The organism is Eubacterium sp. 14-2 (assembly GCF_000403845.2).
Classification (GTDB): domain Bacteria; phylum Bacillota; class Clostridia; order Lachnospirales; family Lachnospiraceae; genus Petralouisia.
The window spans coordinates 57,672-115,342 of sequence record NZ_KE159568.1 but is presented as its reverse complement, the minus strand read 5'-3'; the positions used below and the strand labels follow the sequence as shown (position 1 = coordinate 115,342).

General features: G+C 44.7%; 62 protein-coding genes, 1 tRNA gene and 1 other RNA gene (2 of these 64 cut by a window edge). 51 read left to right on the top strand and 13 right to left on the bottom strand.

Annotation, left to right across the window (positions count from 1 at the left end; all coding sequences use genetic code 11):
• Positions 1 to 525: the end of a tyrosine-type recombinase/integrase gene (locus C805_RS17780; RefSeq protein ID WP_016215336.1), read on the top strand. The gene continues 756 nt to the left of window position 1, outside the view; 525 of the gene's 1,281 nt are visible here — the last part of the coding sequence; the start codon falls outside the window, past its left edge; it ends in the stop codon at positions 523 to 525.
• Between the two features lie 87 nt (positions 526 to 612).
• On the opposite strand, the gene C805_RS17775 is transcribed toward C805_RS17780, so the two are convergent.
• The 7 genes from C805_RS17775 to C805_RS17745 all read right to left on the bottom strand — a co-directional run bounded on the left by C805_RS17775 (position 613) and on the right by C805_RS17745 (position 7,162).
• Positions 613 to 695: transfer RNA gene (locus C805_RS17775), tRNA-Leu, on the bottom strand.
• A gap of 92 nt (positions 696 to 787) precedes the next feature.
• Positions 788 to 2,416, bottom strand: coding sequence for a carbohydrate-binding domain-containing protein (locus tag C805_RS17770; protein ID WP_016215335.1), 1,629 nt, complete (start codon positions 2,414 to 2,416; stop codon positions 788 to 790).
• Positions 2,417 to 2,455: 39 nt separating this feature from the next.
• Positions 2,456 to 3,145, bottom strand: a complete 690-nt coding sequence (locus C805_RS17765; protein ID WP_016215334.1) for a DUF4956 domain-containing protein — start codon at positions 3,143 to 3,145, stop codon at positions 2,456 to 2,458.
• A complete protein-coding gene (locus C805_RS17760; protein WP_016215333.1) occupies positions 3,135 to 3,863 on the bottom strand; it encodes a polyphosphate polymerase domain-containing protein in 729 nt (242 codons plus the stop codon). The genes C805_RS17765 and C805_RS17760 overlap by 11 nt, the downstream gene beginning before the upstream one ends.
• A gap of 105 nt (positions 3,864 to 3,968) precedes the next feature.
• Entirely contained in the window at positions 3,969 to 5,219 is a 1,251-nt protein-coding gene (locus tag C805_RS17755) for a sensor histidine kinase (RefSeq protein WP_016215332.1), read from the bottom strand.
• Positions 5,216 to 5,890 (bottom strand): response regulator transcription factor, encoded by a 675-nt coding sequence (locus C805_RS17750; RefSeq protein ID WP_016215331.1) that lies wholly within the window; start codon positions 5,888 to 5,890, stop codon positions 5,216 to 5,218. Before C805_RS17750 ends, C805_RS17755 begins: the two co-directional genes overlap by 4 nt.
• Positions 5,891 to 5,968: 78 nt before the next feature.
• Entirely contained in the window at positions 5,969 to 7,162 is a 1,194-nt protein-coding gene (locus C805_RS17745; RefSeq protein ID WP_016215330.1) for a cation:proton antiporter, read from the bottom strand.
• A 209-nt stretch (positions 7,163 to 7,371) separates the two neighbouring features.
• Here C805_RS17745 and C805_RS17740 point away from each other — a divergent pair, with 209 nt between their 5' ends.
• The gene (locus C805_RS17740; RefSeq protein WP_016215329.1) at positions 7,372 to 8,382 is read left to right on the top strand and encodes an asparaginase; all 1,011 of its coding nucleotides are present in this window, start codon (positions 7,372 to 7,374) and stop codon (positions 8,380 to 8,382) included.
• Here C805_RS17740 and C805_RS17735 read toward each other — a convergent pair.
• Positions 8,363 to 9,622 (bottom strand): chloride channel protein, encoded by a 1,260-nt coding sequence (locus C805_RS17735; RefSeq protein WP_016215328.1) that lies wholly within the window; start codon positions 9,620 to 9,622, stop codon positions 8,363 to 8,365. The two genes, C805_RS17740 and C805_RS17735, sit on opposite strands and share 20 nt — an antisense overlap.
• 173 nt (positions 9,623 to 9,795) lie before the next feature.
• On the opposite strand from C805_RS17735, the gene C805_RS17730 reads away from it, so the two are divergent.
• The 4 genes from C805_RS17730 (at position 9,796) to C805_RS17720 (ending at position 13,636) form a co-directional block, all read left to right on the top strand.
• Complete coding sequence (locus tag C805_RS17730; protein ID WP_016215327.1) at positions 9,796 to 10,566, top strand: DUF975 family protein; 771 nt, start codon at positions 9,796 to 9,798, stop codon at positions 10,564 to 10,566.
• 19 nt (positions 10,567 to 10,585) lie between these two features.
• Positions 10,586 to 11,269: a response regulator transcription factor gene (locus C805_RS17725; protein ID WP_016215326.1), complete on the top strand. Its 684-nt coding sequence runs from the start codon at positions 10,586 to 10,588 to the stop codon at positions 11,267 to 11,269.
• A 2-nt stretch (positions 11,270 to 11,271) separates the two neighbouring features.
• Positions 11,272 to 12,531, top strand: coding sequence for a sensor histidine kinase (locus C805_RS25380; RefSeq protein WP_016215325.1), 1,260 nt, complete (start codon positions 11,272 to 11,274; stop codon positions 12,529 to 12,531).
• Positions 12,532 to 12,655: 124 nt separating this feature from the next.
• Positions 12,656 to 13,636, top strand: coding sequence for a helix-turn-helix domain-containing protein (locus tag C805_RS17720; protein ID WP_016215324.1), 981 nt, complete (start codon positions 12,656 to 12,658; stop codon positions 13,634 to 13,636).
• Positions 13,637 to 13,798: 162 nt separating this feature from the next.
• Here C805_RS17720 and C805_RS17715 read toward each other — a convergent pair whose 3' ends face one another.
• The 3 genes from C805_RS17715 to C805_RS17705 are packed head-to-tail and all read right to left on the bottom strand — an operon-like array spanning position 13,799 to position 15,709.
• The gene (locus tag C805_RS17715; protein WP_016215323.1) at positions 13,799 to 14,647 is read right to left on the bottom strand and encodes a hypothetical protein; all 849 of its coding nucleotides are present in this window, start codon (positions 14,645 to 14,647) and stop codon (positions 13,799 to 13,801) included.
• Positions 14,641 to 15,336 carry an ABC transporter ATP-binding protein gene (locus tag C805_RS17710; protein WP_016215322.1) on the bottom strand — a complete coding sequence of 232 codons (696 nt, stop codon included), beginning with the start codon at positions 15,334 to 15,336 and terminating at the stop codon, positions 14,641 to 14,643. Before C805_RS17710 ends, C805_RS17715 begins: the two co-directional genes overlap by 7 nt.
• Positions 15,317 to 15,709, bottom strand: coding sequence for a GntR family transcriptional regulator (locus C805_RS17705; protein ID WP_016215321.1), 393 nt, complete (start codon positions 15,707 to 15,709; stop codon positions 15,317 to 15,319). The genes C805_RS17710 and C805_RS17705 overlap by 20 nt, the downstream gene beginning before the upstream one ends.
• Positions 15,710 to 15,873: 164 nt before the next feature.
• Between C805_RS17705 and C805_RS17700 the strand changes: the two genes are divergently transcribed.
• From C805_RS17700 to C805_RS17665, 11 genes are all read left to right on the top strand, one after another.
• Complete coding sequence (locus tag C805_RS17700) at positions 15,874 to 16,257, top strand: RidA family protein (protein ID WP_016215320.1); 384 nt, start codon at positions 15,874 to 15,876, stop codon at positions 16,255 to 16,257.
• A 53-nt stretch (positions 16,258 to 16,310) separates the two neighbouring features.
• A complete protein-coding gene (locus tag C805_RS17695; RefSeq protein WP_016215319.1) occupies positions 16,311 to 18,101 on the top strand; it encodes an aminopeptidase P family protein in 1,791 nt (596 codons plus the stop codon).
• A 201-nt stretch (positions 18,102 to 18,302) separates the two neighbouring features.
• Positions 18,303 to 19,139, top strand: a complete 837-nt coding sequence (locus tag C805_RS17690; protein ID WP_016215318.1) for a FlxA-like family protein — start codon at positions 18,303 to 18,305, stop codon at positions 19,137 to 19,139.
• A 112-nt stretch (positions 19,140 to 19,251) separates the two neighbouring features.
• Entirely contained in the window at positions 19,252 to 19,947 is a 696-nt protein-coding gene (locus tag C805_RS0105875; protein ID WP_016215317.1) for a hypothetical protein, read from the top strand.
• A gap of 40 nt (positions 19,948 to 19,987) precedes the next feature.
• Positions 19,988 to 20,722, top strand: coding sequence for a hypothetical protein (locus C805_RS17685; RefSeq protein ID WP_016215316.1), 735 nt, complete (start codon positions 19,988 to 19,990; stop codon positions 20,720 to 20,722).
• 74 nt (positions 20,723 to 20,796) lie between these two features.
• Positions 20,797 to 21,143: a transfer-messenger RNA gene (gene ssrA / locus C805_RS25940) on the top strand.
• Between the two features lie 229 nt (positions 21,144 to 21,372).
• Positions 21,373 to 22,038 (top strand): hypothetical protein, encoded by a 666-nt coding sequence (locus tag C805_RS25375; protein ID WP_016215315.1) that lies wholly within the window; start codon positions 21,373 to 21,375, stop codon positions 22,036 to 22,038.
• Between the two features lie 122 nt (positions 22,039 to 22,160).
• Entirely contained in the window at positions 22,161 to 22,838 is a 678-nt protein-coding gene (locus C805_RS17675) for a response regulator transcription factor (protein ID WP_016215314.1), read from the top strand.
• 532 nt (positions 22,839 to 23,370) lie between these two features.
• Positions 23,371 to 23,667 (top strand): hypothetical protein, encoded by a 297-nt coding sequence (locus tag C805_RS25370; protein WP_022751237.1) that lies wholly within the window; start codon positions 23,371 to 23,373, stop codon positions 23,665 to 23,667.
• A 204-nt stretch (positions 23,668 to 23,871) separates the two neighbouring features.
• Positions 23,872 to 24,069: a hypothetical protein gene (locus C805_RS0105865; RefSeq protein ID WP_022751235.1), complete on the top strand. Its 198-nt coding sequence runs from the start codon at positions 23,872 to 23,874 to the stop codon at positions 24,067 to 24,069.
• Between the two features lie 94 nt (positions 24,070 to 24,163).
• Positions 24,164 to 25,111: a hypothetical protein gene (locus tag C805_RS17665; RefSeq protein WP_016215311.1), complete on the top strand. Its 948-nt coding sequence runs from the start codon at positions 24,164 to 24,166 to the stop codon at positions 25,109 to 25,111.
• A gap of 230 nt (positions 25,112 to 25,341) precedes the next feature.
• Here C805_RS17665 and C805_RS0105860 read toward each other — a convergent pair whose 3' ends face one another.
• Entirely contained in the window at positions 25,342 to 25,611 is a 270-nt protein-coding gene (locus C805_RS0105860) for a helix-turn-helix domain-containing protein (RefSeq protein ID WP_016215310.1), read from the bottom strand.
• A 148-nt stretch (positions 25,612 to 25,759) separates the two neighbouring features.
• Between C805_RS0105860 and C805_RS17660 the strand changes: the two genes are divergently transcribed.
• The 26 genes from C805_RS17660 to C805_RS17545 all read left to right on the top strand — a co-directional run bounded on the left by C805_RS17660 (position 25,760) and on the right by C805_RS17545 (position 47,886).
• Positions 25,760 to 27,376 (top strand): hypothetical protein, encoded by a 1,617-nt coding sequence (locus C805_RS17660; protein ID WP_016215309.1) that lies wholly within the window; start codon positions 25,760 to 25,762, stop codon positions 27,374 to 27,376.
• A gap of 23 nt (positions 27,377 to 27,399) precedes the next feature.
• Complete coding sequence (locus C805_RS26445) at positions 27,400 to 27,549, top strand: hypothetical protein (RefSeq protein ID WP_016215308.1); 150 nt, start codon at positions 27,400 to 27,402, stop codon at positions 27,547 to 27,549.
• Between the two features lie 46 nt (positions 27,550 to 27,595).
• On the top strand, positions 27,596 to 28,156 hold the full coding sequence (locus tag C805_RS17655; RefSeq protein ID WP_016215307.1) for a hypothetical protein: 561 nt from the start codon (positions 27,596 to 27,598) through the stop codon (positions 28,154 to 28,156).
• 214 nt (positions 28,157 to 28,370) lie between these two features.
• On the top strand, positions 28,371 to 29,171 hold the full coding sequence (locus C805_RS17650) for a DUF1643 domain-containing protein (protein WP_016215306.1): 801 nt from the start codon (positions 28,371 to 28,373) through the stop codon (positions 29,169 to 29,171).
• Positions 29,140 to 29,427, top strand: a complete 288-nt coding sequence (locus C805_RS26775) for a hypothetical protein (protein ID WP_016215305.1) — start codon at positions 29,140 to 29,142, stop codon at positions 29,425 to 29,427. The genes C805_RS17650 and C805_RS26775 overlap by 32 nt, the downstream gene beginning before the upstream one ends.
• The gene (locus C805_RS17640; protein ID WP_016215304.1) at positions 29,421 to 30,146 is read left to right on the top strand and encodes a hypothetical protein; all 726 of its coding nucleotides are present in this window, start codon (positions 29,421 to 29,423) and stop codon (positions 30,144 to 30,146) included. Before C805_RS26775 ends, C805_RS17640 begins: the two co-directional genes overlap by 7 nt.
• A gap of 389 nt (positions 30,147 to 30,535) precedes the next feature.
• The gene (locus C805_RS17635) at positions 30,536 to 32,209 is read left to right on the top strand and encodes a recombinase family protein (RefSeq protein ID WP_016215303.1); all 1,674 of its coding nucleotides are present in this window, start codon (positions 30,536 to 30,538) and stop codon (positions 32,207 to 32,209) included.
• Between the two features lie 40 nt (positions 32,210 to 32,249).
• On the top strand, positions 32,250 to 32,810 hold the full coding sequence (locus C805_RS17630) for a SymE family type I addiction module toxin (protein ID WP_016215302.1): 561 nt from the start codon (positions 32,250 to 32,252) through the stop codon (positions 32,808 to 32,810).
• A 133-nt stretch (positions 32,811 to 32,943) separates the two neighbouring features.
• Positions 32,944 to 33,762, top strand: coding sequence for an Rpn family recombination-promoting nuclease/putative transposase (locus C805_RS17625; protein WP_016215301.1), 819 nt, complete (start codon positions 32,944 to 32,946; stop codon positions 33,760 to 33,762).
• 473 nt (positions 33,763 to 34,235) lie between these two features.
• The gene (locus C805_RS27140; protein ID WP_242832697.1) at positions 34,236 to 34,493 is read left to right on the top strand and encodes a transposase; all 258 of its coding nucleotides are present in this window, start codon (positions 34,236 to 34,238) and stop codon (positions 34,491 to 34,493) included.
• 244 nt (positions 34,494 to 34,737) lie between these two features.
• Positions 34,738 to 35,256 carry a transposase gene (locus tag C805_RS17615; RefSeq protein WP_022751233.1) on the top strand — a complete coding sequence of 173 codons (519 nt, stop codon included), beginning with the start codon at positions 34,738 to 34,740 and terminating at the stop codon, positions 35,254 to 35,256.
• 297 nt (positions 35,257 to 35,553) lie between these two features.
• A complete protein-coding gene (locus C805_RS26440; RefSeq protein WP_016215298.1) occupies positions 35,554 to 35,715 on the top strand; it encodes a hypothetical protein in 162 nt (53 codons plus the stop codon).
• Between the two features lie 46 nt (positions 35,716 to 35,761).
• The gene (locus C805_RS17610; protein WP_016215297.1) at positions 35,762 to 36,565 is read left to right on the top strand and encodes a FliG C-terminal domain-containing protein; all 804 of its coding nucleotides are present in this window, start codon (positions 35,762 to 35,764) and stop codon (positions 36,563 to 36,565) included.
• A complete protein-coding gene (locus tag C805_RS17605) occupies positions 36,562 to 37,566 on the top strand; it encodes a hypothetical protein (protein ID WP_016215296.1) in 1,005 nt (334 codons plus the stop codon). Before C805_RS17610 ends, C805_RS17605 begins: the two co-directional genes overlap by 4 nt.
• Before the next feature lie 168 nt (positions 37,567 to 37,734).
• The gene (locus tag C805_RS17600) at positions 37,735 to 37,974 is read left to right on the top strand and encodes a hypothetical protein (protein WP_016215294.1); all 240 of its coding nucleotides are present in this window, start codon (positions 37,735 to 37,737) and stop codon (positions 37,972 to 37,974) included.
• 79 nt (positions 37,975 to 38,053) lie between these two features.
• Positions 38,054 to 38,725, top strand: coding sequence for a hypothetical protein (locus C805_RS17595; RefSeq protein WP_016215293.1), 672 nt, complete (start codon positions 38,054 to 38,056; stop codon positions 38,723 to 38,725).
• A 452-nt stretch (positions 38,726 to 39,177) separates the two neighbouring features.
• Positions 39,178 to 39,333, top strand: a complete 156-nt coding sequence (locus C805_RS27585) for a hypothetical protein (protein ID WP_371197654.1) — start codon at positions 39,178 to 39,180, stop codon at positions 39,331 to 39,333.
• On the top strand, positions 39,296 to 39,718 hold the full coding sequence (locus tag C805_RS27580) for a hypothetical protein (RefSeq protein ID WP_016215291.1): 423 nt from the start codon (positions 39,296 to 39,298) through the stop codon (positions 39,716 to 39,718). The genes C805_RS27585 and C805_RS27580 overlap by 38 nt, the downstream gene beginning before the upstream one ends.
• Before the next feature lie 330 nt (positions 39,719 to 40,048).
• Positions 40,049 to 40,753: a hypothetical protein gene (locus C805_RS17580; protein ID WP_016215290.1), complete on the top strand. Its 705-nt coding sequence runs from the start codon at positions 40,049 to 40,051 to the stop codon at positions 40,751 to 40,753.
• Positions 40,754 to 41,022: 269 nt separating this feature from the next.
• A complete protein-coding gene (locus C805_RS17575) occupies positions 41,023 to 41,397 on the top strand; it encodes a hypothetical protein (protein ID WP_016215289.1) in 375 nt (124 codons plus the stop codon).
• 444 nt (positions 41,398 to 41,841) lie between these two features.
• Positions 41,842 to 41,988: a hypothetical protein gene (locus C805_RS26435; protein WP_022751230.1), complete on the top strand. Its 147-nt coding sequence runs from the start codon at positions 41,842 to 41,844 to the stop codon at positions 41,986 to 41,988.
• Positions 41,989 to 42,090: 102 nt separating this feature from the next.
• Positions 42,091 to 43,563, top strand: coding sequence for a sensor histidine kinase (locus C805_RS17565; protein ID WP_016215287.1), 1,473 nt, complete (start codon positions 42,091 to 42,093; stop codon positions 43,561 to 43,563).
• A 306-nt stretch (positions 43,564 to 43,869) separates the two neighbouring features.
• Entirely contained in the window at positions 43,870 to 44,601 is a 732-nt protein-coding gene (locus tag C805_RS17560; RefSeq protein ID WP_016215286.1) for a DUF4352 domain-containing protein, read from the top strand.
• A gap of 194 nt (positions 44,602 to 44,795) precedes the next feature.
• Positions 44,796 to 45,725, top strand: a complete 930-nt coding sequence (locus C805_RS17555; protein ID WP_016215285.1) for a chemotaxis protein — start codon at positions 44,796 to 44,798, stop codon at positions 45,723 to 45,725.
• Between the two features lie 249 nt (positions 45,726 to 45,974).
• Positions 45,975 to 46,688 carry an IMP cyclohydrolase gene (locus tag C805_RS17550; protein WP_022751227.1) on the top strand — a complete coding sequence of 238 codons (714 nt, stop codon included), beginning with the start codon at positions 45,975 to 45,977 and terminating at the stop codon, positions 46,686 to 46,688.
• A 19-nt stretch (positions 46,689 to 46,707) separates the two neighbouring features.
• The gene (locus C805_RS17545) at positions 46,708 to 47,886 is read left to right on the top strand and encodes a phosphoribosylaminoimidazolecarboxamide formyltransferase (RefSeq protein WP_016215283.1); all 1,179 of its coding nucleotides are present in this window, start codon (positions 46,708 to 46,710) and stop codon (positions 47,884 to 47,886) included.
• Between the two features lie 73 nt (positions 47,887 to 47,959).
• Here the strand turns inward: C805_RS17545 and C805_RS17540 are convergent, their stop codons facing one another.
• Entirely contained in the window at positions 47,960 to 49,222 is a 1,263-nt protein-coding gene (locus tag C805_RS17540) for a nucleotidyltransferase (protein WP_016215282.1), read from the bottom strand.
• Positions 49,223 to 49,510: 288 nt separating this feature from the next.
• Between C805_RS17540 and C805_RS17535 the strand changes: the two genes are divergently transcribed.
• The 8 genes from C805_RS17535 to smc all read left to right on the top strand — a co-directional run.
• Positions 49,511 to 50,701, top strand: a complete 1,191-nt coding sequence (locus tag C805_RS17535; RefSeq protein WP_016215281.1) for an acetate/propionate family kinase — start codon at positions 49,511 to 49,513, stop codon at positions 50,699 to 50,701.
• Positions 50,702 to 51,026: 325 nt separating this feature from the next.
• A complete protein-coding gene (locus C805_RS17530) occupies positions 51,027 to 51,548 on the top strand; it encodes a YceD family protein (protein ID WP_016215280.1) in 522 nt (173 codons plus the stop codon).
• 2 nt (positions 51,549 to 51,550) lie between these two features.
• Positions 51,551 to 51,730, top strand: coding sequence for a 50S ribosomal protein L32 (gene rpmF / locus C805_RS17525; protein ID WP_016215279.1), 180 nt, complete (start codon positions 51,551 to 51,553; stop codon positions 51,728 to 51,730).
• Between the two features lie 140 nt (positions 51,731 to 51,870).
• The gene (locus tag C805_RS17520; protein WP_016215278.1) at positions 51,871 to 52,521 is read left to right on the top strand and encodes a YesL family protein; all 651 of its coding nucleotides are present in this window, start codon (positions 51,871 to 51,873) and stop codon (positions 52,519 to 52,521) included.
• 180 nt (positions 52,522 to 52,701) lie between these two features.
• Entirely contained in the window at positions 52,702 to 53,721 is a 1,020-nt protein-coding gene (gene plsX / locus C805_RS17515) for a phosphate acyltransferase PlsX (RefSeq protein WP_016215277.1), read from the top strand.
• 12 nt (positions 53,722 to 53,733) lie between these two features.
• A complete protein-coding gene (gene acpP / locus C805_RS17510; protein ID WP_016215276.1) occupies positions 53,734 to 53,964 on the top strand; it encodes an acyl carrier protein in 231 nt (76 codons plus the stop codon).
• A gap of 117 nt (positions 53,965 to 54,081) precedes the next feature.
• Complete coding sequence (gene rnc / locus C805_RS17505; RefSeq protein ID WP_016215275.1) at positions 54,082 to 54,780, top strand: ribonuclease III; 699 nt, start codon at positions 54,082 to 54,084, stop codon at positions 54,778 to 54,780.
• 20 nt (positions 54,781 to 54,800) lie between these two features.
• A protein-coding gene (smc, locus tag C805_RS17500) for a chromosome segregation protein SMC (protein ID WP_016215274.1) crosses the window boundary here: on the top strand, positions 54,801 to 57,671 show its 5' portion. It continues 690 nt past the right edge of the window; 2,871 of the gene's 3,561 nt are visible here — the first part of the coding sequence; the start codon lies at positions 54,801 to 54,803; its stop codon lies beyond the right edge, outside the window.

The following is a 57,671-nucleotide window of genomic DNA, read 5'->3' as shown; positions in this document are numbered from 1 at the left end:
ACGGGTATGCGATCTGGTGAATTATCAGGGCTTATGTGGGAAAATATAGACTTTAACAAAAAATGTATTATTGTTTGCAAATCGGAAAAATATAACAGAAAGAGCAAGGAATATTACATTGACACTACCAAAAATGGGAAAGAAAGAATAATTCCAATGACAGAAGAAATGGAAGTATTGTTAAAGGAAATTAAAAAGGTTGAAACTGTATATGGTTATTTGTCCAGGTATGTTTTCTCTAATGAAAATGGAAGAGTGCATGCAAGGACAATTTCAGATTGTGCAAGGAATAAGAGCATCCAAATTGGGATAGAGGTTAAAAGCATCCATGCAATGAGGAGGACTTTTAATTCCAAATTGAGAAGTGAAGGGGTATCAGCAGTTGTTGCATCTTCCATTTTAGGACATACAGAAAGGGTAAATAATAACAATTATACTTATGATGCTTCAGATATGGATTATAAGAATACAATAGTCTCAAATGTAAATAAGGAAACAGTAATGTTGCATACAGTTGCAAAATAAAAAGGTAATCAAAAGTAATCAAAACAATCAGCACATAAAAAATGCCAAACCCCTTTATTTCCAAAGGAATTCAGCACCTGTAAGAACTGCCGGCAGCGGGACTTGAACCCGCACGTGGTTGCCCACAACAGATTTTGAGTCTGCCTCGTCTGCCATTCCGACACGCCGGCCTGCGGTAATATACCAGACCACACAGAATGAATATCTGTCAGTCTCAAACAAAAGATATATTACCATAGATGTAAGAAAAAAGCAAGTGGTTTTAAGATGTTTTTCTTTTCTCCGTATTTGGAGGAGTCTGCCTGTCAGGAGCGTCCGGCATCTGTTCATGGGGAGTGTCCGGATTTTGTTGGCCGGGAATATCCGGACCCTGTCCCTTCGGAGACTCAGGGGGCTGGAATCTGCCAGGCATTCCGGACGTATTTCCATAAACGGTGGAATCCATGGTGACTTCCGTGTCTGTGGTTCCACAATGGATGGTAAAGGTACTGCCGGATATCACATCAGGGTGACTGAAAACAATACTGTCATATGATTTGGGCGGCGTATAGGAAATTAATGTGTCATTCCGGCTGTTTTTCAGAGATATTTCTGTTCCTGCCTCCTGAGAAGCAAAGGTCACCAGCATGGTTCCCTGAGAGGATGTATCGCCGAAGTTCTGAGCCATGCCGGAAAATCCTGCGGCTGCTGTAATTCCGCCTGTAATCCTGCCTTCTCCATCGTAGTCTAAAGCACTGTTTCCGTTGTTTTCAGAACCGGAGATGTAGAGCTCTCCGCCTTCCACATACAGATTTCCATTGGAATCAATGCCGTCTCCTCCGGCGTCAATGGTCAGGATACCACCTGTGATGCGAATAAAAACAGAGCTGCTTGTCTCAGCGGTATGGGGATCGGCGGGAGAAGATTCCAGGCTGCTGCCAGCAGAGGCATTCAGCCCATCGTCAGAAGATGTGATACGGACGGTTCCATTTTTAATGAGAACAGTTTTTCCCTCAATCCCTTCATAGCATTTATCAATGGTGATGCTTCCATCTTCCAGGGTAAAATCAGCGTCGGTGTGCATGCCGTCATCCTCTGCGGCAATATGAAAGGTTCCCCCTGCAATATAGAGAAATCCCAGCGTGGAATCATCTTTGTCTGCACTGTGTATTCCGTCTTTTCCGGCGGTAATGGTGAAATTTCCGTCGGAAATGCATACACTGTCTTTTCCGCTCAGGCCATGGCGGGCAGCCTGGATGGTGCAGGTGCCGCCGGTTATCACCAGGTCGTCTTTGGAGACAATACCGTGTCCGTAGTTGCTGTAAATATTCAGAGTTCCGGAGCCATTTAAAGTTAAATCGTCTTTTGAGAAAACAGCTCCGTCAATATTATTGTCGTCAATTGCGGTGAATTCACCGGAAGCAGTCAGGGTGTTTTCACTGCCGGGTGCCAGCGTGAGAAAGACTTTATCGGCCTGTCTGATGTAAATGGGAGCGCTGGAGTCGCACTGTATGGATACATTGTCCAGTACAAGCTGTATTTTATCGGTGCTTTTGGCATCCACAATTACCATGCCATGGTCCAGGGAACCGGAGATAAGATAAGTTCCCTCCTGAGAAATGGTAACTGTTGTGCCTGAGACAGCGACAGCGTCCGAATCGCAGGCGGCAGAATCCTGGTTCAGGGTGATGACAACGGCAGACGTTTCATCATAGCCGGCCTCCAGATCCCGCTGGCTGAACAGTTCTTCCGGATTACGGGCTGTGATATTTTCTTCCGGGGAAGAAGGAAGGCTGCTGTCAGAAGAGGCAGAATCGGAAGGATCGGGATCTGTCGCAGGAGTTTTGTTTTCAGCGCAACCTGTCAGGATAAGCAAAAGCACAAGGGAGAGCATATAAACTGTTTTTTTCATGGATTCCTCCTTATTTATAATAATTGGGCAGTGAAAGATTTACAGTTCGCAGGAACCGGTTTCCTGACGGGAAAGCACGATTTCCAGGTTGCCGTTGCGGCACCGCAGGGCGTCAATAAAGTTCTTTTCTTCCGCCGGATTTTTCAGGGTAATCTGCCAGGTGAGTTTGTAAAGGCTGCCCATAGCGGTGGTTTTTACGCTGCGTATTTCATGGCGGGAAGTATAGGTTTCCAGCGGTTCGTCAAATACCTGTGTGTAGTCCAGATTTTCCGGAATGGTAATATGCAGGATTTTATTCCGTTCCGGATGGCGGGGAATACCAAAACCAAAATGGGTAAAGAGCAGGCTGCCGGTGCCCAGAATCAGGGAAAATAAGACAGCATATGAGAGATAACCCATGCCTGCAGTAAGACCTGTGCCCATGGCCAGAAAAATGGCGCAGATTTCCTGTGCGGAGCCGGGAACTGAGCGGAAGCGCACCAGATTGAAAGCTCCTGCCACAGCCACTCCTGCGCCGATGCTGCCGTTGACCAGCAGGATGACGGTACATACAATTGGAGGAAGCAGGGCCAGTGTGACCACAAAGCTCTGGGTATAACGGGCTCCGTAGGTGGAAATCACTGCCAGAAAGATACCTGCTGCCAGGGATACCAAAAGGCAGAGCAGAAAATCCGCAGGCTGAAGAGAAACTCCCGTTTCAAAAATACTTTTAAAAATATCAGGAAACATGACGCAGACCTCCTTTTGAACAGAGCTGTTCCTGTAAAATTGCTTCCCAGGCTTTTCCGTATTTGGAAAAAGAAGTTCTGAAAATGCTGTATTCAGAAAGTGTTTCAGTTAGCCATAAAGGCATGGCTGCGACAGTTTTTATTTCCATCAGGGCTGCGCCCGCCGGAAGAATGGGACTTCCATAGACGGGGCTGCAAAGGGAGAGCTGTTCCCGGCGCCAGAGAATATTTTCGTCAAAAGTAATGCGCAAATCCGGCTCATGGATACCAGCGAAAGATTTCCGCCTGCAGGAAAGGAAGACAGAGGGGGCCAGATTTTCATAAAAATTTCGAAAATAGTCAGTTTCCCGGATAATCTGGGAAGAATCCGGGAAAGGGCGGCCCAGGCAGAGACAGCCTTCCGCCAGAGACAGAGACATGGAAATCCGGCGTTTGTATACCACGGATTTGTATTTTTTCTTCAGTTCCAGAAATACGGTACTGTCAGGACGGGCGGGGCCATAGCTGCGCAGCCGGAGTTTTTCTTTGTAAACAGGTTTTTCCAGAGAACGACGGATTAAAAGGAAATCCGGGGTATCGAAATAGAGACTGCAGACAGTGCTGTCCGGCCAGGCATCTTCTGTCATAAACTGTTTCATGGCAGAGAGGACAGCAGATTTCTGATGTGGATTCAGTAAGTATTTCAGTTCATAACGCTGAAAAATGTTTTGACAGTTCATAAGTGTTCCTCCTGATTTTGAATATAATCAGATTTTAACACCCATACCTTAAATAAACCTTAAAATATATATGAAAAGTCTGTGAAAGCCATGGCGGAATGGAAGTTACAGGATGACATGGATGCAGAGGAAATCTCTTTTTTCCATAACGGCAGAGATTTTTCCTTTATGGGTATCCACAATGGCTTTTGCAATGGAAAGGCCGATACCGTGGCCTCCGGTCCTGGAATTTCTGGAAGGGTCTGTCCGGTAAAACCGTTCAAACAGCCGGGGCAGTTCTTCCTCCGATATATGTTCTGCAGTGTTGCGGACCGCAAGATGGATATTTTTGCCCTTCTTTTGCAGCGTGATTTCCACAGCTCCCTGGGGTGTGGAATACTTTAGCGCATTGTCCAGCAGAATGGAAAGAAGCTGCCGGATGGAGGCCTGATGCCCGTGGCAGGAAAGCTGCGGAGAAATCCGGGCAGTAAGGGATTTTCCCTGAGCAGAGGCCAGAGGCTGAAAAGACCGGGTCATTTCTTCTGTCAGGGCTGAAATGGAAAAATCTGCAGCAGGAAGGGCATAGCCTGGTTCCTCCATTCGGGACAGATAAATCAGATCATTGGTGAGAGAAGAAAGGCGAAGGGTCTGGCGGCGGATACTCTGCAGCCATTCACTGTCTCCCTGTTCCAGTTCCAGAATTTCCGTGTTAGCATCAATTATGGTAAGAGGGGTTTTGATTTCGTGACCGGCATCTGTAATGAACCGGCGCTGCTTTTCCTGGCTTTCTGAGACAGGCTTTAAAACAATTCCGGAAAAAAAGAGAACCAGCACAAAGACGGCGCAAAGTCCCAAAAGAGACACCAGAAAACTGATGACCAGAAAAGAGCGGAAAGTGGACAGATTTCTGCTGCAGTCCAGGAAAATCAGGCGCGTCCGGGTGCCGGTGTTCTGACGGAGATAACGATAATCAGAAAGAAAACCGGAACCGGAGCCCTGATTCCATATCTCCATGGCATATGCTGAAGCAGCCTCAGTATCCACAGCGGCGATTTTTCCGGTGTCCACAGAGAGAATCCCGCCCTTTTCGTCCAGAAGGACAGAAAAATAGCGTGATTCATAAGGAAGCTCCGGAGACATGGTTCCAGGGGCAGGAGACTGTGAATCAGGCGGTCTGCGGGAGGATTCACCTTCGCCAGGGGGTTTTTCCGGGGGAAAGCGGCCGTCATTTTCAGACAGAACCAGAAGGATATGCTCCGCATCCCGGACAACGTTCCGGTAATTCAGGATATTGATGATGCCGATGATGACAGTCAGAACCAGAAGAGTGGAAAGCATGGAAACAGCAATAAATTTTCGCCGCAGATTTTTTATCATGGTTGTTCCTCCAGAGAATAGCCTGCGTTTCTGGCAGCTTTAATCAGCACGCTGGCCTGCAGAGCTTTCAGTTTTCTGCGCAGAGAAGAAATATAAACCCAGACCACACTGATATCCGTACTGCTGTCATATCCCCAGATGTGCTCCATAAACCGTTCTGTGGAAATCAGGTTTCCAGGATTATTCATAAGCATTTCCATTATCTGAAATTCTTTGTTGGCCAGCCGGACCGTTCCGGCAGGAGAAGAAAGTTCAAACGTGGCGGGATTCAGTGTCAGGTTTCCCCTCTGCAGCGTGGTACTGGCTGCAATGGTCTGCAGGCGGGTCATGGCCCGGATTCTGGCCAGAAGTTCCCGGAAGGAAAAGGGTTTGGTGAGATAGTCGTTTGCTCCTGCATCCAGTCCCGTTACCCGGTCGTCAATCTCCGATTTTGCAGTGAGAAGCAGGACGGGAACGGGATTTCCCTGAGCGCGGATGGTTTTCAGAACCGTCAGTCCGTCTTTTTTCGGCATCATAAGATCCAGAATCAGTCCGTCATAATTATTGGTTTCCAGATATTCCAGGGCCGCCTCTCCGTCATATACCGCATCTGCGGAATAGTTATTTCGTTTCAGTATGGTAATCAGTGCTCTGGACAAATCTTTTTCGTCTTCAGCCAGTAATAACCGCATGATATATCCTCCTTTCAGGGGGCTGAACGGAAAAAAACACCCTGCTTTCCATGGGGACTGAAAAGCAGGGTGTACCCCTCAGGAAACGGCAGGAGAAGATTTCTCCTTTTCCTTAAAAGCAATTTTCAGAAGAATGGGTGTCAGAATTGTGGTAATTACAACGGTAATTACGATGGGAGCATACAGGGAATCTGCCAGAAGTCCCAGGGACTCTCCCTTGTTGGCAACAATCAGAGCAACTTCACCGCGGGAAATCATACCGATTCCGATCTGGAAAGATTCTTTTCCCGTATAACCCATGGCTTTCGCACCCAGTCCGCAGCCAAACACTTTGGTAAAAATAGCCACAGCCAGAAGCAGTACGGTAAATAAAAGTACACTGGAGGACATGGAGCTCAGTTCCACCTTTAAGCCAATGCTGGCGAAAAATACCGGAGCAACCAGCAGATAGGATACCGTATCAAATTCCCGGTAGATAATCTCACGTTTGGTACTGTGGCTTAATACAAGGCCTGCCACGTAAGCGCCGGTGATGTCGGCCACGCCGAAGAAATGTTCTGCACAGAAAGACATCACAAGGCAGAAAGCAAAGGTCATGATTACATGGCGCCGGTTGGGCCTTGGGTCCATGGAAACCCATTTCTGCATGATAAATCCGAACGCGATACCGAAGATTACGGCAAATACGAAAAATCCCACAATTTTCATCAGAACCAGGAGAATGTTGGTGTTGGGATCAGCCATACTGGTAACCAGAGTCAGAGCCACAATGCCCAGAATGTCATCAATAATGGCAGCCCCCAGAATAGCGGTTCCCGCTTTGGTGGAAACCTTTCCCATTTCCTTTAAAGTTTCTACGGTAATACTTACCGAAGTGGCAGTAAGTATGATACCGATAAATATATTCTGCAGCAGCTCACTGGAAGACAGATCCGGGGATGATACGCCGCAGGCATAAGCAACGCCGAAACCGCCGGCCAGCGGAAGCAGCACACCCATAAGAGCAATCACAAATGAGGCAAGACCGGAGCGTTTCAGCTCATCGGTGTCTGTTTCAAGGCCTGCCATAAACATCAGAACAATTACGCCGATTTCGGAAACCTGATTTAAAAAGGTGCTGCTCTCGATTAAATCCAGACATGCAGGACCAAGAATCAGTCCGGCCAGCAGTGCGCCTACCACCTGGGGCATATGGGCCCGCCGGGTGATGAGTCCCAGCAGCTTTGTACTCATAAGAATAATGGCCAAATACAACAGATAATCATAATTCATAAAAATACCTCCGTCCAGCTTATGTAATTCTATGGAATTATACCTCCGTAATATGAAAAAAACAAGTTGAAAAATTACTGATATTTCGGGAAAAAGTAATTGTATTTCAGGTAAAAATTTACTATGATAAGTAGAGTGTCTCAGCTTCCCGGTTTCTGCAGGCAGCCGGCCGGGCAGAAGAGAAATCTGACCTGAGAAAGGAAACCATTATGAAGAAGAAAATTTTGCTGATTGCCACAGGAGGAACCATTGCCTCCAGGAACTCCGGAAACGGACTTACACCCCTGATTCGTGCAGAGGAAATCCTGTCTTATATCCCGGATGTATATGAAATCTGCAGTCCTGCCGCAGTGCAGATCTGCAACATTGACAGCACCAATATGGAGCCGAAGCACTGGAAAATGTTGACGGAGGCTGTGAAAGACCACTACGACGAATACGACGGATTTGTGATTGCTCACGGAACTGATACCATGGCTTATACAGGAGCAGCCCTGTCCTATATGATACAGAATTCCTCCAAACCCATTGTGATTACCGGAGCCCAGAAATCCATAGACCTGGAAATTACAGACGCAAAAATCAACCTGCTGGACAGCTTCCGCTATGCGGCAGATGAACAGTCCCAGGGAGTTCAGATTGTATTTGGAGGGAAAGTCATTGCGGGCACCAGAGCCAGAAAAATCCGCTCCAAAAGCTATAATGCCTTTGACAGTATTGATTTCCCTTTCCTGGCCATGATACAGGATGGAAGGATTATGCGTTATATTCCTGCCATTCCCTATGAAGAACCGGTAGCTTTTTATGAAAAAATGAATGACAATATTTTTCTGATGAAGCTGATTCCTGGCATTTCTCCCAAAGGCCTGTGGTTTCTGTTTGAACAGTATGACGCCATTATTGTGGAAAGTTTTGGAGTAGGGGGCATTCCGGCGTCCATTTCCGATATGTTTTATGAAATGTATGAGTCTCATCCGGAAAAAGTGATTATTATGGCCACTCAGGTAACCCATGAAGGGAGTGATATGACGGTCTATGAGGTGGGGAACAAAATCAAAAAAGAATGCCGCTTCCTGGAATCCTACGATATGACCCTGGAAGCGGTGATTGCAAAAACCATGTGGCTGCTGGCCAATAAAGCAACGGGAAAATCCGATATTGACCAGCTTTTCTACAGAAAAATAAATTATGATTTAATATTTAACGTGTTTTCCGATTGATGAATTCCGTCTTGTATTTGGAGTACACAATCTTCTGGCTGTGGTACAGGCCATAATAGCCGGACAGCATATAACCCAGAGAGACAGACAGCAGATAATAGGGCATTCCCTCAAAGCCGAACAGTTCAAAGCTGATTAAAAGGGAAGTAATGGGGCAGTTGGTTACACCGCAGAACACAGCGCCCATGGCTGCAGCAGTACAGAGTTCTGGTGCAAATCCCGTCAGGTTCCCAAACAGGCAGCCCACGGTGGCTCCGACAGCAAAGGAGGGTACGATTTCACCGCCTTTGTAACCGGCTCCCAGCGTAACTGCGGTAAACAGCATTTTCAGCAGAAATCCGTAAGGCTGATAATTATTTTCAAAACATTCTGAGATCAGCACCATGCCTGCGCCGTTATAATCCTGATTTCCCACCAGGAGGGTGAGAAGAATCAGAAAAACGCCTCCTGCAAAAATTCTGGCATAAGGGTTGGGAAAATATTTTTTGTAAAGATTTTCGCTGTTGTGCAGAAGGACGCAGAACAGCGTACTGACCCCGGCGCACAGTATGGCCAGCACTCCAACAGCGGCCGCGGACGCAACGGAAAATTCCGGAAGGTCAGAGAGAAGAAACTGCTCCGGTGCAATCTGGAAGTAACGGGCAATGCCCTGAGCCACCAGAGAAGAAATCACACAGGGAACCAGGGCAGCATAATGCATAATGCCCACGCTGACCACCTCCATGGAAAAAATGGCGGCAGCCATGGGAGTGCCGAAAAGCACGGAAAATGCGGCACTCATACCGCACATAATCATAATGTGCTGATCTTTTTCATCAAATCGGAACAAAGCTCCCAGGGAATTGCCGATGCTGCCTCCAAGCTGCAGAGCGGCTCCCTCCCGCCCGGCGGAACCGCCGAACAGGTGTGTCATAACAGTGGAAATAAAGATCAGAGGAGCCATTTTCAGCGGAATATGTTTGCCGGAATAAATGGCAGAAAGCACCAGATTGGTGCCGGTATCTTTTTCATCGTGCATAATATGGTAAGCGCCCACAATCAGAAGTCCCGCCGCAGGCAGAAAGAAAATCAGCCAGGGATAAGAAGCCCTTGCTGAAGTGGCGGCAACGATGAAGCAGTGGAACAGAGCTCCTGCGCTTCCCACCAGAAGGCCGGACAATATGGAAAATACCATCCATTTGAAAAATACCAGGAAACGTCCGGAAAGATGTCTGATATACTGTTCAAATTCTTCTTTCATAAATAAACTCCCAATATGTCGGTTTTCAGGTATGTGTCTTGTCCATCTTATCATCCGGTGAAAAAAAAGACAAGATGATTTGTAAGGTTATTGTAAGAAAAAGGAATTTCTCTGTTAAGGCCGGGAGCGTATGATAGGGGCAGTGAAGGAACAGGAAAAAGGAGGATATAACCATGTGGTCGAGAAAAGAACTGAAGGAGAAAGCGAAAAAATGTGTCAGTGTGAATTACTGGAAAATGGTGCTGGCGGCTCTGCTGCTGGTGGTTGTATGCGGCGGGGGAAATTCAGTCAGCTCTTTTAGCGGAGCAGCTGCCGGACTGGACCGCAGAGATGATTCCGAATATGAGTATTCCGTGGAAGAAAACCAGGAGGCAGAACTGGCCGACCTGGTTCTGGAAGACGGGGTGGGGATCTTTCTGGCTGTTATGCTTATCATAATCATGGTTGTCATGGTGGTGGTTTTTCTGGTACTGCTGCCTCTGGATATTTTCGTATTCAATCCCCTGGCTGTGGGAATCCGGCGTTTTTTTGTGAAAAACCTGAGAGAACCGGCGCAGATAAAAGAAATATGCCATGCTTTTGACCATGGATATAAAAACTGTGTGAAAACAGAGTTTTTCCGGAAACTTTATATTTTTCTGTGGACGCTGCTTCTGGTCGTTCCCGGAATTATAAAGAGTTATGAATACCAGATGGTTCCCTATATTCTGGGGGAACAGCCGGATTTGGACAGAGAACGTATTTTCGAGCTGAGCAAAACCATGATGTACGGAAACAAGTGGAAGGCATTTGTACTGGATCTGTCTTTCCTGGGATGGTATCTTTTAAACGGTATTACGCTGGGCATTCTGGGGATTTTTTATCTGAATCCCTATGTGGAACAGACCGGTGCGGCTCTGTATCAGACATTAAAATCAGAGTATCTTCAGAAAAATCAGTTGTAGACAGAGGAGGGAGAAACTTATGGCATACAGGATTCTGGTGGCAGACGATGAAAAAGAAATCCGGGATCTGCTGCGGCTGTATCTGGAAAAAGACGGATATCAGGTGGCGGAGGCGTCGGACGGCGGGGAAGCATGGGCTCTTCTGGAAAAAGGAGAGGTTGATATGGCCCTTCTGGATATTATGATGCCCCGGATGGACGGATATAAAGTGCTGAAAAAACTGCGGGAAACCAGCAATATTCCGGTGATGATTCTGTCAGCAAAGAATCAGGATACAGATAAAATTCTGGGGCTGGATCTTGGGGCCGACGACTATCTGGCAAAGCCTTTTAATCCCATGGAAGCTGTGGCCAGGATTAACTCAAATATCCGGAGATTTTATTCTCTGGGGGCCAGAAGCGGAGAACTGAAACAGCTTGTGGTACGGGATTTAAGGCTGGATACAGAAGCCTGCGTAGTGTACAAAAGGGAGGAGCCCGTCAGCCTTACTTCCGTGGAATATAAGCTGCTGCGGCTTTTTATGGAACATCCGGGAAAGGTGTATACAAAGCAGCAGGTATATGAAAATGTGTGGGGCGAGGAATATGCCATTGCAGACAACAATATTATGGTGTGTATCAGCCGCCTCAGGGCAAAGCTGTCAGAGGACAGCGGAGCCTATATTAAGACCATACGGGGCCTTGGATATCGGATGGAGAAATAAACATGAAACATGCGACATGGAAATGGTTTGTAATCCGGCGGTTTCTGCTGATTCTGCTGCTTCTGACCCTCAGCGAAAAGATGTTGAATTTTCTCTATGACGGGGTCATATATCCCTGGATTGGAGAGGTACTGCATTTCAGGTTTTTTATGATGGATCTGGAAAACGGGCAGACAGTGGGGCTGCTGATACGGGGCGGAGCTTATCTGGCCGCCATGGGAATCTGCGGCCTGCTTCCGGATCCGCTGCGTACCGGGCTGCAGAGTATGGCGGAGCAGTTTGCAGGAGACCGTCTGACTTCCTGGATTGTAAGCCAGACAGGAACCATGACGGGCCGGGAAGCAAGGCTCTACCTGCTGGGAACAGCAGTGCTCACCGTTTTTATCATAGTTACCCTGGTACTTCCTTACGTTATTGCGGCTTTTGCATTCAGCAGGATGGTGGAACAGCATATCAGGGAGCTGGAGGTACAGGAGCGGCAGCAGCGGGAGGAATATGACAGGCGGCGAAACCTGCTTTTGTCCGATGTGGCCCATGATTTAAAAACGCCCATGACAGCTGTGGCAGGATATGCCAGAGCACTTCTGGAGGAGCAGGAAGAAACCGGCGGGGAAAAGGGGCTTTGTCTTAGGAACGAAGAAAAACAGGCCCTTCCCCGGAAAGAATATCTGGAAACCATATACGGGAAATCCATGCAGATGAGCGGCCTTCTGAATCTGCTCTTTGAGTATGTGAAGCTGGACAGCGAAGGATACCGGTTAAACAGAACAGAGGAAAATCTCTGGGAACTGCTGCGGGAAACCATTGCAAATCTGTATATGGATTTTGAAGAAAAGAAGATGGAAATCCTGCCGGAAATCCCGGAGGAGGAAGTCCGGCTTAAGGTGGACAAAGTGCAGTTTCAGCGTGTGGTTTCCAACTTGCTGAGCAATGCTGTCCGCCATAATCCGGAAGGGACACGGGTTTGGATAAAAGCAGAGTGGGAAGAAGAACAGGCGACGGTTCGGGTATGCGACGACGGGCCTGAAATTCCTCTGGAAATGGCAGCATACATTTTTGACCCCTTTGTGCTGGGAGATGAATCCCGCAGGAGCAAGGGCGGCAGCGGTCTGGGACTGAGCATTGCCTGGAAAATTATTGATATGCATGGAGGGAGTCTTACGCTGGAACAGGAAGAGGGGGAAGTATACACCAAAACCTTCCTGATACGCCTGCCCTGTACCAGAACGGAGACAGAGAAATTTCATGGTCTGAATCTGTGAAATACAGTTGTAATTACAGAAAAAATCAGGAGAATTTTCCTACTGGAAAAGAGGAAAAACACGCGTTTTGCATGGAAAAATATGCGAAGTGCGTGTTTTCTTTTCAGGCAGAGGGCAGGTTTATATGATAGGTGCAGAAAAAGAAAAGGGGATGACGTATATGGCCTATTACACAGTTGGCGAATTAATAAGGGATGCCAGAGAACGTCAGAAATATTCTCAGGAAGAACTCAGTTACGGAATCTGTACAACCTCCACGCTGTCACGGATTGAAAATGGCCTTCAGGTGCCGGGCAGAAAGATACTGGAGGGGTTGATGCAGCGGCTGGGGCTGACGATACGGGCAGACAGCATGTATTTAAGCCAGGGGGAGCGGGAACAGTGCGAGCTGGAGCAGGAGCTGGCACGCAGCCTCAGGAAAGGAAATTTTGAACAGGCAGAAAAAATAGCAGACCGTATGGAGGAGAATATCAGAAAAAATTCCGGGAAAAGACAAAGTCTGAAAGCAGAGGAGCAATATCTGAATTTTGCCAGAGTTCTGATTGGAAAATACAGAGGAGAGCCTCTGGAATGGGTGCTGAAAGAACTGCTGAATGCCATTCATATGACCATGCCGGAATTTGACGGTCATATTCGAACCAGACTGCTTACCTGTCATGAAATCGCCATTTTATACAATATCGGATGTACCTGTTACAGCATTGGCAGACGGTGGGACAGCCTGCAGCTGCTGTCAGAACTGAAAGAATATATGGAGTGCCGAAATCCGGGCGGGGAGGAGATGTCTGCAAGGTATCTGATGGTGATACAGAAAATGTCATCCTGGCTGTATCAGGCTGGAATGTATAAAGACGCCCTGGCTTTCTGCCAGACAGGAATTGAGCACTGCATTGAATTCGGAAAGCTCCATACACTTCCTGCACTGCTGCACTGCAAAGCCTGCGGACTGGCAGAGCTGGGACAATACGATATGTCAGAGCAATATTTTTTCCAGAGTATTGCCCTGTTTCAGATGATTAATCAGCGGGAACGCGCTGAAGAAGTGAGGGAATATGCCCGTCTGCACTACGGCCTGGCTTCTGCCGGGAGTTATGGTGCAGAATAGAAATCTGTGAACCTCTCCCGGATACATTTCCCTCAGGCTGTAGTATAGCAGAAAAGCCGAAGAACCCCCATATGGAAATCTGCAAATTTATTTTTGCAGATTTTCGTATGGGGGAAATGGCATTCATGTGATAAAATAAGACCCATACAGTTGTCAATATAATTATTCCAGATTTAATTTTCGCTTCATAAGCAGGACGGAAACCAAATAGAGCACAAGGGACAGAATGGTCTGGCTCAGAACAGCGGTTGAGAAAAAGCCTTTGAAATAACCGCTCATGATACGTTCCATATCGGCAGCAGACATTTGCAAACCGGGGAGGAGAAACAGGAAAGAGCTGATAATCTGATTTATGATATAGAGAACAATGTAAAAGCCGATGGCAGAAGCCAGCCGGTATTTTTCCATAAGCTGTCCTAACAGAATGCTCACATATCCCATTAAAAGGGCCGCCAGACTGCCGGAAAGCTGAAAAAGAACTGTCATTCCCGCAGCCTGCAGAGGCGTGCAGCCGAAAGTATTCCGGAAAGCAGAGATCACGTCATTGTTTCCACCGAAAATTACCGAGTTCAGATCGGAAAGCATCCTGTGGGTGCTTTCCGCCTCCTGAGAGTCCATGAATTGCCAGGCGGCCACAAAGGAGAACAGGAGCACACCTCCAATGATAAGCAGGGAATTTATGACATACCAGAAATACCCCACGATCAGCTTGGCGTGAAACAGCTGCAAAGGAGTCACAGGCAGAGTGTGCATCAGGTAGCCCTCGGAAGTGAACAGATTCCGGTAAAAACGTGCAAAGAGATAAATTTCTGTTATAATTCCAAAAGCCGCCAGGGAAAGGGCATAAAAAATAATCAGAAAAACAGCCAGCAGAGTGGATTCTCTGTTTCCAAATATATTCATATTCAAAATGCAGAAGCCTGCTATTGTCAGCAGCAGTACGGTAAGATTGATGACTGTCATTATTTTGCAGGTGGATTTCCATTCATGTTTTAAAAGTTTTCCTAACATCTGAATACCTCCCGGAATAAAGTGTCAATGGATTTGCGGCTTTGCTCCCGTAGTTCATCTACAGAAGCGTGGGTATGGATTCTGCCGTTCTGAAGGAAAATAACCTGGTCCAGGATATTTTCAATATCAGAAATCAAATGGGTGGAAATAAGAATGGTGGCATGTTCATCATAATTTGACAGAATGGTCTGCAAAATGTAGTCTCTTGCGGCAGGATCCACTCCGGCAATGGGTTCGTCCAGTATATACAGCCCTGCCCGCCGGCTCATAACCAGAATCAGCTGTACCTTCTCTCTGGTTCCTTTTGAGAGGGTTTTTAGTTTGCAGCCTGGGTCGATATCGAGTTTTTCCAGCATGTCATAAGCCCGTGCAGATTCAAAATCTCTGTAAAAATCCTGAAAAAATGTAATGATATCCCGTATCTTCATGGACTGGTTCAGGTAAAAATGGTCCGGGAGATAGGAAATGAGATTTTTACTGGCAGTGCCCACAGGGTTTCCCTGAATGCGTACAGTTCCGGAGGTGGGATGTAAAAGGCCCACAATCAGTTTTATCAGTGTGGTTTTGCCGCTGCCGTTGGGGCCCAGCAGACCGATGATATGTCCTTCTTCAATGGTAAGGCTGACATCTGTAAGGGCCGGGATGGTTTCGTAGGTTTTGGTGAGGGCGTTACATTCCAGCAGTGTCATCGTCGTCTCCTTCCTGTTCTGTGATTTCCGTAAGAAGTGAGATAGTGTCTTCTCTCTGAAATCCCAGTTTTTGCATATTTTCCAAAAACTGTGTTACCATTTCCTTTGCAAGTTCTGATTTTAATTTTTCAATCATGGTAATATCCTCCGTAATAAATCGTCCGCTGGTCCGCTGGGAGTAGACAAGCCCTGTCCGTTCCAGTTCAGAAAGAGCTTTCTGCATGGTATTGGGATTTACAGACGCTTCCTGGGCCAGTTCCCGGACGGAAGGCAGTTTGTCGCCGGGCCGGTACAGCCCTGATATAATGTCCATCTGAATTTTTTCTATAATCTGTATAAAAATAGGCCGGTCAGAATTCAGGTTCCATGGCATTCAATCACCTCGTTTCTTTATGTATGATTGTACTACAATAATAATACAATAATGGGTTTTGGAGAAAAAGTCAATAGTTACGTTTTAGATTGAAGAAATATTCGGAACGTGGTAGAATAAGAGCGGTAAAATGAGAAACTGTTTATCAGGAGAGGAAGCAGAATATGAAGAAATCAATTAATGCGCCGAAAGCGCCGGCAGCAGTGGGACCCTATGTACATGCAGTAGAAGCAGGCGGACTGATTTTCACGTCCGGACAGCTGGGACTGATCCCGGAGAGCGGAACACTGCCGGAAGGCGTGGAAGCCCAGACCCATCAAAGTCTGAAGAACCTTGCAGCAGTACTGGAAGCGGCCGGCAGTGATCTGGAACATGTGGTAAAAACCAATGTATTTTTAAATGATATCAATGATTTTGCAAAGGTGAATGAAATCTATGCACAGTATTTTCTAAATGAAGCGCCGGCACGCTCCTGTGTACAGGCGGCAAGGCTGCCCAAAGAGGGGCTGGTGGAAATCGAAGCAATTGCTGTGAAGAAAGAAGGATAATATCATAAAGCAGAGAAGCTGCAGAGAACGAATGTTATGAAGGAGAGAGCAGGTTGGTAGCAGAGAGAATCGAAGCGCTCCGTGCAGAAATGCAGAAAAGGAACGTGGATATGTACATTGTGCCCACTTCTGATTTTCATGAATCGGAATATGTGGGCGATTATTTCAAAGCCAGAAAATATATGACAGGATTTACCGGTTCCGCAGGAACTGCGGTAATCACCGCAACAGAGGCCGGACTCTGGACAGATGGAAGATATTTTATCCAGGCGGAAAAACAGCTTAAGGGAACTCCGGTGACACTGTACCCCATGGGAGAAGAGGGAGTGCCCACGGTAAAGGAATATGTGGAAAAAAATCTGCCAGAAGGCGGCTGCCTGGGATTTGACGGCCGGGTTATGAATGCAAAATCAGGAGCCGATTATGAGAAAATTGCAGCAGATAAAAAGGGAAGCCTGTCTGTGGCCGAAGACCTGGTGGGGATTATCTGGAAAGAACGGCCCCGGCTCCCGGAACACCCTGTATTTCTGCTGGAAGAGCAGTATGCCGGAGAGAGTACCCAAAGCAAGCTGAAACGGGTTCGGGAAAAGATGAAGGAACAGAACGCAGATATTCATATTCTCACATCCCTGTACGATATCGCCTGGCTGTTTAACGTCCGGGGCGGGGATATTGACCATGTGCCTGTGGTACTGTCTTTTGCGGCAGTCACCATGGAAGAAAGTTTCTGGTTCCTTCATGAGGAAGTGCTGGATGAAAATCTCAGGGAATACTGCGGGAAAAACGGAATTATTCTGAAGCCTTATGAGGAAATCTATGACTATGCAGGCCGGATTTTGGCAGGAGAGACCGTTCTGCTGGATGAGAATATTGTTAATTACCGCATAGTCCACAGCCTGAAGGATGGGGTTAAGACTGTGAAAAAGCACAATCCCACGGAATGGATGAAAGCCGTAAAAAATGAAACGGAGCTTTCTAATATTCGCAACGCCCATGTCAAAGACGGTGTGGCCTTTACAAAATTTATGTACTGGTTAAAAAATAACGTGGGCAGGCAGAAAATCACGGAGATTTCCGCATCGGATTATCTGGAAACATGCAGAAGAGAGCAGAAATTATTTGTAGATTTAAGTTTTGATACCATCAGCGCCTATGGACCGAATGCAGCCATGATGCATTATACGGCTACGCCCGAATCTGACGCTGAACTGAAGCCGGAGGGCTTTCTGCTGGTGGATTCCGGCGGACATTATCTGGACGGGAGTACAGATATTACCAGGACAATGGCCCTTGGAGCCCTGACAGAAGAAGAAAAATTTCACTTTACAACGGTATGCCGTTCTAATCTGAATCTTGCGGCAGCAAAATTTCTTTATGGCTGCCGGGGGCTGAATCTGGATATTCTGTCCAGAGGCCCTCTGTGGAATCTGGGACTGGATTATAAATGCGGAACCGGCCATGGAATCGGTTATCTTCTGAATGTGCACGAAGGGCCCAATGGTTTTCGCTGGAAGATGGTACCGGAGCGTGACGACAGCTGCGTACTGGAAGAAGGGATGGTTACCACAGACGAGCCGGGAGTTTATCTGGAAGGAAAGTATGGAATCCGTACCGAGAATGAACTGATCTGCAAAAAAGCAGAAAAAAATGAATACGGGCAGTTTATGGAATTTGAAACCATCACATATGCGCCCATAGACCTGGACGCCATTCTGCCGGAAGAAATGACTGCTTCTGAGCGGAAGCTGCTGAATGATTACCACAAAATGGTTTATGAAAAAATTTCACCTTTCCTGACACAGGAGGAACGGGACTGGCTTAAGGTGTACACCAGGGAAATCTGATTTTGAATATCTGAAGAAAGAGGAAGGAAAAGAATCTCGCAGGACAGCGGGATTCTTTTTTCTTCATACAGGAAAACACTTTAAAGCCTGAAAGTGTTTTCCTGTAAGAGAAAGACAATGATGCACAGGGCCTGCCCACTTTGTTCGCTTTATCTTTCAGCAGGTAACAGGTCTGATGGCATATTGCGCTCCGGAAAACCTATGGAAAAGCAGAGGACATACGTTAATTCAGAGTTTAAATCGGTCGATATAAAGGGAAAAGCAGGAAAACCACAGGGAAAGAAGAAAAGTCTGGAACAGAACAGCAGAGAGGGTGCACGGATGAAAATCAATGGGACCGAGAAATCGGGTATATCGGCAGGAACGTGGAATATGACACAGGGAGAAGATGCTGTGAGTAAAAGCATTCGTAAACAGATTGCAAATGCACAGAAGGCGCTGCAGGAACTGTCTGCAGACAAAGAACTGACCATGGAAGAGAAAATGAAAAAACGTCAGGATTTGCAGCAGCAGATTAATGATCTGAATCAGCAGCTCCGTCAGCATCAGGTGGAGCTGCGCAGAGAAAGGCAGCGGGCACAGAAAGAAGCGGCAGACCGGCAGAATAACGGGAACCGGCAGGAACAGAAAGGAAGGCAGGAACAGGGATTGTCCGGAGCCAGCATGGAGGCTATGGTTTCAGCCGATACCGCCATGAAACAGTCAAAATCCTATGGGAGCGTGGCCGCCCGTCTGGAAGGAGAGGCCAGGGTTCTGAAATCGGAAATCAATCTGGACCAGGACCGGGGACAGAATGTGGAGGATAAGTTAAGCAGGCTTTCCAAAGTGGAGGAACGCGCGGAAAAGGCAACGGAGGCGCAGATTGGTATACTGGCAGAAGCCGGCGAGAAAATGGAGAAAGCAGAAGAAAAAGACAGGGAGGAAAAGGCAGAGAAGACTGCAGAGAAAAAGGAAACTGAGGAAGAAAAAGAAGTTTCACAGGACAGGAAAGAAAAGGAACGGCAGGAAGATGGAAAGTCTGTGGATATCCGTCTCTGATTCTCTCTGTTTCCATATTCATATGGAAGAAAAAGGTTAAGGGATTCCGTGGATGTGACGAAATATACACTGAAAATATGAAAGAAAAAGACAGGAAAGCGCAGGTGTTTTTATGAATACAGGTATAACAGTTGCAGGGTTCCACAGGTCGGGCAGTTATCAGTCAAAAAGTGTATTTGCAGGAAATCTGCCAGGCATACATAACAGTATGCTGAAAAGCACTCAGGATAAAATGGAACGTCAGCAGAAGGCGGAAAATCAGGTTTCATTCTGGGAAAATCAGAAAGAAAAACTGAAAGAGATGGAATGCGGTACAGTAGAGGAAATTGCCAGAAAACTGGAGAAGCTCCATGATTATGAGGATGAAATTGCTGCGGTGAAAGCAGCTTATAACAGTGAGCAGATGTTCCATATTCTGGATGAGGCTCAGGAGCAGGGCGAAAAGAACGCCGAAGCGGCAGAGAAGCTGGAGCCGAAGACGCCGGAAGAAAGACGGGAAGAGCTGGCAGAGGAAGCAACCGGAACAGAAGAAAACGAGGGAATTCTGGAAGAAATGATGGAGGAAGTTACAGAATCCATGGAAGAAGTGTTAGAGGAAGTTACGGAATCCATGGAAGAGACACAGGAAGAACTTCTGGAAGAACAGATTCTGGCGGAAAATCCGGATTCCGCGGACAGCGTTTCCGGGCAGCCTGAGTATCAGGCGGAGAAAAGAAAGGAAGAAGCCGAATCACTGAGGGAACTGTATGCTTTTTCCAGAGAAGAAAATCAGAAAAAATATTACCGCGGTCTGGATGTGAGAGTATAAGCAGCATACAGTCCCAGGGGTTACACAGGAGAGAGAAATCATGAGAAAAGTGTTGGACTTTATACTGGTGCTTTTTTCGCTGGCAGTGGCGGTTTTTGTGTACAGCAATTTTAATATGGAAGGAATTTTGTGGAACGGGAATAAACCGGATGCAGTCAGCAGTCAGGAGATGGAGAAGAACCCAGGTACGGTTTATACCGGAAAGCCTGCAGGAGACGGTGTGCCGCAGGTAAAGACGCAGGAAGAATGGAATGAAGTGCTGAATGATGTGGATTATGTCACCATAACGCCCAAAAAGATTTATAAAACCAATGTATACAGTCTGGCGGAATGGGCAGATTATTTTCAGAGACGCCGCAATGGGTCTGTGGGGCGGAAAAAAGCCACTGTCAAAGAAACTCCGCTGGATATTTCCCAGGATTATACGCCTTATTATATTATAGAGCTGGAGGACGGCAGCCATATTCTGGCTCAGATAAACCGATGTCTTGCTAAAAATATTGCAAAGGGGAAGGAAACGCCTCTTCCTGTGGGCAGAAAACAGGGATTTTCTCAGGGAGCCAAAAGCCTGCTGGCGCCAGTCTGCGAGGAATATCAGGCGCCTGCTGATTATGTATTTTATGCCATAGACAATGAATGGCAGGAAAAGCATTCTTTTGAAATCCTCATTGGAAAAACGGTGGTGGCAGTGATTGTCTTTTTTGTTCTGGCAGTGGTGCTGGAACTGATAGCAGACAGGATTTGGCCATCCAGGAAACGCCGGGATTCTGAATGATTTCTGAAAAATACTTGACAGAAACCGTAAAAGAAAGCTATAATAAATAACTGCTGAACAACATCAGCTGACCAGGGGTTGTACTGGTTTCGACGGGGGTTGTGAAGCTATGGAAGCCATTGGCGGCTCCTGACCGCCTCACCAACGGGAAATATAAATATAAACGCTGAAGATAATTTAGCAATCGCTGCCTAGTTGCAGCAGTCGGCCTTAGACCACCCACAGTTTAAGAACCCGGCTTCGACTATGTGGGAAACGACATACCCAAAGCTTTGCGGGTATGGGCGTATTATGAAGCTACTGAAACCGGAAGCCTGTCATTAGGCGTTCGGCAGAGGGAATGTTAAACTAATGACTGTAATGGGAGATGCCATAGTGAATTGGCTTTCGGACAGGGGTTCGATTCCCCTCAGCTCCACTTAAACGCATTAAGTTGAACTCTGCATATGAAATCATTATATACAGAAAGATATTTTGCTTAGTGTATCAGTGAAAATAAAGACAGCGTATGCTGTCTTTATTTTGTGTGTATACATATGGAAAGGAACGGACAAAGTATGATATAATATACCCTGAAAAGGAAACCCGAAGCAGGAAAACGTTTGCAGTGCAACAGATATGATATATGGGAAAACAGTGAGGAGAAGGAAATGGGAAAGAATGGAATCATAGTGGAAGGATTTGCTTTTGCGGAACCGGAAGAAGGGAAGAAAGCCCGAAAGGAAGCCGAGAGCATACAGTATATAAAAGGAAATCTGGATATGGAGAATCCCCGGATGGTGCTGGAAATGTACCGTAAACTCACCACAGAGAAGGTGTTTGAAACCCCGGTGGGCCTTATGTACCTGAAACAGCTCCGGGACTATCTTTCCAGAGTGCCCGAAATAAAAAACAGGGGGCTGGAGCCCATACAGGTAAAAAATTCTGTAACCGGAAAGGCGCCGGCTCAGAAAACAGGAGTTTCAGGCCAGAAGCAGGAAAAACAGCAGGCGCCGGCTTCTGAGGTGGAGGAACTGACAGACTGGTATGAAGATCAGCTGGAACAGGAAAAACAGAAACGACGGGAAGCGCAGCTGAGACAGAGAAGGACAGAAGAGCGGCTTAAAAGCAGAAAAGGATTTTTCCGTACCAGTATTGCAATCAATGTATTTCTGATGCTGGTGGTAATCGGTATGGTGATAATTACGCTGATGGACAGTAATCCCAATATTCTCAATTATGAAAACAGGATTGTTGACAGATATGCGGAATGGGAACAGGAGCTTGAGGAACGTGAGCAGAATATCAAAGAGCGTGAACAGGAACTGAATCTGTAAGAACAGATACATATCGGGAGGCAGATATTCTGATATGCTCCTGGATTTTCACAGATTTACCATAATCCTGTGGTAACATGGATATCAGAGAAAAATCCGGGAAAGCGAAAGGTGTAGATTAGATGGAGAAGCTGAAAATACTGGTGGTAGACGATGAGAGCAGAATGCGCAAACTGGTGCGGGATTTTCTGGTAAAACAGGATTTTGAAGTGGTGGAAGCAGAAGACGGAGAAGATGCTCTGAATAAATTTTATGCACAGAAGGATATTTCACTGATTATTCTGGATGTTATGATGCCGAAAATTAACGGATGGGAAGTATGCAGAGAGATACGGGAAAATTCCAAAGTCCCCATTATCATGCTGACGGCAAAAGGAGAAGAAAGTGACGAGCTGATGGGATTTGACATAGGTGCGGACGAATATATTTCCAAGCCTTTCAGTCCCAAAATTCTGGTGGCCAGGGTGGAGGCTATTTTGCGGCGTGCCGGGAAAAAAGAAGAGGGAACGCTGGATATCGGAGGAATTATCATAGATAAACCGGGGCATCAGGTTATAGCAGATGGAAAAGTAATGGAGTTAAGCTATAAGGAATTTGAACTGCTCAGCTATTTTGTGGAAAACAGAGGAATTGCCCTGTCCAGAGAAAAGATTCTGAACCACGTGTGGAATTATGATTATTTTGGCGATGCCAGAACCATAGATACCCATGTGAAAAAGCTGCGCAGCAAGCTGGGCAGCCGGGGGGATTATATTAAAACCATCTGGGGCATGGGGTACAAGTTTGAGGTGGAGGAATAGAAATGACAGGTATAAAAGCCAGTATTTATAGGCGTTTCCTTATTTTTTACCTTATAGGAAAGACCCTGTCACGCTAAAGCGTGAAAGTGTTTTCCTATAAGAGAAAAATAATTATGCGTACTTGTGCAAATTGTATTATGTCGCTAAAGCGACTGCACTCGGCGCAGCAAACCGTCCAGGTCCCTCATGAGTGAGAGATTCAGGGAGTTGAAGCGGACCTGTGCCGCTTTGTTTCCCCATGGGAGTGTGTGCTTCCATGGGGTATTTTTGTCTGATATGGGCATGTTTTGTGTTTATGGTTTGGCGTAACGTTTGTATTTTAACCGGGGACTATGTATAATAGAAGTATAAAAGAAAGTGGCTTTATAGTAGAAATGCAGGCTGTCACTTCCCTATATCTGCCAAAAAGAACCAGATATTATCAAAGCATGACAGACCTGCAACTGGTCGATAAAGGGCAGGATTATGATACATTAAATAACAGTTATATTATCTTCATATGCCTGTCAGACTTATTTGGAAAAACCGTTATATGTACACTTTTGAGAATGCCTGTAAAGAAGATTCGGAGGTTATACTGAATGACGGGGCAAAGAAAGTTTTCCTGAATGCAGATGGAAAGAACGGGGCTGTGAGTGGAGAATTAAAAGCGTTCCTGGATTACGTGGCAGGCAGACCGTCAGAAGATATATTTGTGAAGAAACTGAAACGTGCAGTAGAAAATGCGAAGAAGAATCGGGAATGGAGGGTGCTGGACATTCAGGGGATGTCTGCCTGGCACGGACCGGAACGGAGTGGAGAAAGAGTATATGACGTTGTTAATGCATGACAGGGAAAAGAGGAAAGAAGGAGAAATTTATGGTATTATTAATGTGTGTAGAAAAAACAATTTTTCAGAAGAACGCATTATGAAAATATTGAAGGAAGAAGAAAAATTATCAGAAAAAAGTGCAGGATATATCTTGAAGAAGCTATAAAAAGAATAGATGAGTATACAGTTTTCATAAAGAGCCTGTGTGAAATAATATCAGATTTGAAAAAGGGAAATGCAGGTGATGATGCTATTGTATTAAAGATACAGGATAAATTTCATTTTCAGGAAATTGGAGAAGAAAAGATGCTCATGTTAATCCGAAGGCTGGCAGCAGACCAGAGATTTGATGAAATAGAAAGAATAAAAGATGATAAAAATTATCGTGCAGAACTGTATAAAGGGTATCATATTGTTTAGGAAAGAAAAAAGTTGTAGAGAGCTTAAAGTGATAATAAGCGGGTTTGTTAGCATGAATATGATAAAATGTAAACGAGAAGCAGGAGGTGAGGCCATGAATACGGATACTACCATAGCGAAAAACATCTGTGTGGCTGATGAGAAAGCCAGTTATGATGCGGCCTGCAAGCGGCTGCTTTCGGAAAAGATTATTCTGGCATGGATTATGAAGAACTGCCTGGAAGAATACCGTGACTGTGATGTGGAAGAGATTGCGGAAAAATATATTGAAGGCACACCGCAGGTGGGCGAAGTGGCAGTTGCCCCGGATGAATCCAACCGTGTTTCTATGATACAGGGAGCCGGAAACGAAGATACTTCTCTGACGGAGGAAACTGTTACCTATGATATCCGCTTTCTTGCAACAGCTCCTGTATCCGGAGAACTGATTCGTTTAATGATCAATATAGAAGTTCAGAATGATTTTTATCCGGGTTATCCGCTGATCAAGAGGGGAATCTATTACTGCAGCTGGATGATTTCCGCCCAATATGGAACAGAGTTTACAAATTCCCATTATGAGAATATCAAAAAAGTATACAGCATATGGATTTGTATGAATCCGCCAAAGAGCCGTGAAAACAGCATTACCCGTTATTATATTGCGGAAGAAAATCTGGTGGGCAGTGTAAAGGAACGAAAATCAGATTATGATTTGATGGCGGCTGTCATGATCTGTCTTGGGAAAGAGGGAGATTCGGGTACAGATTTATTAAAACTGTTGAATGTGCTTCTGTCCACGGAGACAGGTTCACAGGACAAGTGCCAGATATTGGAAGCAGATTTTCATATCAGAATGACTCAGACGTTGGAAAGTGAGGTGTCGCTTATGTGTAATTTAAGTAAGAGTGTGGAGGAGAAAGGAATTGAAAAGGGAAGACAGGAAGGAATAATAGCTATGGTATCAGCATTAAAGGATTTACAAATTGCAGATAGTATTATTCTGAATAAAATCCAGGAAAAGTTTCATTTGGCGGAAGAAACAGCAAAAATGTATTTGTAAGTATAACAGGCAGAGCATTTATAGGTGCTCTGCCTTGTTTGACAGAATAATATAAGGTTAATTTTCGCACTTAGGCATGTTATAGAGAGCCATATCACAAGTAAGGGCGAAAGGGAACGGAAGTTCAGGTAGAAGAAAGGGAATAAGAGTTAGATTTGTTAGATTTTAACCCCATGGGAGCAGTTGGCTTTCCATGGGGTGTTTTTGTCTGAAATGGGTAGATTTTGTGTTTATGATTTTTCTGGCGGAATGTATTCTATCAGGTCGTGTAAGTCACATTCCAGAACGTAACATAATCGTTTCAGGATATCAATATCAAGACGCTGTATTTTTCCATCCCTGTAATTCCGTAATTGTGTCCTCTGCATTTCCGTTCGGAAAGACAACTGATTCAGAGAGATATTTTTTTCTTCCAATATTTCTGCTAAATGGATTTTTATTTCGCCATAACCATATGAACTGGCCGGGAGCTGGCGTAAAGGGTTTTCTTTCTTGGGCATTGTCCGTACCTCCAATGTCTATTATATTTTACCCACAATATTATTGTAAGATTCTGTAATATATGGTATATTTATATATGGGTATAAATATGCTCAATTAAAAAATAGAAAAGTAATATATGAAATAAAAAGTGAAGGAGAGTTATTTATGTTAATGAAAAAATTGTTGGAGCAGGAGAACCATCCTGTGGAATATCCATGTGCTGTTGGTGAAGTCCATATTCCAAAAGAGAGAAATATTTATAATATCCTGCGGAAGAAGTATTACCATCTGGCAGAAGAAGCGGTAAAACAGTTTTCTTCTTTTTATGATGGCTATACGAACTGCAATGACATTCTGCAGAAAACGTCATCAGATTTTCAGAAAAGTATCTGCCCGGTCATAGATGAAATAAAAAAAGAACTTATCAGTGTGGAACGTTATGACTGGGATTACGATACCATTTATCAGTATGCAAATGAGAAAGGGTATCTGAATCCCTTCTATGCGGCATCTGATTCTGTCTGTGAAAAAATCATATCCGTAAATGAAGATTTGGAAGCGCAGAAACAATACCGCCAGGAACGAAAAGACAACCGTGCCAGATGGGAAGGCGGCAGTTATGGCGGTACGGTAATAGATAATTATGCACATCAGGCCAGCCTTGGAATGCGGAACGTTGCAGAAGGAATGGGGCACAGTTTCGTGAATGCAATCGGTAATTCATTCAGCAAAATGGCGGCTAATTCAGAATTAAAGCAGATATTTTCCAATCCTGAAACAAGGTCAGCAATACAGGAAGGCGTCTTTGCATCTGCTTTTGCTTTACACCATGTATTGATACATCTTATTTCAGAAACCAAAGAAGATGTTATATGGGGAGTTCCATCGGAAAATGACATGGAGACTGCACAGCGATTGCTGAATAATTTGAAAAGCGGGGCAGTCCCAAAAGAAAAAACAGACCAAATTTATCAGGAAATTCTGGCATTGTATCCATACAGTCTTGATTTATTTGAAACCATGCTTGCGTCATTTGGGGATGAAAAGGGAGCGCTGGGGGAACTGGCAGATTATTATGGCGTTGACCTGCAATCCTCTAAGGATAACCAGGCGCTCCAGTATGTAAAAGATATTCAAGGAGAAACAGAAGAAGATTCTGTAAAAGCAAAAGAAAAACTGATGGAGTACTGCACGGGTTTAAGTCTGCCAGTAACAGAAGAATTGGAATGCATGAAGTATATCAATAAAAGGCTGGAAGACTTCGACCTGCTGTACCGGACGGTAGATGAAGTTGTCTGTACTACCAGGGATTCTGCAGATTTTGCCCGTGAGGAATTACAGACGATACAGGCCTTTTTTGAGGAAATTGTACCGCCGACGTCGGAATCACTTCTTGACTATGAGGAAGATTTACTGGAAAAGAAATCTGCGTTTGAAGAACGGTTCTGTTCCGAGCTGAAGCCAAAATATTTAGAAAAAATCAACGGATATTTAGCCGATTTTGATAAAAAATTCTGTTCCACCGGGTTATTTAAAAAAGCAGACCGGAAACAGGCGGGAAAAGACAGGCTCCTGAAAGCGATGAAAAAAGCAGATACGTCTTCTTTGGAGAAAATTGAGGAAGCCTTTCAAAAGATGGAGATATTATTGCCCAAATTGGGATTGGGACAGGAAGATACAACGGAAGCAGCACAGTATCTGGAAAAGAAGAAAGATAAAATCTTAAACCCGAAGAGCGGCATAGATGTCATCAAAGGATTTGGAAAGCTGTTTAAAAAATAAGTTTACAAATGGAGTGAGGAAGCATGAAAAAAGTACTTGGGATAATGGCCGCCATCATTGGGGTTATAGTGGTTCTATGGCTTTTGTCACATATCATTGAATTTATGTGGGAACTGTTCTGGATTGCAGTTGTAATTTCGGTGATTACATATGTAGTCCAGAAATTCAGATGAAAACGGATTTTAAAATCCACAAAAGAGACAGTCAGGAGGATATCATATGAAAAAAATTGCACCTGTTGTTATTGTTATAGCCGTACTTTTGATTATTGGAAAAATTATAGTCGCAGGAGAAGTCAGTGATTTGGAAAAGGATATCGTAGAAAGCGTAAAAAGAGGCGGTTATTACACCGCATTGGAGGACGCGAAAGACATAGAGTTCCAGGGTGAAAAAATGTCCAGAAAAACGTCTAAGCTAATTGAAGATGTTAAACTTTATGGAGCTGCTCAAGCGGAAATGGAAAAGGGAGAATACGCCGAAATGAATTTGGGAAAAATAAAGGCGATTTTAGATGAAATGAATGGAAGTTATAAAAAATATGATAAATTCAAATCAGATGTAGAAGAATTCAAAGAGAAAGTAGATTCACTGGAAGAATATGGTAATCTGGGAGTGGAACTTGTAGAAGAGGTGGAGGCATTGATAATGGAAGGGGAGATGGACGAAGCCAAAAGACGAATTTCTGAATATAAATCAGATGAAAGATATACATATATGCCTGAAAAACTAAAAAGCATATTATTTGATTATATGAATGAGGCAAGCGGGATGTTTCAGTGATAAAATAATGTAAATATATATTATTACCCTGAAAACAATCAGGAAAGGGGTGATTCTATGCACGCAGGAATCTTCTTAGGCGCATGTGTCATTACAGTAGGCGTACTGGTGGCACTAGAAACAGGAAACGCATAACAATGTAAGAGTTTGGAAAGCAGGCAGACAGCAGGAAATGTTGTCTGCCTTATTTTCATGCAAAAAAAGGAGCGTACCAATGGAGAAATTATCAACAGAATCCATGACAGTGGAGCGGAAAGGCATTTTCGATAAGAACCATAAAAAGCGGTTTGAGCTGACCTTCACCTGCAAAGACAGAAAACCGGAGAAAGGCATCTTAATCATAGGCTTAAACCCTGCCAGCACAGATATCAGCATTTTAGACACTACCACCACATTTAGTTTAAACAACTTAATCCCCATGGGATATACCACAATCACAGTCTGCAACCTTTACGCAGATCTCTTTCAACAGCGTTTAAAGCCTTCCGAAGTGGCGAACAACACGGAGAACCGGAAATACCTTGCGGAAGTGTTAAAGCGTGGGTTTGACGCTGTCCTGCTTGGATATGGAAATACATTCCTGACAAATAAATTTGTGAAAGAAGAAAAAGAATACCTGCTGAAACTTCTGAAAAATTATAAAGACAAAGTAGTGGACATCGTGGACGATAAGGGAGAGTATGAAAGGCTGACAGCTACACATCCACTGATGGCAGGAAGATATTTTCCCAACAGATGGAAATTGCGACCATTTTTATTTGAGGAAAAGAATACACTGAAAGAAGCCGGGAATGGAAAGCTGCCGGAAAAGGCGGAGGAAGACAGGGAGAAAAAGCTGCCAGGGAAAATGAAAAAAACGGAAAAGGAAAAAAGGGAGAGAAAACAGGATGGAAAAGACAATCCGAATCAGGACGGTGAGCCAGTGGCACCTGCTGAAGCAGATAAACAGGTATCTGGGAAAGAAAAAGATACCGGAGGAAGTGATGGTGAGGATTTACCGCATCCTCCGCTCTAAAGAGCTGGGAAAAGACGGATTTATTGTCTTATGTTTAAACAGAATAAAAGATGACTGCCTGGGAGTGGAAGATGCTGTGGGGATGTACCCAAACAAAATCAGGATAGGGGAGGATGTAGACGAAATCCCCATAAGGAACCGAAAAGGAAGACAAAAAAGCTGGTACATAACCCATGTAAAAATGAAAGGCCAGAAGATTCAGCTTATCTATACAATAAAAGGGCAGGACGATTACAGGAGGGATGGAACATGGTAGGGATATTATTTCAGAGCTGGGAACGTTTCTTAAATTATGTAAAGCATAAAGAAAAGACAGAGCCGGAAACAGGATGGAGCCAAGCAACATGCCAGTTTCACAGGGATTATCTGAAAGCAGAAGAGTGGGGAGGATTTCAGAATATACTGCCTGCCGCCGATTACGAAGCTTTCGCCAGAAACAGAAGCACCATAGAAGTAAGGTCGTTCCAGATACAGAAAGGAACAGTCAGGATGATTTTTTATGCGGCAGGAACGGAAGACCGGGAGGATCGTTATCAGTGCATGGGGTATGGAATTGTGGAAGAAAGAGCTACAGAAGATAATAATGCCCATTTTGTATCAATGGCAGAGGAACGGAACAAAGAGAAAACATCATACTGTATTGGAACGGAACGGGATTACTGGGACAATTATCCTGTCCTCCAGATGGAATTGCCGGAGCAGATATTAAACTATCTGGCTTCTCAGGTTGAGATACTGGACAGCAATTATGGGGCGGAACGTGACGTGATGGGAGGCATGGGAGGGTTCTGTGCTGTGATTCCAAAAAGGGATGAATCGGCGCAAGAAGCCTGCCAGAAGATAATTGACCCGCTTACCGTCAATCCCCTGTTCTCCATGCCGAAGAGAGAAAATGAGGTAGCCATGTGTCTGGCGTCGGAATATATGGTAAGAAAAGGAAAAGACGCCAGATATATTGAGATATGGAAAGAATAGAAGGTCGCGCCGATGCAGCCGAAAAGGAAACTGCATAAGTTTAAGCAGGGAGTTTCCGGTTTGTCGCCACCGTCGCCATAGAGAAAGGGGATGGAGCATATAGATAAAGAGTGGCTGGAAACAGTTATGGATTTAATGGCACAAATTGTAGCCACTGTTTATTCTAATGAGAAAAAGGCGAAGAAAGAACGGGAAGACAGGTAACTGTCCTGACAGAGAAAGCCGGATAATGGGATGGAATTGCAGGTATGCCGCAGGAAGCAAGTTTCTCTGTAATCCTGCCCCCTTTATCTGGCAGTATATCAAAACATGGAAAAAAGCCTGCATTAACTATGATACCGGAATATATATTATAACTCTGAACCATGAAAGAAAGGGAGGGAAAGATTGTGAGCCATACAGAACCAAAAACAACAGCCGCTATTTACTGCCGGGTAAGCACCAGGGAGCAGGCGGAAGAAGGCTACAGTATTGGGGAGCAGGAGCGGCTGATAAGGGAATACTGCATGAAACAGGGCTATGAGGTCTATAAGGTTTTTTCCGATGCCGGAATCAGCGGGAAAGACATTGCCCACAGGCCGGCCATACAGGAACTGTTAAAAGAAGCCGCAGAAAAGAAGTTTGATATCGTAATGTCATGGAAAATCAACCGTTTAAGCCGGAAACTGGAAGACGCCATAAAGATTGTAAACACACTGGACAGATACGGGATATCCTACCGCTCTTATTCAGAGCCTTTTGAATCCGATACCCCGGCAGGGAAAATGCAGTTCCAGATGATGGCACTGGTGGGAGAGTTTGAACGAAATACCATTGCACAGAATGTAAAGATGGGGATGAAAGCAAAAGCAAGAGCAGGAGAGTGGTGCGGAGGGATTGCTCCTTTGGGCTACCATTGGGTTCCCATGGAAGGGACAGAAAACTCCGCAAGGAAAAAATCACGCCTTGAAATTGATGAAAAAGAAGCGGAGGTCATTAAAATCATTTACGGAATGTATGCGTCCGGCAAAGGCTATAAGGCCATTGCAAACTACCTGAACAAAAAAGGGTATCAGACCAAACTTGGAAATGCATTCTCCGTAGCACAGCTTCGCACCATACTTACCAATCCGGTCTATATTGGGAAAGTACGTTTTAATGTACGCAGGGACTGGAATGAGAAAAGACGCAATAACATCAACCCGGACCCGATTATTGTTGAGGGAATCCATGAAGCCATTATAACAGAGGAGCAATGGAACCAGGTACAGTTTTTAATCAGCCAGAAATCAGGGAAGCCATCCCGTATTTATGACGGGGAATACCTGCTGACCGGAATATTGAAATGCCCGGAATGCGGCGCAGGAATGGTGATTTCAAGGGTAAGCAACAAAAGGGCTGACGGAAGCAGACACAAGCTGACTTATTATGCCTGCGGGAACTGGAAGAATAAAGGGAGCGCAGTCTGCCACAGCAACATGATAAGGGTGGAGAAAGCCAATGGCTTTGTCTACCGGAGGATGGAGGAAGTCTTAAACGATGACAAAGTGTTTCAGGAAGTCTTTTCAAGGGTAAACCGGGAACATGAAATCATAAAGAAGAATGCATATAAAGAGCAGGAGTTACAGGAAAAAGAACGTGAGAAGCTTTCCAGGCGTATCATGAAAAACCATGAAGCCTATGAGGACGGAGTGATTACCAGAGATGAATTTTTAATGCGGAAACAGGAGTTAGACCAGCAGATGGAGCAGGCCAGGGAGCGCACCAGCGAGAGCCATCTTATCCTGCTGGAAGAAGGGAAGAAAGAGATACCAAAGGAAGCAGTGAGGGAAATCTTAAAAAACTTCAGCAACGCCTTATCCGCTGACATAGACCGAACCATGCGGAAGAGATTACTGCATCTGCTGATAAAGGAAATCACCATAGACAGGGACAGGAACATAGGCTCCATCAAACTAAAGTTATCCGATGAGTTAATCCGGTTCTTACAGAACAATGGCGGCACACCACCAGACGGTGCGCCGTCTGTTTTTATGTTCCGGGAATTTGGGATAAAGTCACTGGAACTGGAACTTGTGATATAAAAAGCAAAAAAGAAAAAATGGAAAGAGAGGGCAACAGAAGATGAGCCATGATTTGAACCAGTACCTTGTAAGGGAGTATGAAAAACTGGATTCCGAACTGGAACAGAGAGAATTTGTAGAAAAAATGCGTTTCCTTATGATGGCGAAAGAGAAAGACTTTTCCGGCTATTATTCCAGACGGAACCTGGCAGGACGGGAATTCTATTCCGTAATTGACACGCTTTATGAGCTGAATAACCTCTGGATGCTGTCAGGATTTATCCGCCAGAACCATCAGGTTTTGTTGCGGGAAACCCAGGAGGGTACAGAATACCGGAAGAAACCGGATTTTACAGAAATCTGCAGGATTGGGAAAGACACCATGCTGTCCAGAATGTTCCAGGTTATGGGGAAATTCCATCTGGATGAATGGGTGGCGGAAGATACGGACTATACTGTAATTACCCGCAGGGTAAAGGCATATGCAGTTACAACAGGAAGTGGGAAAACCGTGCCGCAGATTATGCTGCAGGGGAACTGGGTAAAGAAATGGGGATTTGAAGCAGGGTGCAGCGTGCGTGTGGAATGCTTTCCCAATAAGCTGGTTATTTTGAAAGAATAAAAACCATAAAAGCAAAGTGTTGAATGATTGTAATTTAGCCGGGGACTGTGTATAATAGAGCTATAAAAGAAGGCAGCTTTATGAAAGATACAGTTTCCCAGTACAGACAGTAACAGAAAGCAGGTAAAACAAAATGAAAGGCAATGAAGTAGAGCAGATAAATATAGAAACCAGACAAACAGGCTGGGAAGAATTAAGCATATCCAATGATTTCCTGTTTGGGAAGGTCATGCAGAACCCGGAACTGTGTAAAGAATTACTGCAGAGGATTCTGCCGGATTTAAAGATAGACCATATAGAATACCCGGAATTACAAAAAAATATCAAACAGGATATAGACGCAAAAAGTGTCAGGTTGGATGTATATGTGAAAGATGAGAAAGCAGTTGTTTATGACATAGAAATGCAGGTAAGCGATACGAAAGAGCTTCCAAAAAGGAGCAGATATTATCAGAGCATGATAGACTTGCAGCTTATTGATAAAGGACAGTATTACAATGAATTAAACAGAAGCTATGTTATCTTTATCTGTCCGTTTGATGCATTTGGAAAGGGCAGGCACATTTATACATTTGAAAATATCTGTAAAGAGGATGGTAGCATTTCCATGGGAGATGAAGCGGTAAAGATATTCCTGAATGCAAAAGGAACCATGGATGATGTCAGTAAGGAATTAAAGGCATTTCTTGATTATGTAGCGGGTAAAAAGCCAGTAGATTCCTATGTGGAGAAACTGGAAGAAGCGGTAAAAGAAGCAAAGAAAAACAGGGAATGGAGGCATGAATATATGACGTTGTTAATGCGTGACCAGGAGAATCAAAAAATTGGAGAAAAAAAGATGGCTAAACTGATAATATTATTAAATGAAGACGGTCGGTTATCAGATATCATCAGAGTATCACAGGATGAAGAATACCGTCAGGAGCTTTATGAGGAATATCATATTAGTTAAGAGAGAAAGTAACAGGCAGAACATACCAAAATGTTCTGCCTTATTACATTTCACATTTATGCGAGATGATAATATTTCAAAAAGATTCATTTTTAAGCAATTTACGCACTTAAGGCTATTATGGAGAGCCACATCATAAGTAAGTGCGAAAGGGAACAGAAGTTCAGGACGAATAAAGAGAATAAGAGTCAGGGGGCTGTGAAAAAAGTCTCTTAACAAAAAAAGAACACTTTCAGGAATAAAACCTGGAGGTGTTCTTTTCTTTTTGGTATAATTTATCTGCTATGAAAAACAATACCGAATATTATTATAGTCCAAAGCAGGGAAGATTACCACTGTTTCCTGCAGATAGTTTAGATATCTGCGATCCGGTATTGGCATTTGACCAGATTATGGAGGAGATCGGAATAGAACAATATCTCAGGCCTGAGCCGTTATATCGTTATGGCAGGCCGGGATATAATCGGGTCAGCATGCTTAAAACAATCTTATCTGGCTTTATGGACACAGGATATGCAAGTTTAAGAGAACTGGAAGACCGGTGCAGAGTTAATGTCCGTTACATGTACCTGATGGATTATGAAACGCCCGGTTACCGTGCCTTCGGATATTTTATTAATGAGGAAATCAATGGAAATGCCGAAGACATTTTCCGTGATGTTATGGAGTACATCCAAAAGGAAGACGGAGTGGATCTGGAACATCTCTATGATAGATGGCTCAAAATTTGAGGCAAACGCTAACAAATATACCTGGGTCTGGAAAAAGAGTACGGAAAAATTCTGATACCAGCTGTTTGCAAAGATTATCCGGCTGCTGAACCAGATCAATGAGGATCTGGTTCAGCAGCCGGGTTAAAGGTAGAAACGAACACGGAATATAGTCCGCAATGTCTGGAAATGATCCTAAGCAGGTACGCTTCCAGGTGCCGGATATGGCTCGTTCAACAATTATATTTACTGCCAGGAACGTGGTATGGAGAAGTATATGAAATTTCCCATGTACAAAAAGGAAACAAAAGATAAAAGATATCATGCTGACCCGTTCCGGGCGGTAAATTTTAACGTGGATTTGGATGGCGATCTGGTGTGTCCAGGAGGGAAGAAATTCCATTTTGCCTGTAGCAAGGCTGTAAGAGGAAACCAATATGGCCGTCAGGAGGAGTACTATACGTGCGAAGACTGCAGCGGCTGTCTGTACGCATCCCAATGCAAAAAGACGAATAAAAACAGGACGGTATGTATAAATTCGGAACTAAGCTCCATGCACAGGGAAGTATTGGAAAACCTGGAAAGCATCCAGGGAGCGTTGCTGCGAATGAATCGATCCATCCAGGCAGAAGGAACGTTTGGGGTCATGAAATACGATCGCTGGTATAAACGGGTGGTAAGAAAAGGACGAAACAGGGTGAAACTGGAATTGTTTCTGGTTTCTATTGGTCATAATCTCTGTAAATTCAGGAATAAAAAGATGCGGCTCCCGGAAGCAGCATAAAAAGCAGAGAGGTTATTCCAGGGGGAAAGGGGGAGAGGTATACGCTTTTTTAAAATAGAGCTGAATTTTTAAGACAAAAAAGAGGAGCCTTGAAAAATGGATATTTCCAGCAGCCTTTTTTGTTTTTGAAAACAATGATATGTATGCCGAAATGTGGGCGACAATATGTTGTCCTTTATTTTGAAATCCATATGCTATACTTGCTCCATAAGATATGCTGAACCTTGAAAATCAAATAAAGAACACCACCATAAGAATAAAATTTGTATTGCAGTTCATCAGAACAGCAGGGCATATATGAAAGAAACCATTAAAAATGAGATTTTGAAACGATATAAAATTCTGTCCAGGCAGGGGCTGATTACAGATGCAAAAGACCGGGTGAGGGATGGGAAAGTCCTGATTAGCAGCACATTACAAAAAATGGGAATTTATCTGAGCCTGCGCTATCCAGTATGAAGTGATGGCGGTGGCCTGGTAATGTCAGAGTGAGGAGAGACAAAGAATGAATGATTTGAAAAAGAACATAAATTTACCGTTACTGTACGAAATAAGAAAAGATGTATTTGCAAAATCAGGCGATGCGGAATATGGAGAGCGTTTCTTCTCCATGATGCATCATATGGATTTGCTGGCGCGGACCGCAGGAAAAGAAGGACTGCTGGCTTTGGCAGATGCGGCGAAAGAAATCCCCCTGGAAGTGGAATTTTATCAGGATATACAGTCTGCAGTTTCTTATGTTTGTGATGGTCTGGAAGGAGAAGACGTCATGGAAATCCTTACTGCACGTTATTGGATAAAAAATTTACAGGGGGAAGATGCATTGCTTTATTTTATGATGATTTTATCCATCATAAGAATTCAGGACGGCGCGCCGCCTGATCTGCTGGAAAGTCTGCTTATGGCGTATCTTCCGGATGACGCCGCTGAAAAATATACAGAGTACAAAAAGCAATATCAGTCGGCGAGACAGGAGCAGACGCCTTTGGAAATCCTGCTGAGTCACGATCCTGATATTGGAGAAGGGGGAATTTTAGTCGTAAAAAGATTGTTGGAAGAGAAAATTGAATTTGCTGATGTTCAGAATTTAAAAGGCGTGATTACTGAGGCTGAAAATACCGATTTGGTAATTTCTCTGAAAGGGCTGTCTGTTCATGCCAGAAAGAAACTTTTTTCCGTCATGTCGGATGATAAAGCAGATGAATATGCAGGTCATTGTGAATACATGGGACCTGTCCGGCAGATAGACGTTTTAGCGTCTATGTCCGAACTGATTGGCGTATTTGAAAAACAGGAGAGGCTTTTATGATAGATTTTGGCAGATGGATTTATTCAAAAGATATTGCGGCATGGGCTGCAAAAAATACTTCCCTTAATCTGGAAGAGCAGATTGCATGTATCTGGGCGGCGCCCCACAGAACGCTGGAAGAAAAACTGGAAGGCGTAAAAGAACTAAAATCCGAACACGATGGAAAGCTGCTTAAGGATCGAATTGAAAAACTGGAAATTGCTTTACATAGAAGCCGTTCAGATACGAGGATATATGTGTATTTATTTGGCATAGAAATATTTTTCCGTGGAGAAAAAGATTGTTTTTTGCCAGATACCATATTCAGGAGCGCGGGGGAAGCGATCGATGCGATTTGTTATCACATTGAAAAAGCAGCCAGAGAAGAACATCTGGAAAGAAGAAACTGGTGCGGCATCGTCAGGGGATTCCGAAGATCCGGTAAGCCCCCACATGGTTATGTTCCCATAGAAAATACGATTGTCCGTTATGATGGAGAAGTGATTTATGTTCAAAACATTTATAGCAGGGATGGAGGATATATGTCTGAAGGAATTGACATGGGATATTTTGACGCTGTAAAAGTCCCATATTCTTCAGGGACCATTATTTCAATCCCGAAAAACCCGTATATTCCGGAATTGAAGGGAGTTCTTATAAATATGACAGAACCGGACGAGGAAAACTTTCCGGATGACTGTTATGGTCAATGGCTGATTTATCCAACCCGGCAGCACAGGGATCAGACGCATGGAATTGGGGTTGTGAATTTAAGGGATGATTATATACCCTTTGAAAACAGTCCGGATTTTATTTTCCCATATAAGCAGTTGATGACTGTTTACGAAGGTGATTTGAAAGAAGATGAAACATGGATGTCTGAATTTAGCGCGTTGATTCAGGCGGATAAGAATTGCATCAGAAAAATATGGCGTGACCGTGAGCCAAAAAAATGCCGGTACATAGCCATGAATGACGAACGGTTGAACTATGTCAGGGAACTGTGGGAGAAACAGAGGTAAGAGGGAACATATGGAAATAATAAGTATATTGATACAAATAATCATTTTACTGCTCTTTGCAGCGGCATGTTTGGGTTTTATATTATTTCCGGTTTTATTTGATGCTGACGTGAAAAATAAGACCGGAAAAAGATTTTTGAACCGGTGGCTGACGGGAATGGAATTCAAATGAGCAGTTACGTCATCAGTGACATTCACGGCTGTTACAGTGAGCTTCTTTCCATGCTTAAAAAAATTCGCTTTTCTGAAACAGACCGCCTGGAAGAATTGGATACGGATTTTTCCTCCCATGCAGACACAGCGGCATTATATGAATCCGTGAAATATCTGTTTCATAATCGGGACAGAGATGCGGATGCAAAGCTCGCCTGTATTCGGTTGGAAGATGAAAAAATATTTTATATATGAGGCGTTTAAAAAAAGCGATACGAAAACAAATGATGTAAAGGCAGAATACGGTATCAATGGAAAAATCAGGAGGAAGGATATGGAAAAGAAAAAAGTGGAAAACCGCTACGGTGTGCAGGTGGGAGATATTTTTAGTGAGAACAGGCTGAACTGCAATAATTCCTTCTTTTGCCAGGTAGTGGCATTGCATGGGGAATCGAAGGTAGAAGTGCGTGAGATTGATAAGATCTGCGTTGCATTTGACGGTTACTATAAAGGCATTGTGCCTTTGCCGGGGATCTGGCAGTCACATCGTACGCATATCCTGACGGTACAGGAGTGGAAAGGTAAACTCGGTCTGTTTTTTATGGATTTTTGGGATGGCCATTTGGCTTATCTGGATAGAAGCGAAACACATATGTATATGGAATTACACGAAAGAGATGATATTCCTTTTTATTTTCGGGATTATTATCCTGAAATTGCAGAACAGCTTGACCTTAAAACAGGTTCCGGTGTTTATGCATTAGAAAGACCTTTTAAATGGATGGATGATGATTACAGAGCTGTCATTCGCTATCCCGATGGGCGTGAGGTGGAAACTGTTTTACGGGAATTGATGCGTTCCGATAAAATATCACAGAAGTGGAGAGCATTCGAAGCCGAAATCAGGCATATTTCGGAAGAGCCGGGACCGTTCCAGTGGTGGGATGAACAGAAACAGATTATGTTTGAAGGTCTGAAGAGCAGTCTGAATAAAAATATAAGATAACAGGTTTGGCAAATACCGGAGTACAACAGATTTTTTCGTTATCGTTGTTAAATTGCAACATTTTTACCCATGAACGCGTCAAAAGTTTACAACCATACCTGACAATACTTCTCTGGACTGACGGGTGCAGGGGCGTAACTTTTGCTACGGGTATGCAATCTCTGAACGTATGACGGAGCTTTGCACCAATATGCGTTATCTCCGGTATTGCATGCTTCAGAATTTATATCAGTATAGTTACATTCCATTTTTCAGAAGTCAGGAAACAAAAGGAATTGACTTCAGGAATTCTGCTGTTCGGAGTGCAGGGCATAAATGATTTTCTCATTACAGAAAATTTATAGATTAAAAGTTGAATCAGCGTCAGTTTCGGGATATAATAATTTTGAGGTCATATACCTTTCAGGAATGGTTTTTCAGTTTGCCAAATGTATGACAGGGAGGTCATGCCCGTGGATATGGAAATAAAAAATGCAGTGAGCGCGTCGGATACGGATGCGCAGTATGATGAAAAGGCGAAACGACTGTTAGGAAATAAAATGATTCTGGCATATATTCTGGTAAAAGCGGATGAAAGATGGAATTTCGCAGGTGATTGTAAATATTGAGGCTCAAAAAGGGGAACCCGCAAGCTACCGTATCTTAAACAGGGCGGTTTTTTATGTCAGCCGTCTGATTTCGTCGCAGAAGGAAAGGGATTTTGTCAAGATGAATTATGACGACATCCGGCGCGTATATTCGATCTGGGTATGCATGGGCATGGACGAGGGCAGCATGGCTCATGTGCATCTGACGAAAGATGACATATCAGGCTCCCACCAGTGGGAAAGCGGGCTTGATTTGCTGAATATTGTCATGATAGGAATATCAGATGAACTTCCGGAACATGATGATAAATATGAGCTGCACCGTCTGTTAAGCGTGACATTGTCAATGGAGCTTTCTGTTGATGAGAAATTAGGGATTTTGGAAACAGAGTACGCATCCCATTAGATGATAAAATGAGAGAGGAAGTGGTCACAATGTGCAATTTATCGCAGGGAAAAAGGCAGGGCAGAGGGAGAAGTCAGATTTATTTTGAATATGTACCATAAGGGTTACTCGTTAGAACAGATAGCAGACGTGGCAGGGAAAAGTATGGAAGAAGTGGATGCCATCATAAAAGGCAGAGAGCCGGTACTGGCATAAATATGAATGCAGAGGAGCGGACATTGTTTTCATATTGTATATTACGGGGGTATTGCAATTATTGGAATCATCGGCCCTGTTATCCTGCAGTTCCGATGTTACGAACTGACAGGCATACATGGAGGGATGAGGTTTTTGTCTGATCTCAGGCAGCTTGGAATGGCTATAATGGGCGGCCTGTTTACAGGCATGTTTGTCACGTTTTTGATTTTGACAGGTGAATATAAAAATGAGCGGATGGAAGCGTTGGAAAATGTATATTTTGCGGCGGAAGATTTGGAACGCGAATTTTCAAAAATAATATATTTCTTTTCAGATGAGCCGAAAGAGCTTGTCAGCAACCTTTTAGGGGAATTGGATAATAATGAACAAAATAGGAAGTTTAATAAAATGCTGTCAGAAGCAGTCGCACAATTTGAAAACCGGCAGGAGGCAGATGAAATTTATGAACGAAACTGCCAAAATCTGGAATACGATGCGCAGGATACATTCAGGGATTACATATGGGAGCATACAGATGAACGGACAAAAAAAGCGTGCAGGGAACCATTACAGATGAAAGAATATCTCAATAGGGCGTGCGCAGAGAAAATCAAAACATACCGTGAGCAGTTGGAAGATTCCATGAAATCATTTTTGCGGTTTCAGGAAGTCCGTACAAATAACATGACTGACGTGTATAAAAGATTGGATTTCCTCTTTGCTAATAAATCTATACGAAACCATATACATGAAAAACTTTATTGCAGGATTTGGGAGGAAGTACAACAAATAATTGATATAGTTATTACAAAAGAACTCTCCTGCCCTGGCTGGAACTATCTTGAAAGCGGCGCATAGCGCCGACTGTCAGGCTGATATACAGCCTTGCTCTGGAAAAGTATGGGATAAACCGTATTGGCTACTGTATAGGAGGAAAATTCCGAAGCCGAGCTACTACAGGCAGGAGTTTTTCCACAGCATAATGCGGGCAGAGAGGATTGCTGGTATGACTGAAAACAGGAATTTACCGTAAAAGGAGAGCGAATTTCTGTACCGCACACCGCATCAGCCCAGGAGATATTGAAAACGCTATCAAGGCAGACATTGAAAGACACGCAGTAAAAGCAATGAAAGACAAAGAGAAATTCATAAACAATGTACTTCTAAGCATGAATGAGAGCAGTGCCGAACGGTGGGAAAAAATAAAGGCGGAGATTGCCAGACTCAAAAAGAGGAATGCCGAGCTTGATCAGATGTATATAGGGCTATATGAAGGTTATTCCATCGGCAAGCTGTCGGAAAAGAAATTCACCATGATGTCAGCGCATTATGAGCAGGGACAGGACGCAAACGAGGAAAAGCTGTCGGAACTGGAAAGACAGCATAAAGCGAAGTCTGTCGCTGTTGCCAATGCGGAGCAGTTTACGGAGAGCCTTGCACAGTGTGCAGGCTTGAAGAAACTGACGGCAACGGTATTGAGTCGTGTCAGGGTAATATGCTGAAAATCATCAATAACGGCAGGAAGCTGGCTCTGGCTCAGTACCTTATCAATGATATGTTGCCGGACAGTGAAATTTCCAAATCGGCAACCTGTGTGGGAAAGGCGTTTGAGATATGGGAGCAGAAAAAGGTGAAGAAGTCCGCACAGATAATTTTTTGTGATTATATCCACGCTGAAAGGGGATGGCAAATTCAATGGTTATGACGATATAAAAACAGACTGGTTGAAAAAGGAGTGCACCGGAGGAAATGGCATTTATCCATGAAGGCGCGACACGTTCCTGTATATAAAATTGCGGGAAACCGCATACAAAAAACAGGCACTGATAAAAGAACGTGAAAATTCTGGTTAGCAGAACTGAAACTATGGGGGCTATAGGGCCGCTATGGCGAGAATCATTCGGGCATAATTATTAAGCACATAATATTTTTTGGATATTCAGGGCATGGCCGGGACATCATCTGAATATGTGTGGAACAGGGGAAGAATGAACGTGGCTTTTTCAGAGAGGGGCGTTAAAATATATTTTAATGGAATAACAGGAAATTATGAAGATTATGTGAAACAGGTGGAAATAATGGAAAATGAGTGATATAAAAGATAGAAACGATTGCAGGTATGATTTACAAATTTGAGATGGACGAGTAACAGATGCCGGAAGATAAAATAATCTTCAGGATTTCGAGGTAGAAAAATGAAGCATTCCATAACAGGCAAGATAACAGCTATTATGATAAGTATTGTGACGGGAACTGTACTGCTGTGTTGGTTTGCCAATAATTCTCTTCTGGAAAACTATTATGTGGAGCACAAGCAGAAAAAGCTGCTGGACACTTTTGAAATGGCAGACAAAGCCATTCGGGAAGAAAGAGAGAATGAAGAGAGTTTTCAGATTGAGCTGGAAAAGCAGTGTGCCAACAGCAATATTACCATGATGATTATCAGTTCAGACCGTACCATTATGCATTCCAATGTGGGAGACGATGAAGAACTGCTTCTGCAGTTTATGGAACTTATTTTTCATGTGGACAGGCACAAGGCAAAGGTTCTGGAAAATACGGAACAGTATATGGTGGAAAAAACCAAGGACAGCAGGTTCCATACGGATTATCTGGTGTTATGGGGGAATCTGCAGAACGGGAACCTGATTCTCATGCGTACAGCAGTGGAGAGTATTAAGGAAAGTGTGGAAATTGCCAATCAGTTTCTGGCTTATGTGGGAATTACAGCAGTGGTTGTCTGTGCAGTGATTATTTATGTGGTTACACGCAGAATTACCAATCCTATTTTGCAGCTTACGAATATTTCAAGAAGAATGACAAACCTGGATTTTGACGCCAAATTCCGGAGCCGGGGGCAGAATGAGATTGATTTGCTGGGAGAACATATGAATCAGCTGTCGGAAACGTTAGAGAACACTATTTCCGAACTGAAAAGTGCCAATAATGAACTGAAAACAGACATTGAGAAGCGGATGGAAATAGATGAAATGCGCAAAGACTTCATTTCCAATGTGTCCCATGAATTCAAGACGCCTATTGCGCTGATTCAGGGATATGCGGAAGGCCTGCGGGAATGTATCAATGACGATGCGGACAGCCGTGAATTTTACTGTGAAGTAATTATGGACGAGGCAGATAAGATGAATCAGCTTGTGAAAAATCTGCTGACATTAAACCAGCTGGAATCCGGCAGCGAGCAGGTGGTATTTGAACGGTTTGATTTAATGGAAGTGGTGGAGGGCGTAGTACATGCCACTGCCATTCTGCGGGAACAGGATGGAATCACCCTGAACCTTTATGGGACAGGCCCGCTGTATGTATGGGCGGATGAATTTAAGACGGAACAGGTACTGACCAATTACATCAGCAATGCCATTCACTATGCCTCAGGAGAAAAGCGGATTGAAGTATCTGTTGTGCCGGGGGTGGAAGTGGTGCGGGTGGAGGTTTTCAACACCGGGAGCCATATACCGGAAGAAGAGCTGGAGCATATCTGGGATAAATTTTATAAGGTGGATAAGGCCAGAACCAGAGAATATGGAGGGAACGGAATCGGCCTGTCCATAGTAAAAGCGATTATGGATTCTTTTCACCGGGAATGCGGTGTGGATAATGTGGACCAGGGTGTGAGATTCTGGTTTGAACTTGACAACCGAAGCCAGTAACTGCGGTAAGGAGGGGCCCGCGGAGCGGGAGGATGCCTTATCGCCTGTGGGAAGGAGAAGGCCCGCAGAGCGGGAGGATGCCTTATCGCCTGTGGGAAGGAGAAGGCCCGCGGAGCGGGAGGATGCCTTATCGCCTGTGGGAAGGAGAAGGCCCGCAGAGCGGGAGGATGCAAATTCAGTATAATATGGGTATTTTCTCCACTGCCTGCGGAAATAAAAATACTGGTTGCTCTATGGCATAAATAATGGTAGAATGTAAAATAAAAGAACAGGAATACGTGACAGTACGGAAAGGAAGACAGACTTATGAAGAGATTCATAAAAAAGGGAATGCCGCTGGTGCTTGCAGCACTGCTTCTGACCGGATGCGGAGATGAACTGGCAGTATTAACAGAAAGCGAAGAATTTATTGTTGTTAATTATTCTGCCGGAACCCTTGCCAAACACAACAGTTATCAGCAGGAAGGGCTCACCATGGTTTATCCCAGGGAGGAAGAGGACGTTTTTTCTGAGGACGAAGAGGAACAGAAACCGGAGGAGACGAAAGAGCCGGAAGCAGAGACAGAGGGTGAAAGCGGAGGAGAAGCTCAGGACGGGCAGACGGAAGAAGAGGAAACATCCACAGCTGTCAGTTTCACGGAGGCACTGGCTGTTCCGGGAGTGGAATTTTCCTATAAAGATTATTCAGTCAGCAGCAGCTATCAGCAGGGCGAATATTTTTCACTGGATGCAGCAGAAGGAAATACGTTCGTGATTCTGAATGTGAATATGACAAATACGGGAACGGAAGCAGCTGCCTGTGATTTGCTGAGTCAGCAGCCCATCTTTACATTGAGCATAAATGAGGAGGCTGGCGTTAAGAATGAGATTACCATGCTGGAAAACGACCTTTCCACCTATACAGGCACACTGGAGGCGGGACAGACAGTGGCAGGAATTCTGTTATTTGAGGTTCCGGCAGCTTCAGCAGAGAGTATATCCGCCTTTGGTCTCAGTGTACAGATGAATGATACGACAAATGAGATTAATATGAAATAAATTAAAAAATGTTCTATATTTTTCAGAAAATATATGATATAATGGATGCAGAAATTATGTTGACCCGAATGGGCGTCAGTAAACCTTTTTGTTTGTCCGGAGCGGACAGGGCCTTCGGGTGCCGCAGGACGGCAGGTATACCCAGGCATATTTGAAATTTACGGAAATATACCGGAGAGGAGAGAGTTACTATTATGGATACAAATATTCTTTTGGAGAATGGCACAAATGAGCTGGAGGTATTAGAATTTACATTAGCTGGAAATCATTACGGTATTAATGTTGCAAAAATTCGGGAGATTTTAACTTATCAGCCAGTTACTCCGATTCCCAATGCACATCCAAGTGTGGAAGGTATATTTATGCCAAGAGATACCATGATTACAGTTATTAATCTGCGTAACTGTCTGGGCCTTCCAGATATTGACAGGAACGGATTGTTTATCATTACCAACTTCAACAAACTGAACATTGCCTTTCATGTAGATGAGGTATGCGGAATTCACAGACTTTCCTGGGCGGACATTATTAAGCCTGATTCTACTATTAATGTGGAAGAAAGCGGTGTATCCACAGGTGTAATTAAGCTGGAAGATCGTCTGGTTGTTATTCTTGATTTCGAGAAGATTGTAACAGATATCAGCCCGGAGACCGGTTTGCAGGTATCCGATATCGAAGGACTGGAAGAGAGGAACAGAAGCGATTCTCCGATTATGGTGGCAGAGGATTCTCCGCTACTGTCCAAACTGATTACAGACTGTCTGAAGAAGTCCGGTTATACCAAACTGATTGTCAACAGCAATGGTCAGGAACTGTGGGATCGGCTTTGTGAGTTCCGGAAATCCGGCGATCTGGACGACAAGGTACATATGGTAATTACCGATATTGAGATGCCTCTGATGGATGGGCATCGTCTGACTAAACTGATTAAAGAAGATGATGAGCTGAAGCATATTCCGGTTGTTATTTTCTCATCTCTGGTTAATGAAGAAATGCGGCGCAAAGGTGAGATGCTGGGAGCGGACGCACAGCTGACCAAACCGGAGATTGGTAAACTGGTAAGTGCTATTGATGAACTTCTGGATAAGAGAAAAGAAGCGCTGGCACAGAAAGCGAACGGATAAATTATAAATTTGCCTGAGTGATTCAGGCCAGGAATCCTGCGAAGCAGGATTCTTTTTTCTTCTATAGGAAATTCCTCTGGATTTCCTATAGAAGAAAAAACAATGATGCGCAGCTCGCGGGGTCGATGTTTATTGCTGCGCAATCCGCTCGCGCGCGGAGAATGCGCATAGCGCATTCTTTTTTACTTGTAACGGAAATCAGGACATGATAGAATATACAGAGATATTAGCAGAAGGAGGAAATCAGGAGTGAACATGTTATCGTTGGAAACAGAATTAAAGAATAATTCTTATCCGGGAAGAGGAATTGTAATTGGTAAATCCGAAGATGGGAAGTATGCAGTGACCGCATATTTTATAATGGGAAGGAGTGAAAACAGCAGAAACCGTATTTTTGTGGAAGAAGGGGAAGGAATTCGCACCCAGGCATTTGATGCGTCTAAATTAAGTGACCCAAGCCTTATTATCTATGCTCCGGTAAGGGTACTGGGCAATAAGACAATTGTGACCAATGGTGACCAGACAGATACCATTTATGAGCTGATGGATAAGCAGCAGACCTTTGAGCAGGCGCTGCGCACCAGGGAATTTGAACCGGACGCCCCTAATTATACCCCGCGTATTTCCGGTATTATGCATGTGGAGCATGGCAGCTATAACTATGCCATGTCTGTTCTGAAAAGTAACCACGGAAGTCCGGATTCCTGCAACCGTTATACGTTTGCTTATGAAAATCCTGCAAAGGGGGAGGGACATTTTATACATACTTATCAGGGAGACGGTAATCCCCTGCCCAGCTTTGAAGGAGAACCCAAACTGGTGAAGATAGAAGGAAGTCTGTATGAATTTGCAGAAAAAATCTGGAACAGTCTGAATGAGGATAATAAAGTCTCTCTGTTTGTGAGATACATTGATATAGAAACAGGAGCTTATGAGTCAAAAATCATTAACAAGAACAGATAAATTTATTATGGAGGAAATTATGCAGGAATTAGAACTGAAATACGGATGCAACCCCAATCAGAAACCGTCCAGAATTTATATGGAAAAGGGCGAACTTCCTATTAAAGTATTAAATGGAAAACCAGGTTATATCAATTTTCTGGATGCTTTCAACGGATGGCAGCTGGTAAAAGAACTGAAAGCGGCAACGGGACTTCCGGCAGCAACGTCCTTTAAACATGTTTCTCCTGCAGGAGCAGCAGTGGGGCTTCCCCTGACAGAGGTGGAAAAGAAAATTTACTGGGTGGATGATATGGAAATAGAGTTTACTCCTCTGGCAAACGCCTATGCACGGGCCAGAGGCGCGGATCGCATGTCATCTTTCGGTGATTTTATTTCTCTGTCTGATATCTGTGACAAAGCCACGGCACTGATTATTAAACGGGAAGTTTCCGATGGTGTGATTGCTCCCGGATATGAGCCGGAAGCACTGGAAATTTTAAAAGCAAAGAAAAAGGGGAATTACAATGTAATTGAGATTGACCCGGATTTTGTGCCTGGTCCTGTGGAACATAAAGAAGTGTTTGGCATTACCTTTGAGCAGGGAAGGAATGAACTGAAAATTGACAGTGATTTTTTCAGCAATGTGGTAACAGAGAATCAGGAGATTCCGGAATCAGCGAAAACAGATCTGGCCATTGCCATGATTACCCTGAAATATACCCAGTCCAATTCCGTATGTTACGCAAAGGGCGGACAGGCCATTGGCATCGGCGCCGGCCAGCAGTCCAGAATTCACTGCACCAGACTGGCAGGCCAGAAAGCAGATAACTGGTTTCTGCGTCAGGCTCCCAAAGTGCTGGAGCTGCAGTTTGCGGACGACATCGGCCGGGCAGACAGAGACAATGCCATAGATTTGTACATTGGGGAAGACTATATGGACGTCCTGGCAGATGGTGTCTGGGAAAAGACTTTTAAAGTAAAACCGGAAGTGTTTACCCCGGAAGAAAAACGCCAGTGGCTGGACCAGATGACCGACGTATCCCTTGGTTCAGATGCATTTTTCCCATTTGGCGATAATATTGAGCGGGCCCACAGAAGCGGCGTGGTTTATGTGGCAGAACCGGGAGGCTCTATCCGTGATGACCATGTGATTGCAACCTGCAATAAATATCATATGGCAATGTGCTTTACAGGTATCCGTCTGTTCCATCATTAAACCGTTATGTATGAAAGGCGCCGGATAATGGCTGCTGTGACAGAAATGTGCGGCAGAGATTATCCGGCGCCTGTTACAGCCGGATAACAGGCTGTCTGTAATCATTTTTCAGACTGAAATCCCCTCTGGCGGTTACCCCGGCCCGGTATAGTTCAGAGGCTTTCAGGTCATATGCCAGCAGGCGGTATGCAGAGTCTGAAAGAGTCTGTCCGGCCTGGGCGGGACTGGTAACCAGAGGAAGAGACCCGGCATGCTGCATGGCAGAAAGCAGAGGAACAGCGTTTTTGCGGAACCCCAGTATGCGCAGACAGGAAGGCTTTGGAAATAACCGGTAATCTTCCTGATAAATGTCCAGCAGGATATGCAGGAACATGCGGCTGAGACGGCTGAACGTGATATTTTTGGTTTTCATATGTTCACAGAAACTGCTCCAGGAGCGGAATGCGCCGATTTCTTTTTTTATACGATGGGCGAGATCTGGAGAGGAATCTGCATAAAGGGAGAGCTGTTCGGCAGATTCTGTGAGCAGTTTGTAGTGAAGAAGCATGGAAAAATCGTCTTCCCATAAAAAGGGGTGGGGATATTGCTTCAGTATATCCAGTGCAGGCTCCGGCAAGACTTTTCCAGGCAGTTTGCTTACAATATCATCAACAGGAAGAGAAGATTTGGCAGATTCTCTGCAATGCTTTCGGATGGCAGAGGCAGAACAGAAATTTCTGTCCAGAGATGTATCATGATAGTCTGCGCCCCGGCGCAGCACAGGGCAGGGGAGAATGGGGGAATGGTAATACTCCAGAGCTTTCAGGTATTCAACAGCCAGAATGTTGTTGGGGGAGGAAAGAATCTGTTCTCCGTCTGCTGAGAAAAAAATGTTTTGGTTTTCAAAATATTTTTTCAGAGCAGCGGTTCTGGCGGCAGGGAAAGAAAGGCCTTTTTTTAATTCCTTCCGCAGGGTCTGCCGGAAATCCTCTGGCTGGCGGTTCAGAACCGAGGCTGTTTTCAACAGTAAGTCAGTCTGTTCTGTTTCCGTTCCGAAGCCCAGGTGAGTGACTACCCCTGTGCTGTTAAGGAGAGAAACACCGCCTCTGGCAAAATATTCGGCGCTGGAGGAAGCATAGAGAACCGGAAGCTCCAGCACCAGATCCGCACCGCAGCTCAGAGCCATCCGGGCCCGGCTGAATTTATCTGTCATTGCGGGAGTTCCCCGCTGTACGAAATTTCCGCTCATGGCGATAATTACATAATCTGCCTGCAGCTTTTTTTTCAGTGTCTGAATCTGAAAGGCATGTCCCTGATGAAAGGGATTGTATTCTGCAATAATTCCAGGAATAATCATATTTTGTTTCCCCCTGCCTGTCTGTTTGTATAGATTATATGCTTTTTGGCGTGCATTATCAATGTTTTCCCAAATTTGAGAACCAGGCAGTTCAGCCTGTACTCTGTACGCATTTGCAGAGCATGAGATGCAGAGATGAATGAACGTTACCTGAAAACTGATTTCCGGAAAAATCTCCTTGTATAGCGGATGGGATTGGTTTATAATGAAAAAAGACGGTTAAGCAATATGCAGAAGTCAGGAAACAGAATAAGAAATGAAATAAAGTCAGAAAGAAGAGGGAAAATCATGAATGTACTGGTAATTAACTGCGGCAGTTCTTCTCTGAAATATCAGGTAATCAATTCTGATACGGAGGAAGTGCTGGCAAAAGGACTGTGCGAGAGAATTGGTCTGGACGGAAGACTGGTATACCAGAAAGCAGGCGGGGAAAAGGAAATTACAGATGCGGACATGCCTACCCATAAACAGGCAATCCAGATGGTGCTGGAAGCGCTGGTAAATCCCCGGTCGGGAGCTTTAAAGAGCCTTGGGGAAATCGGGGCAGTGGGCCACAGGATGGTTCATGGAGGAGAAAAATTTGCATGTTCCACGATTTTAAATGAAGAAGTTCTGAAAGTAGTGGAAGAATGCAATGATCTGGCTCCGCTCCACAACCCGGCCAATTTAATCGGAGTCCGGGCATGTCAGGAACTGATGCCGGGAGTACCCATGGTTGGGGTATTTGACACTGCATTCCATCAGACCATGCCGGCAAAGGCATATCTCTATGGCATTGATTATGACTATTATGAAAAATACGGGGTACGGAAATACGGTTTCCACGGAACTTCTCACAGCTATGTTTCCAGACGGGCGGCAGAACTTCTCGGAAAGCCATATGAGGAATTAAAAACCATTGTCTGCCATCTGGGAAACGGTGCTTCCATCTGCGCGGTAAAGAATGGTAAATCTGTGGATACTTCCATGGGACTGACTCCGCTGGAAGGTCTGATTATGGGAACACGTTCCGGTGATATTGATCCGGGAGCCATGGAATATCTGGCCAAAAAAGAAAATACGGATCTGGAAGGCATTATGACAATTTTGAACAAAAAATCCGGTGTTCAGGGACTTTCCCATATTTCCAGTGATTTCCGGGATCTGGAAGCGGCAGCTGCCAGAGATGATCAGGGAGGAATCCGGGCGCTGGAGACTTATATTTACCGGGTAGCAAAATATGTGGGAGCTTATACCGCAGCCATGAACGGAGTAGATGTAATCTGTTTTACCGCCGGTGTGGGAGAAAACGGACCGGAGACCAGAAAGGGTGTCTGTGATTACCTGGGCTATCTGGGCGTTGCAATTGATGATGCGGCCAATCAGGTGCGGGGAGAAGAAAAGATTATTTCCACTCCTGATTCCAGGGTAACCGTACTCTGTCTGCCCACCAATGAAGAGCTGGCCATTGCCCGTGAAACAGTGGCGCTGGTAAAATAGAGAACTGCTGCGGTGACAGTTCAGCCCCTGTCCCTCAGGCCGCAGACCGCCTGCCAGGCAGGCATCTCTGCAGACGCAGCTCCTGTCTGAGGCCTGAGGGGCGTTTCGCTCATCGCCGGCATTATGAGTTCATTCATGCCAGCATGATTCGCCCATAATGCCGGCGATGGCTGAACTGCCAGATGAAAATAATGATTGACAAACCAGGATTTGACAGTTATAATATACTACGATTGTTGCGCAATCCATGGTATGGTAATCTATGCGCACTTCGGCATGTATAATACCAGCAGGCATTATATTGGGTGTGAATCAGGAGACTGCCATGAAAGTAGAATTAGCGGACATCCTTTCCTGTGAGAACAGGGAAATGTCAGAACAGGTGGAAATTGAATTACTGTCCTTTGATTCAAAACTGGGACAATTTCCCATCGTGCGAAAAGCACCTTTTGTAATGAAGTTTACCAATGAGGAAAACAGGAGACTGTTCATTCAGGGAGAAACGGAAATTACAATCGCAATTCCGTGCGATCGCTGTCTGGAGCAGGTGGAGAGAGCATTTTCTGTTGTAATAGAGAAGGAAATACCTCTTGAAAAGGGCAGCCCGGAAGCGGACACGGATGAAGTCGACTATATGACAGGAACGAGTCTGGATGTGGATCAACTTATTTTTGGAGAAATTTTGGTGAGCTGGCCGATGAAGGTTCTGTGCAGAGAGGATTGCAGAGGCATCTGTAAACGATGCGGAGCCAGTCTGAATCTGAGAGAATGTCAGTGCCAGAAAGCAGAGCCGGATCCAAGAATGGCAGCAATCCAGGATATTTTTAACAAATTTAAGGAGGTGTGACCATGTCTATATGTCCCAAAAATAAATCTTCCAAAGGAAGAAGAGACAGAAGAAGAGCAAACTGGAAAATGACTGCTCCGACTTTAGTAAAATGCAGTAAGTGCGGTGAATTAATGATGCCTCACAGAGTTTGCAAGAGCTGTGGAAGTTATAATAAGAAAGAGATTATTCCTCAGGACTGATATTCAGCAGGGCCTTTCCGGATGGAAAGGCCTTTTTTTCTACAGGAAAGACCCTGTGAACTCGTCCGCTTTGTTCCCTTACAGGAAATACCGTGTTACTGTGAAAGATTTATGATTTTATGAAAAAGGAGGAATCTGCAATGAAATTATTTAATCTGGACAGCGGCCTTATGAGGTCTTTATCCAAATTTACAGACTGTATCTGTCTGAGTTTGCTGTTTTTTGTAAGCTGTATCCCGGTAATCACCACAGGGACCGCGTGCACAGCCATGTACTATACCACTCATAAGGTGCTGCGCCACGACAGAGGTTATCTGTTCCGGGACTATATCAGCGCTTTTCGGGATAATTTCAAAAAGACCACCGTTGCCTGGGTACTTGCTCTGATCATCGGAGGTGTGCTGTGGGTGGATTTGTATATTATGAATTTTTATGCAAAAGAGGGAAGTCCCCTGGGGCCGCTGGCAGTGTTTTTCGTAGTGGGGATGGCCATATGGTTTGCCTGGGTTTCCTGGCTGTTTCCCTATATGGCCCGTTTTGAAAATTCAGTCAGACAGTCCATGAAAAATGCCATTCTGATGACGATTGTACACTTGCCCATGACAGTTCTGATGCTGGTGCTGGCTGTGATTACAGGGCTGGTTTTCTATATGGTACCGGTTCTGATTTTTCTCCTTCCCGCTGTCTATACCTGGATTCAGAGCTATATTCTGGAGCGGGTTTTCCGGAAATATATGAGCGAGGAGGACAGAATGGCAGAAGATGAAAAATATAAAGAAGATTTATATTGATTTCTCCTAATACTTATAGTATATTCTTAAATAGGCATTCGACAGACAGGAAAAATATAGTAACAGCCATCATGCCCGGCCGGCCATCTGGCGGGATGTATGGCTATCCTTACTGTGGAAGTGGAAGATTTTCAGAGTAAACAGCAGGATTCTGTCTGCAGACCGTAAGGAGGAAATTTCATGCAGGAAATGATAAAAGTAGCAGTAGATGCCATGGGCGGGGATCACGCGCCCGCAGAGATAATCAAAGGGGCGGTAAATGCTGTTACGATGCGGCAGGATATCAGAATATATCTGACAGGCCAGCAGGATGTGATAAACCAGGAGCTGGCAAAGCATTCTTATCATGGTTCACAGATTGAAGTGATTCATGCCGAGGAGGTAATTGAAACCGCGGAACCTCCGGTGATGGCGATTCGGAAGAAGAAACAGTCGTCTATCGTAGTGGGAATGAATATGGTAAAGGACGGGAACGCAGATGCTTTTATTTCAGCAGGCAGCTCCGGTGCCATTTTAGTGGGCGGACAGGTTATTGTTGGAAGAATCAAAGGCGTGGAGCGTCCCCCTCTGGCCCCGCTGATTCCCACGGAACAGGGAGTATCATTACTGATTGACTGCGGTGCAAATGTGGATGCCAGAGCTTCACACCTGGTTCAGTTTGCAAAGATGGGCTCCATATATATGGAAAATGTACTGGGAATAAACAGGCCCAGAGTAGCCATTGTCAACATCGGGGCAGAGGAAGAGAAGGGAAACGCACTGGTGAAAGAGACATTTCCCCTGTTGAAAAACTGCCCGGATATTAACTTTGTGGGAAGCATTGAGGCAAGGGACATTCCTCATGGAGAGGCTGATGTCATTGTCTGCGAAGCGTTTGTGGGAAACGTTATTCTGAAGCTGTATGAAGGCGTAAGCGATGCGCTGGTAGGTGTGATAAAAAAGGGAATGCTGGAGAATATCCGAAGCAAAATCGGTGCATTGCTGGTGAAACCTTCCCTGAAAAAGACACTGAAGGCTTTCGATGCCACGGAATATGGCGGAGCGCCTCTGCTGGGACTGAACGGGCTGGTAGTTAAGACCCATGGAAGTTCCAAAGCCAAAGAAATAACCAATGCCATTATCCAGTGTGTGACTTTTAAGGAACAGGAAATCAATGAGAAGATCAGGAAGAATATTGGAACATCTCCTATGGAGGAGTAGAAAGGAAGTATCATGGAGTTTGAAAAATTAAAGAAAATCATTGCAGAAGTATTAAACGTTGACGTGGAAGAAATCACAATGGACACTACCTTTGTAGATGACCTGGGAGCGGATTCCCTGGATATTTTCCAGATTATTATGGGGCTGGAAGAAGAATTTGACATTGAGATTGCCAATGAAGAAGCAGAAAAAATAGTAACGGTTGGAGACGCAGTAGAGCAGATTAAAAATGCCACAAACTGACAGAAAATCGTTTCGTGAGTATAAAGAGACAACCACTTTCACATGTTGCGCGAAAGTGGTTGTATTTGAATAAAAGAGTTTTCTGAAAACAGGAGTAATGGAAGAAAGGTATAATATATGAAATTACCACAGGAATTTGAAGAAAAAATCGGGTATCATTTTGAAAATGAAAAGTTACTGCTCCAGGCTCTGACCCACAGTTCCTACGCCAATGAACACCATATGGGCAGGCTTGCAGATAATGAGCGTCTGGAATTTTTAGGAGATGCGGTACTGGAAATTACAGCCAGCGAGTTTTTGTTTCATCGGTACCCCGGACATCCGGAAGGGGAACTGACCAGGCTGCGCGCCAGTATGGTCTGTGAACCGGCGCTGGCATTCTGCACCAGGGAACTGGAACTGGGCAGGTATCTGCTGCTGGGAAAAGGAGAGGACCAGACAGGAGGAAGAGAACGCAAATCCATTCTGTCGGACGCGCTGGAAGCGGTGATTGGAGCCATCTATCTGGATGGTGGTTTTGCTAATGCGAAAGAGTTTATACACCGGTTTGTACTGAACGATATAGAGCATAAGCAGCTCTTTTTCGATAGCAAAACTATCCTGCAGGAACTGGTACAGGGGAACCATGGGGGAGAACTGAGCTATTTTCTGCTGAAAGAAGAAGGGCCCGATCACAATAAGAAATTTGTTGTGGAAGCCAGGATAGGCAGCGTGCCTTATGGGACAGGCAGCGGGCGGACAAAAAAAAGTGCGGAACAGGAAGCAGCCTATCACACCCTGCTGCAGCTGAAAGAACAGGAAAAGAAACCACAGTAACCTGAACAGCGGAGGAATGCATGTATTTAAAAAGTATAGAAGTTCATGGATTTAAGTCCTTTGCCAACAAAATTCTGTTTGAATTTCATAACGGAATTACCGGAATCGTAGGACCTAACGGAAGCGGAAAGAGCAATGTGGCAGACGCAGTGCGCTGGGTGCTGGGGGAACAGCGGGTGAAGCAGCTTCGCGGAGCCAGTATGCAGGACGTGATTTTTTCCGGCACGGAAAACCGCAGGCCTTTAAGTTATGCCTGGGTGGCCATTACCCTGGACAATGGAGACCGGCAGCTGAATGTGGATTACAACGAGGTGACGGTGGCCCGGAGAGTGTACCGCTCCGGAGAAAGCGAGTACCTGATTAATGGCACAGCCTGCCGGCTGAAAGATGTGAACGAACTGTTCTACGATACCGGTATTGGAAAAGAAGGATATTCCATTATCGGCCAGGGACAGATCGAGCGGATTTTGAGCGGAAAACCGGAAGAACGCCGGGAACTCTTTGATGAAGCGGCAGGTATTGTGAAATTCAAGCGGAGAAAAGTCACAGCCCAGAAAAAATTAGAAGACGAGCGGCAGAATCTGGTGCGCGTTAATGATATTCTGACGGAGCTGGAAAAGCAGGTGGGGCCGTTGGAACGTCAGGCGGAGAAAGCCAGACTCTATCTGAAAAAGCGGGAAGAATTAAAGACATATGATGTAAATATGTTCCTTCTGGACATGGAACGGATGGAGGAACAGCTGAAATCTCTGGAAGAAAAGCTGAAGATTACAGGCCAGGACTGGAAAGAGTCAGACAGTGCTTATGAAAACATCCGAACAGAATATGCCAGAATTGAACAGAGCATGAAGGAAGCCGATGAAAATCTGGAAAACCTGCGGGGAAAACTGAGTGAAACCACTGTACAGAGCGGAAAACTGGAAGGACAGATCAATGTTTTAAAAGAGCAGATTCGTGCTGCAGTACAGAGTGAAGAGCATTTTAAAACCCGGCAGGAGGCTGTGGAGCAGGAACGCCTTGAAAAGATGGAGCAGAAAGCAGCCTGTGAAAAAGAAAGGCTCCAGCTGGATAATCAGATAAAATCCATGGAAGAGCAGAAAAGCCAGGTTATGGCCAGATATCAGGAAATCCAGGAAGAAATTGCCCGCTGCAGCAGAAAGATTGAAGATGGAAAAGGTGAAATTATTGAGCTTTTGAATCACAGGGCCTCCACCAAAGCCAGACAGCAGCGTTACGATACCATGCAGGAGCAGATGAATATCCGAAAAGCCCAGCTGAGCAAGCGCTTTCTGGAGCAGAAAAGCCAGGAGGAAGAACTTAAGGCTCTGGAACAGGAATATGAAGAAAAGTATGAGCAGTCCAAATCTGTCTGCCGGAAACTGGAAGAAGAAGGAAAACATCTGGAAGAGAAAAACAGAGAATGGCAGGAAAAACGGACAGAAACGCTGAATCTTCTGGAACAGGACACTGCCCGTTACCACAGAGAACAGTCCAGGCTGGAATCCCTGATTAATATTGCAGAACGGTATGACGGGTACGGTAATTCCATCCGCCGGGTAATGGAGCGGAAGGAAGCGGAACCTGGCCTGCTGGGAGTAGTGGCAGACCTGATTCAGGTGGAAAAGAAATACGAAGCTGCCATAGAGACTGCGTTAGGGGGCAGTATTCAGAATATTGTCACTGCAGACGAAGCCACTGCAAAAAAAATGATTGGATTTCTCAAACAGAACCGTTTTGGGCGGGCTACCTTTCTGCCCCTGACCAGCGTGGGGAAAAAAGCGGCTTATGTAAACCAGGAAGCCCTGAAAGAACCTGGGGTTATCGGTCTGGCCAGCGAACTGGTACAGGCTGACAGCAGGTTTCAGGGGTTGAAAACCTATCTGCTGGGCAGGACTTATGTGGTGGACACCATTGACCATGCCATTTTGCTGGCCCGGAACTATCAGTACAGTCTGCGGATTGTGACACTGGAGGGAGAATCTTTAAATCCGGGAGGCTCCATGACAGGAGGAGCTTTCAAAAACACCAGTAATCTGCTGGGACGAAAACGGGAAATTGAAGATCTGCAGAAAGAAACGGAAAAACGAAAGCATACGCTGCAGTCTCACCGGAACCGTCTGGAAGATATTAATACAGCAAGGGAGCTGTTAAAAGAAGACATCCGTAATATACAGGAAGAGCTGAATCAGGCCATGATTCTTAAGAATACCGAAGAAATGAATCTGGAGCGGGTCAGAGAGCAGAAAGCAGAAAATGACAGCCAGTTTCGGACACTGCGGATGGAAAGCCGGGAAATAGAACAGCAGATGCTGGAAATCAGTGAAAATCAGGCGGCCATTCAGGAAGAAATAAAGGCGGCAGACCGTCGGGAAAAAGAAATCGAAGAAGAGACGAAAGAATTTCGGCAGATGCTGGAGAATCAGAACCGGCTGGCAGAAGAAAGCCAGAGCGCTGTATCCGGAGTGCAGTTAGAAGAAGCCAATTTCCATCAGAAAGCAGAATTTGTCCAGGAAAATATTTCACGTATTTTAGCGGAAATCCGGAAACTGGAAGAAGATCTTCAGGCTGCGGAAAAAGAGAAAAACCAGTCTCAGGAAGACGTTCAGCGAAAACAGCAGGAGATTGAAACCCTGAAAGACTCCATGGAACAGTCCGGACGGGACAAAAATTCTCTGGAGGAGCAGATTTCGGCACAGCAGAAACAGCGGGAGGAAATGTCTGAGCAGTACAAAGGATTTTTCCAGAAACAGGAAGAACTGTCAAAGCGGATGAACGATCTGGATAAAGAACTGTACCGACTGAACAGCCAGAAAGAAAAACTGAACGAATCTGTGGAGAATCAGACCAATTACATGTGGGAAGAATATGAACTGACTTTCCACAACGCCATG

Coding starts and splice junctions, on each gene's coding strand:
- C805_RS17770 (WP_016215335.1), bottom strand. CDS start 2,416: ATGAAAAAAACAGTTTATATGCTCTCCCTTGTGCTTTTGCTTATCCTG.
- C805_RS17765 (WP_016215334.1), bottom strand. CDS start 3,145: ATGTTTCCTGATATTTTTAAAAGTATTTTTGAAACGGGAGTTTCTCTT.
- C805_RS17760 (WP_016215333.1), bottom strand. CDS start 3,863: ATGAACTGTCAAAACATTTTTCAGCGTTATGAACTGAAATACTTACTG.
- C805_RS17755 (WP_016215332.1), bottom strand. CDS start 5,219: ATGATAAAAAATCTGCGGCGAAAATTTATTGCTGTTTCCATGCTTTCC.
- C805_RS17750 (WP_016215331.1), bottom strand. CDS start 5,890: ATGCGGTTATTACTGGCTGAAGACGAAAAAGATTTGTCCAGAGCACTG.
- C805_RS17745 (WP_016215330.1), bottom strand. CDS start 7,162: ATGAATTATGATTATCTGTTGTATTTGGCCATTATTCTTATGAGTACA.
- C805_RS17740 (WP_016215329.1), top strand. CDS start 7,372: ATGAAGAAGAAAATTTTGCTGATTGCCACAGGAGGAACCATTGCCTCC.
- C805_RS17735 (WP_016215328.1), bottom strand. CDS start 9,622: ATGAAAGAAGAATTTGAACAGTATATCAGACATCTTTCCGGACGTTTC.
- C805_RS17730 (WP_016215327.1), top strand. CDS start 9,796: ATGTGGTCGAGAAAAGAACTGAAGGAGAAAGCGAAAAAATGTGTCAGT.
- C805_RS17725 (WP_016215326.1), top strand. CDS start 10,586: ATGGCATACAGGATTCTGGTGGCAGACGATGAAAAAGAAATCCGGGAT.
- C805_RS25380 (WP_016215325.1), top strand. CDS start 11,272: ATGAAACATGCGACATGGAAATGGTTTGTAATCCGGCGGTTTCTGCTG.
- C805_RS17720 (WP_016215324.1), top strand. CDS start 12,656: ATGATAGGTGCAGAAAAAGAAAAGGGGATGACGTATATGGCCTATTAC.
- C805_RS17715 (WP_016215323.1), bottom strand. CDS start 14,647: ATGTTAGGAAAACTTTTAAAACATGAATGGAAATCCACCTGCAAAATA.
- C805_RS17710 (WP_016215322.1), bottom strand. CDS start 15,336: ATGACACTGCTGGAATGTAACGCCCTCACCAAAACCTACGAAACCATC.
- C805_RS17705 (WP_016215321.1), bottom strand. CDS start 15,709: ATGCCATGGAACCTGAATTCTGACCGGCCTATTTTTATACAGATTATA.
- C805_RS17700 (WP_016215320.1), top strand. CDS start 15,874: ATGAAGAAATCAATTAATGCGCCGAAAGCGCCGGCAGCAGTGGGACCC.
- C805_RS17690 (WP_016215318.1), top strand. CDS start 18,303: ATGGAAAAGCAGAGGACATACGTTAATTCAGAGTTTAAATCGGTCGAT.
- C805_RS0105875 (WP_016215317.1), top strand. CDS start 19,252: ATGAATACAGGTATAACAGTTGCAGGGTTCCACAGGTCGGGCAGTTAT.
- C805_RS17685 (WP_016215316.1), top strand. CDS start 19,988: ATGAGAAAAGTGTTGGACTTTATACTGGTGCTTTTTTCGCTGGCAGTG.
- C805_RS25375 (WP_016215315.1), top strand. CDS start 21,373: ATGGGAAAGAATGGAATCATAGTGGAAGGATTTGCTTTTGCGGAACCG.
- C805_RS17675 (WP_016215314.1), top strand. CDS start 22,161: ATGGAGAAGCTGAAAATACTGGTGGTAGACGATGAGAGCAGAATGCGC.
- C805_RS25370 (WP_022751237.1), top strand. CDS start 23,371: ATGTACACTTTTGAGAATGCCTGTAAAGAAGATTCGGAGGTTATACTG.
- C805_RS17665 (WP_016215311.1), top strand. CDS start 24,164: ATGAATACGGATACTACCATAGCGAAAAACATCTGTGTGGCTGATGAG.
- C805_RS0105860 (WP_016215310.1), bottom strand. CDS start 25,611: ATGCCCAAGAAAGAAAACCCTTTACGCCAGCTCCCGGCCAGTTCATAT.
- C805_RS17660 (WP_016215309.1), top strand. CDS start 25,760: ATGTTAATGAAAAAATTGTTGGAGCAGGAGAACCATCCTGTGGAATAT.
- C805_RS26445 (WP_016215308.1), top strand. CDS start 27,400: ATGAAAAAAGTACTTGGGATAATGGCCGCCATCATTGGGGTTATAGTG.
- C805_RS17655 (WP_016215307.1), top strand. CDS start 27,596: ATGAAAAAAATTGCACCTGTTGTTATTGTTATAGCCGTACTTTTGATT.
- C805_RS17650 (WP_016215306.1), top strand. CDS start 28,371: ATGGAGAAATTATCAACAGAATCCATGACAGTGGAGCGGAAAGGCATT.
- C805_RS26775 (WP_016215305.1), top strand. CDS start 29,140: ATGGTGAGGATTTACCGCATCCTCCGCTCTAAAGAGCTGGGAAAAGAC.
- C805_RS17640 (WP_016215304.1), top strand. CDS start 29,421: ATGGTAGGGATATTATTTCAGAGCTGGGAACGTTTCTTAAATTATGTA.
- C805_RS17630 (WP_016215302.1), top strand. CDS start 32,250: ATGAGCCATGATTTGAACCAGTACCTTGTAAGGGAGTATGAAAAACTG.
- C805_RS17625 (WP_016215301.1), top strand. CDS start 32,944: ATGAAAGGCAATGAAGTAGAGCAGATAAATATAGAAACCAGACAAACA.
- C805_RS27140 (WP_242832697.1), top strand. CDS start 34,236: ATGCTTAAAACAATCTTATCTGGCTTTATGGACACAGGATATGCAAGT.
- C805_RS17615 (WP_022751233.1), top strand. CDS start 34,738: ATGGAGAAGTATATGAAATTTCCCATGTACAAAAAGGAAACAAAAGAT.
- C805_RS26440 (WP_016215298.1), top strand. CDS start 35,554: ATGAAAGAAACCATTAAAAATGAGATTTTGAAACGATATAAAATTCTG.
- C805_RS17610 (WP_016215297.1), top strand. CDS start 35,762: ATGAATGATTTGAAAAAGAACATAAATTTACCGTTACTGTACGAAATA.
- C805_RS17605 (WP_016215296.1), top strand. CDS start 36,562: ATGATAGATTTTGGCAGATGGATTTATTCAAAAGATATTGCGGCATGG.
- C805_RS17600 (WP_016215294.1), top strand. CDS start 37,735: ATGAGCAGTTACGTCATCAGTGACATTCACGGCTGTTACAGTGAGCTT.
- C805_RS17595 (WP_016215293.1), top strand. CDS start 38,054: ATGGAAAAGAAAAAAGTGGAAAACCGCTACGGTGTGCAGGTGGGAGAT.
- C805_RS27580 (WP_016215291.1), top strand. CDS start 39,296: ATGAAAGATGGAATTTCGCAGGTGATTGTAAATATTGAGGCTCAAAAA.
- C805_RS17575 (WP_016215289.1), top strand. CDS start 41,023: ATGAAAGACAAAGAGAAATTCATAAACAATGTACTTCTAAGCATGAAT.
- C805_RS26435 (WP_022751230.1), top strand. CDS start 41,842: ATGGCCGGGACATCATCTGAATATGTGTGGAACAGGGGAAGAATGAAC.
- C805_RS17565 (WP_016215287.1), top strand. CDS start 42,091: ATGAAGCATTCCATAACAGGCAAGATAACAGCTATTATGATAAGTATT.
- C805_RS17560 (WP_016215286.1), top strand. CDS start 43,870: ATGAAGAGATTCATAAAAAAGGGAATGCCGCTGGTGCTTGCAGCACTG.
- C805_RS17555 (WP_016215285.1), top strand. CDS start 44,796: ATGGATACAAATATTCTTTTGGAGAATGGCACAAATGAGCTGGAGGTA.
- C805_RS17545 (WP_016215283.1), top strand. CDS start 46,708: ATGCAGGAATTAGAACTGAAATACGGATGCAACCCCAATCAGAAACCG.
- C805_RS17540 (WP_016215282.1), bottom strand. CDS start 49,222: ATGATTATTCCTGGAATTATTGCAGAATACAATCCCTTTCATCAGGGA.
- C805_RS17535 (WP_016215281.1), top strand. CDS start 49,511: ATGAATGTACTGGTAATTAACTGCGGCAGTTCTTCTCTGAAATATCAG.
- C805_RS17530 (WP_016215280.1), top strand. CDS start 51,027: ATGAAAGTAGAATTAGCGGACATCCTTTCCTGTGAGAACAGGGAAATG.
- rpmF (WP_016215279.1), top strand. CDS start 51,551: ATGTCTATATGTCCCAAAAATAAATCTTCCAAAGGAAGAAGAGACAGA.
- C805_RS17520 (WP_016215278.1), top strand. CDS start 51,871: ATGAAATTATTTAATCTGGACAGCGGCCTTATGAGGTCTTTATCCAAA.
- plsX (WP_016215277.1), top strand. CDS start 52,702: ATGCAGGAAATGATAAAAGTAGCAGTAGATGCCATGGGCGGGGATCAC.
- acpP (WP_016215276.1), top strand. CDS start 53,734: ATGGAGTTTGAAAAATTAAAGAAAATCATTGCAGAAGTATTAAACGTT.
- rnc (WP_016215275.1), top strand. CDS start 54,082: ATGAAATTACCACAGGAATTTGAAGAAAAAATCGGGTATCATTTTGAA.